The sequence below is a fragment of the Spirochaetota bacterium genome (assembly GCA_004297825.1).
Taxonomy (GTDB): Bacteria; Spirochaetota; UBA4802; order UBA4802; family UBA5368; genus FW300-bin19.
Genome location: SCSX01000068.1, coordinates 57,672 through 115,342 on the forward strand (window position 1 = coordinate 57,672; position 57,671 = coordinate 115,342).

Genomic DNA, 57,671 nt, shown 5'->3' on the forward strand with positions numbered 1-57,671 from the left:
AATCCCTTCGTCCAGGTCCACATACGCGATCGTGTACGGGAGCTCATCCATGAAGCGCGGCTCGACCATGCTGTACGCCGTGGAAAAGGTGTACACGGTCCCCTTTCCGCTCGCCTCGATCCAGTCCAGTTTGTCCGACCAGCATTCGGGACACGCTTTACGGGGATAAAATATTATCGCGTTACAGGCTTTGCAGGTCTGGATAAGCAGTTTCCCCTGCCTGGTCCCTTCCCAGAATCTTGCCGACCAGGGCTGCACCTCCGGCAGCGGTTTTGTCATATCGAAATTCATGGCTATTCCCTCCCCCATATGCTGGCTATGTTATTGAACCCGGACCCGCCCGCCGTGTTCTGATACACGTATGTGCAATTCTTGACCTGTCGCTCTCCAGCCTTGCCCATAAGCTGGCGGGCCGTTTCCACGTATGTTGCCGCGCTCACCCCGGAGCCCGTATGGCCCCGCCCCGGCGCATCGCCTATCGTCGACCAGGGGATGTCCCCGCCGAATGACATGCGCCCCTGGAGAAAATACTTCCCGGCCTGGCCCTTCGGCGCTACTTCAAGAGCCTCTGCCATGATCGGGTGTCCCAGGGGATACGCAAGGTAGCAGTTCCAGATGCTCACCTCTTCCTTTTTGATGCCGGCCTGCGCCATCGCCTCCTTCGCGGTGACCTTGAACCCTTCGGCGACCTTGTCGAAATCGCGCATTACCGGGCTGCCGCTAAAGTACCGCACCGATTCGCCGAGCTTGTAGGCCGCGGGCCGTTTCATTTTTTTCGCGTCCTCGGCCGAAACGACCACCATGGCGCACCCGCCGTCGGCGGTGATATTGCTTTCCCTTTTATGAAGCGGCGTGTTAAGAAGATCCGAAGCCATCACCTTCTCGACCGAGGGCACCTCTTTACCGTAGAAGATCGAGTTGGGATCCCTCGACGCCCAGCTCCGCAGAGCGGTCACGACCGAAGCCATCTCTTCCTCCGTACAACCGTGATCGCGCATGAATCTGTTCGCCATCATGCCCATGATGATGTTATAGGTGGAGCCGTAAGGATATTCCCACTGCAGGTCGACCCCCGCGCGGGCGAAGAAATTCACCACATCCGGTAGCGGTATGGTCGAATGCACCGTAACGTGGGGAATGAGCACCGCGCGCGCGATGCCGCTCTCTATCCACTGTTCCGCCATCCTCAGGCAATTTGACGTGGACGCCCCGCCCGCGTTGATGACCACGCTGTCCCGAACCCCCTTGAGGCCAAGCTCCTCCGGCAGCTTTCCGAACGAAAGCTCGCCGGTAAGGCGCTCCTGGGCCTGCGGGGAGACGATGACCGTTCCTTCGATATCGTTTTTATGAAGACCCGAGTCCTTTACGGCCTGCATGCATACCTCATAGAGAATGTCCCACCGTGTGCGCTCGGGCATGGTGCGCGTGGGGACCTCCCCGATTCCGATAATTGCCAGTTTTCCCTTGCTCATCGCATTGCCTCGCTTGAATAAATAACTTAATTATGCTTGACGATACCGTTTCGTATTGCTATATTCATTTACAATATAGCACTTAATGGTATCGTTTAATAGTGTCAAACAAAAAAATTCACTTTCCTGAAAATAATTAAAAGTATTGAATACCCTGCCATAGGGGCGGCCGGGGGTATTCCCGGCATTTATTATTTTATGTACATATATTTGGCAGACAACTGGGTAGTTACACAACAACCCGGCTGTAAAAAATGGTTGAATCGTTTCAAAATCCCGGGCAGGTGCAGATATACTTGCATTCCGGGGAAGGGGGGTGCATTTTGTGGACGGGCGATTCATCCGTGCATTGCCGGGAATCATGACATGAAAGAAAAAGAACAGATGACCATATCCGAGCTGGAGCGCGTGTCCGGAACGCCCGCCTCAACCATCAGGTTCTATCTTAGAGAGCGGTTGCTGCCGCCCCCCGAGCGCAGGGGAAGAACCAGGGCATTTTATGGAAAAATACACGTGAAAAGGCTTCGCGACATCGGTAAAATGCGCGATTCATCAGGGCTCTCGATAAAGGCAATTCAGGAAAAATTGGCGTCTTCCACCCGGGAAGACGCAGCGCGCGTTGCCGATTCAGACTCGTTCGACAGGGCCGGCGACATCATGAAGGCCGCCATCGCACTGTTCAGGTCGCGGGGGTACGGTAATACCAGCCTGAACGATATCGTGGAAGGGGCGAAGATCAGCAAGGGGACCTTTTATCTGCATTTCAAGGGAAAATCCGATCTATTCATTAAATGCGCCGACATGGTGTTTTATGATATCGACCGGGAATTCAGCGAGCTGCATGACGTTCACGACATCATAGAAAAATTTCGCATGAGGGCGGTACGGTTCATCAGGAAATACCGGCATATGATCGACATGCTCAATATCGCGCGCGGGCTTCTGGGCGCCGCCCCCGCAAAAAACCGCTCGGCGCTTAAAAAGATCATTTCCAATCTCGTGACGCCCCTGATCAGCGACCTGAACGAGGGCGTCGACCGGGGCTTGTTTCGTACGCTGGATATGAATATTTTTGCGCATATGCTGATGGGTGCGGTCGAATACGGCATCTATTATCTCGAGGGCAAGGACGACGCGGCGATCGAGCAATGGATCGACCGCAGCCTTTCATTGATTCTCAACGGCATAAGTCCGCCGCGGTCCGTTCCTTCCGATCCTACCCGGAGACGATCGTGAAATCCACGCGGTACTATAAGATATCGGAGCTTTCGCGGATTTCTTCGGTCCCCATCCCGACCATCCGGTTCTATATCAGGGAAGGACTGCTTGCCCCGGCGATCAAGACCGGCAAGACCGTCGCGTTTTTTCACGACGCCCACCTGGAAAGGCTCGGACGTATTAAAAAATTGCGGAAAGAGGACGGGAAATCGATCGCGCATATTCGTGAAGAGCTCGGCCGAATGCCCGCGCACGAGGAGATGCCGGAAAATGCGGTGATCACCTCCAGCGGCAAGAGGGATGTGATCGTGGCCGCGGCAATCGCGCTTTTTATTAAAAAGGGCCTGAGCGAAACCAGCATCGACGATATCGTGAACGACGCGCGCATCGGCAAGGGAACGTTTTACCGCTATTTCAGGGATAAAACCGAATTGTTCCTCGAATGCGCCGATTCCGTCTTTCATGATCTGTACAGTAACGTTTGGCAGGAAATCAGGCGCGAGCGGGACATTAGAAAACGCATGCGGAAGCGCGCGGAGGCGTTTTTCGATTCGTATCCCCGGTGGATCGATATGATGAACCAGTTGAGGTACGCCTCGGTGAGCGACGACCGTTTTTTCAGGGAAAAATTTCATTCGGTGCTCGACCAGATAGTAGCGCCCATCGCCCGCGACCTCGAAGTCTTGAAAAAGGAAGGCGGCGTCCCGCCGGACCTCGATTGCAGGGAAGCGGCCTACACGCTCATGGGAATGGCCGAGTATTCCGCCGCGCTCATACAGGGCAAGGCTTACAGCGCCGCAGAGGTAGTGCAACTATTCATGGATTTTGCGCTGAACGGTTTGAAAAAATAGGGGCACGCGCCCGAAACGGATGTGATTGACAAACGCGGAAGCGCCGGTATGCTTTGGTCCGGCTGAAAGCAAGGGGAGGATCGCAATGTTCAACCGGGAAGAGGGGGACGGATACAAGACCGCGGCGAAGGGAATCAGGATGAAGACCACGGTGAGCGGCGAGAAGACGCACATGACAAGCTTCATCCTCGAGAAAGGGAATCTCCTTCCCTTTCACAGTCACCCCCACGAGCAGACGGGCTTCCTCGTGTCGGGTCTGATAATGCTTACAATAGGGAAGGAATCCTTCGAGACGCGCCCGGGCGACAGCTGGTGCATACCCTCCGGCGTTGAGCACGGCGCCGAGATCCTGGAGGACTCGGTCGCGATCGAGGTATTCTCACCGCCCCGCGAGGACTACCTGGCCTGAGCACATGCGCGTTTCGCGCGGAATCGGATAACGAAGTACACGCCGCATACATCGGGAGGCCTTCATGTTTATCGGTCACTATGGACTCGCCTATGCCGTAAAGAGCCGGTTCGCCCATATCCCGGTGTGGGCGCTTTTCACCGCGGTCCAGCTCATGGACCTGGCCGCCTTCCTGCTGGTGTTCGCGGGGATCGAAAAGGCGGCATACCGTGCCGACCCGAACCCCTTTTTCAGGAACGAGCTCGTGCTTCCCTGGTCACACTCGCTTTCCGGCGCCGTGCTGCTCTCCGCCGCGGCGTTCGGGGTCTGCGCGGCGGCGCGGAGGCGTTCCTGGGCGGCAGTGATCTTCCTGTGCGTTCTTTCCCACTGGATCATCGATTTCATCGTGCACACCCCCGACCTGAGCATTTTTTTCGGCAGCGTCCCCGTGGGACTGGGGCTCTGGAATTACCCGTACGTCTCGTACGCGGCCGAGATACTCATGCTCGTGGGAGGGTGGATGCTTGTGCGCTACAGGGATATCTATTCCATCCTCACGCTGGTCCTCATGACAGGCAGCCTCACCGGAATGATGTTCGGGAGCGAGCCCGCGGGGATCCGGGATCATCAGTCACTGCGCACCGGCATGGTACTCGCGACGAACGCAGCCTTCATCGCGCTCGCATACCTGGGAGAGAAGAAGCGCCTGAACGCGGTTTCCCGCCGAACCGCCCGCGCGCATGCCGCATAACGACCGCGTGAAACTGCGGTACGTTTCTACAAATAGAAATCCGCGCATCGGCCCCTGCCCGTATTCAACGCACGGGCGCAAGAAGGGCGTCGATTTTCGCGGCGAGTATGAAATCGTTTTCGCTCAATCCGTGGATCTTGTGTGTCAGCAGCGTCACGGACACCTTTCCCCACGAGAGCATGATGTCCGGGTGATGCCCCTCGGCCTCCGCGACGGCGCCTATCCGGTTCACGAAATCGAGCGCCTCCCTGAAGTTCCTGAACTTGAAGTCCCTTGCAAGATGGTGATTGTCGACGACCTTCCATTCCCCCACCTGCCCCACAAGCAATTCTATTTCCTTCGCGTTCATGGGCGGGGTCCCCGCATCGCAGGGCGCGCACTTCCTTTGCGCAAGTTCTTCGATCATTTCTCCGTCTCCTTCTCCCGCCGGGGAATGTAGAGACGCGCGGCCCGTGCGTCTCTACATTCCGCCGTCTCATCCGCCGGACGGCGTCCCGCTATTTCACTTCGACCTCAATGCTGTCCTTCGAACCGCCCATCCTTATACAGTTCAGGAGTCCCCTGGTCTCGGCTTCCTTCCTGCTGATCGCCTCGAACTCGTCCTCCATGATCGTTTTTCCATTAGCTGCGTCCCTGCACGCGACCATATATTTTTTCGGCACCCGCCTCATCACCGATCCTCCGCACATGGGCGGCCGTCAGCACCCGAATTGCCTGAACGTGAAGAACAGCCTGGACGACGACAGCTCCAGCTCCCTCGCGAACGCGTCAAAGATGGAATCGTACTCCCTGAAAAACGCACATTCGCCGTCGCCGCAGAAAAGAAAATTCTCAGTGTTCATCGTGTACCCCCGACCCGTTGTATTTAAATATATGCTGTAATGCTGAAAAGTCAATCGTACCGGTCCCCATCGAGGAATCGCGCGCGGTTCACAGCTCCAGGCCCTCGATGCGCGCGTCCTCCAGCGCCGCCGGCCGCCAGGCGGGGGCGTCGTCGCGATCGATGATGCGCGCCCGCACCCCCTCCCGGTAATCCGGGTGGCCTATGATGAAGCGCGCGGCCTCGAGCTCGGAGGCGAACACCCGGGCGAGCGGCCTCCCCGCGTTATGCGCGAGCAGCGTCCTCGTGAGCGCGAGCGCCGTGGGAGAGCGCTCCGCCAGGCGCCGGAACACGGCCTCGCAGAGCCCGCGTTGCGCGGCGCAGGTACGCAGCCCCGCAATCATCTCGAGCAGTGACCCCTTTTCGTGAAAGTATGCGCGCACCCAGTCGTCCATCTCCGGATCCGCGGCGATTTCGGGGGTCCGATACTCCTCCAGGGCCCGGGCGATATGCCGCGCGGCGGAGGCGCGCCCCTCGTCTCCCGCTCGATCCGCCTCCGCGATGGTCTCCACGATCCCGGGCACGCGCTTCGAATCGACGAGGAGGTGCGCCATGCCCAGGCGCACGCACTGGGCGCCGTGAAGCTCGTAGCCGGTGAGGCCCAGGAATTCGGGATACCCCGGGGGGCATTTCTCGTGGAGCCAGCCGGTGGCCCCCACGTCCGGGAAGAACCCGATCCGGGTCTCGGGCATGGCCATGAGGGTGCGCTCCGTCGCGATGACGATATCCGCGCCCGCGGCGAGTCCCAGCCCGCCCCCCATCGTGATCCCGTCCGCGATCACGACGACCGGCTTGTCGTACTCGTGGATCATGAGGTCGAGCGCGTACTCCGCGCGGAAGAATTCCAGCGCTTCGTCCGGCCTTCCCGCGCCGATCGCGGCGTAGAGCTCCTTGATATCGCCCCCCGCGCAGAATCCTTTTTCCCCGCGCCCCGACAGCACGACCATACGCACGGAGTCGTCGGCGCGCGCGTCCTCCAGGGCGGCTGTAAGCGAGAGTATCATTTTGTAAGTGAGACTGTTGATCGCGCGCGGGCGGTTGAGGACGATTGACATCGCCCGCCCCGTGCGGCTTATTTGTACCGGATCTGTTTCATGCTTTTTGTTCATGACCGCCGCCTTGTGATGCGCAACGTCCCGGGTGAAAAAGTAAGCATTTTCCGCGACCGGGGCAAGCCGCATAACGCGTATTTCCGTTGACATCGCTCCGGCGGTCTGAATCATTAATTTCATCATGGAAAAAGGAATACGCGTCAGGATCGTTCTCCTCACCGCCGCGCTGGCCGCATCGCTCGCGCTCGTGAGCGCATTCACGTTCGTGTCGCTCTACCGCGTTTCCCTGGGGGCGCAGAAGGCGCGTCTCCTTGAAACGGCGAAAAGCTGGGCTCGCATAGTCGAATCGTTCGCGGAACAAAAAGCCCCTGGCGATTACAACGCTCCGAATACGATTACGCTCGATCACCTCATTGAGCACCTGAACCGCGTACAAACAAGCTTCACCGGATTCGGCGAATCGGGCGAGTTCACCCTGGGGCGCAGATCGGGGGACAATATAGAATATCTCCTGAGCCACCGGCACCTCGATTTCCGGGAGCCCTCGAAGGTGCCCTGGGAGTCGCGCTACGGCGAGCCCATGCGGCGCGCCCTGTCGCAAAAGAAGGGCGGAACCCTGATCGGCCTGGATTACCGCGGCATGACGGTGCTCGCCGCCTACGAGCCAGTAAAGGTACACAGCCTCGGCATCGTCGCCAAGATCGATATCGAGGAAGTACGCCGTCCCTTCATTTGGATGGGGGCTCTCTCCGGCGCACTCTCGATCCTTCTCGTAATCCTGGGCGCGTTCCTGATCCATCGGACGGGCGTCATCTTCACGAAGCGTATCCTGAAAGCCAACCGCGACCTCGCGGCGGAAATCGAAAACCACAAAAAAGCACAGGAATCCCTGGCGATCGCGCACACCGACCTTGAAACCGCCAACGAGGAGCTTACCGCCACGAACGAGGAACTTGAGGCGACCAACGAGGAGTACATGCGCACCCAGGAGGAGCTGGAACACAATTACCGGAATTTACAGGAAAGCGAGGAGCGCTTCCGCCTGCTGGCCACCCTTGCCCCCGTGGGGATTTACCTCTCCGACCGGAGCGGCCGCTGCCTGTACGTGAACCCCCGCTGGTGCGAAATGACGGGCCTCTCCCAGAACGAGGCGATGGGGGACGGATGGGTAAACGGACTGCACCCCGATGACCGCGCCTCCGTGCGCCGCGACTGGGAGGCCATGGTCACCACGGGCGGGACGTGGGGGAGCGAGTATCGCTTTCTCACCCCTGAGGGAAAGTCCACCTGGGTGTACGGCATCGCGCGCAGGACCGGCACGGGGGAACCGGACAGGCCGGGATTTATCGGCATCAACACGGACATCACCGCCCTCAAGGAGGCCGAGGAGCGGCTCCAGGATTCGCTTTCCCAGAAGGAGATCCTTTTAAGGGAGCTCTATCACCGGACGAAGAACAACATGCAGGTAATCTGCGGCCTCCTGCGCCTGCAGGCGGAGGAATCGAAAAACCCGGTGATCGTTTCAGCGTTAGGCGACACCGAGCGCCGTGTCATGTCGATGGCGCTCGTGCACCAGAAGCTGTATCAGTCCCACGACCTCTCCCGGATCGGATTCGCCGGCTACATACGCAGCCTCGCGGACTACGTGCGCAACGGGGCGGGCGGCCCGGTCGGGAATATTTCCCTCCGCTTCGACCTTGTCGACGCGGTGGTCTCGATCGACTGCGCGGTTCCCTGCGGGCTGATCCTGAACGAGCTCCTTTCGAATTCCTTCAAGCACGCGTTCCCCGGCGGCGGGAAGGGCGAGATCGCGATCTCGCTTGCGCGTAACGGTGACATGCTCGTCATAGGCTACGCGGACGACGGCGCGGGCATCCCCGACGGCACCGACATCCGGCAGTCGAACACGCTGGGCGTCCGTCTTATTTTCCAGATCGCCGAACAGCAACTGGGCGGCACCGTCGACTGGCGCAGCGGCCGCGGGCTTTCCTACACGATCACGTTTCCCGACAACCCGGGACAGTGCAGGGTGTAGATGAAGGTTCTCATCGTGGAAGACGAGGTCGTGAACGCGCTCCTGTTCGAGCATTACCTGCGCGAACTGGGGCACGAGGTGGCGGGTGTCGTCGCGACCGGCAGGGGCGCAATCGCCGCGGCCGAAAAGACCTCACCCGACGCCGTGCTCATGGACATAAATCTCATGGACGACGTGGACGGGATAGACGCCGCGGCGGCGATACTGGAGAAGCGCGCCGTGCGGATCATCTTCGCGACCGGCTACGATAACGCCGCGATCAGGGAGCGGGCCGCGAAGATCAATCCCCACCGGTATCTCGTCAAGCCGCTTACCCGGAAGGACCTGGAGGAAGCGCTTTGAAGCCGGGGCTTCCCGCTTTCGACCGCGCCTGATTTATTCCGCCGCCCGAATGCGGCCGCTGCCGCCGATACCGCTTCACGGCGGAAAGCGCCTCTCTCCCACCCCCCCGGCGCCCGTCCCTAAAGTCTTGACTTCGTCGTTTTCACCGCGTACATTAAATGATCGGCCTTGCATGCCTCTCCTTGAAAAAAGCATGTTCACTCGTACAGGGAGCCCGACCATGAAAAAGCTCAAACTGACGCACACCTTCATTCTGCTCGCGGTAATTTCATTCACGAGCGTGGTGCTCTTATCCATTGTGGGGTTCGTTGCCTTCACGCGCATGGCCGCGGCCCAGGACGAGCTCTACACGGACCGTTACCTTCCAACCATTGCGATGTTTCGCGCGGAAGGAAGCTTTCGGGAGATGCGGACGAATTATATTCGTATCGTGGACGGCGATTTCCTCGATAGGTATTACCGTGACATCGACGTCCAGAAGCGCGGGATCGCGGAGTACCTTGAAGAATTCGAAAGGATCCACGTGGGGATCGACGCGGAGGATCGCGCCCTGCTCGGAGAACTCCGGGCGAAGATAGCGGACTACCAGGCGCGCTACGATGTCCTCGCGAAGGAGAAGAAGGAGACGGGGAAGGTCACGCGGGAAAGCCGCCTGCGTTCGCTGGGGAGCGCGGACGCCATCATCAAGCTGTTCGGCGAGCTCGTTGCGCGCAATATGGGAGATGCGAAAGAGCTCGATGATTCCACCGACCGCACCTCGCGCGTTTCCCTGATCATATACCTTGTGCTCGGCATCTCTTTTACCGCGCTTATCACCGTCATGGTCCTGGTGATGGTACGCACGATTTCGCACACCGCGCAGGCGGTGGTCTCGTACTGCGGCACGGTCGCCTCGGGCGACCTCACGGCAAAGCTCCCCGACGAGATACTCTCCGCGGGCAACGAGCTCGGCCTCATCTCGCAATGGGTGGGCAAGATGACCGGGGACATCCGCACCGTAGTCGTGCGCATCCGCGACGTCGCGGGAGAGATTGCGACCGCCGCCGAGGAGATGGCCGGCGCGGCAAACATGTTCTCGGACGGCGCGCAGAACCAGTCGGCCACCACCGAGGAGGTGAACGCGACCATCGAGGAGGTATCCGCAGGCATGGAGCACATCGCCGCCAACACCAGGGACGAGTCCCAGAAGCTGGGCGGCTTCATGGTGGCCCTGGGCCAGCTTTCGCACGGGATCACGGATACGGGCAACAAGCTCAGGGAGGCCGGCGAAACCGCCGTCCAGGTCGCCGCCAGGGCGAAATCGGGCGAAGAGGCGCTGGGCCAGATGACCGAAAACATGTCGCGCATAACGGCAAGCTCGCAGGAGATGACCTCGATCGTCGACATGATCAACGACATCTCGGCGCAGATTAACCTGCTCTCGCTCAACGCGGCGATCGAGGCGGCGCGCGCCGGCGAGGCCGGGCGCGGGTTCGCGGTCGTCGCCGACGAGATTTCCAAGCTCGCCGACAGCACCGCGACGAGCATCAAGGAGATCGACCGCTACATCCGCAGCAACAACGAGGAGATCGGGAAGGGGCAGGAGAACGTGAATTCCACAAGCGCGCTCATCCGCGGCATTATAGGCGACGTCACGGGAATGGGCGAGGCCCTGCGCGCCCTTTCCTCGTCCATGCAGGAACAGCTCGCCGTGAACGAGTCGGTGAACAGGGACGCGGGCGAGATGATGAAGCGCACGGGCGAGATTCGCACCGCGACCGACGAGCAGCGGATCGCCGTGGGGGAGATCGTGAAATCGGTATCCAGCATAAACGAGCTCACGCAGACAAACGCATCCGGCGCCGAGGAGCTTTCCGGAAGCTCGGAATCGCTGGCGGGCATGGCCGAAAACCTCAAGCGGGCGATCGATTATTTCCAGGCCTAACCCGGGAATTGCGCGTCCAGTTTCCGGTTGAAGGATCCCGCGGCCGTGGGTATGTTGTATTCCTGTAACCGGGAGGAACCCATGAACGCCACGCAGATTATCGATGAACGCAGCATGGAGAAGGCCTTCTACGCGCGGGACAGCGGGTACGACGGGCTCTTCTTCACCGGGGTGAGAACCACGGGCATCTTCTGCCGTCCCACCTGCACCGCCAGGAAACCCCGGCGGGAGAACATAGAGTTTTTCAGGAGCGCCCGCGAGGCGCTTAACGGGGGCTACCGTCCCTGTCTGGTCTGCCGCCCCATGGAGGCGCGCGGCGCGACGCCGGACTGGGTGCGGACCATCCTTGACGCGGTGTACGCGGATCACGGAACCCGCATGAAGGACGCCGACATCCGCGCGCGCGGCACGGACCCGGCGCGCCTGCGCCGCTGGTTCAGGGCGAACCACGGGATGACCTTCCAGGCGTACCTGCGCGCCCTGCGGATCGGCAGGGCGTTCGGGAGGATCAAGCGGGGCGGGCGCATCCTGGACACCGCCTACGATTCGGGCTACGAATCGCTCTCCGGGTTCAACGACGCGTTCAAAAAAGCGTACGACGGCGCGCCCGGGAAACCCGGCTTCGAGGCGGTCATCACCACGACGCGGATCACAACGCCCCTGGGCCCCATGCTCGCCGGATCGGGCGCCGGGGGAATCTGCCTCCTCGAGTTTGTCGACAGGAGAATGCTCGAAACGCAGGTGGCGCGTCTTTCAAGAAGGTTTCGCGCGCGGTTCATGCCCGGCGTCACCGCACATCTCGCGCAGCTTCAGAAGGAGATGGACGAGTACTTCGCGGGCGCGCGCACGAATTTCGACGTTCCGCTCGAAACGGCCGGCACCCCCTTCCAGGAGCTCGTGTGGAACGCCCTGCGCGGGATCCCGTACGCGCAGACCGTTTCCTACGGGGAGCTCGCCCGGCGGATCGGGCGTCCCCGTGCCATGCGCGCGGTCGCCCGGGCGAACGGCGACAACCGGATCGCGATCATCATCCCCTGCCACAGGGTGATAGGCATGGACGGCACGCTCACCGGGTACGGGGGAGGCTTGTGGAGAAAGAGGCATCTCATCGATCTCGAGCGCGATCACGGAGGCATGGGGGCCGATACGCTTCCGGTAGTATTCAAGGCGCGTTGAACCCGGGGACCCGTGCGCCGCGGAGAACGGTAACCCGACCGCGTCCGCGGCGGATACACGTTATGCGACATTATATGCGGAAAATCCCCGCACCTTTGCCGTCCAATCGCGGGAAGGGCTCCGCTACGGCCTCGCGGCCTTTTCCAGGTCCTTGTTTCCTTCGATGAATTTAAGGTTGAATTTGAACTTGTCGATCTTCCACGCCGCACCGGATTGCACCAGGTGGAAGTCGTAGCTTCCCACGAAGGCGCGCACGTTCACGTTCGTGGGATTAGGAAGCCAGTGAAGGGCTATCCCGTAGCAGAAAACGTCCGCCCCGCCGCCCTTGAGCGTCACCCTGTAGTTTCCTGCCTGGTGATGCACGGCCTTGAGGGGCTTGAGCCCCTTGTCCCACATGTCGGCGATGTCTCCCGGTTTCAGCTTCGCGGGGCTTCCGCCCGCCATCGAGGTCATGTCGAAGAGGACCTCGTCCGCGAAACAGGCCTTCACCGCGCCCCAGTCGCGGTTGTCAGTGCTCACGAAGAGCGTGTTCACCGTATCGATTATCCTCTCCTTTTCGGCCAGATCGCCCGCGCCCCCGCATGCGAACGCCGGCATTCCGCACACGACCGCGCACATGACCGCGGCCGCGAGGCTTCCGTGTAAGGCTTTCCCGAACATAATCAACCTCCACTATCTTTTTCTCGCACATGCGTTGCGCGTCAGACGACGTCGATTGCGTACCTCGCGCGGACGGCGGACGGACGCCCTACCCTCCCCACGGGTACAGCACGCCGGCGGTCCAGTAGCCCTTCTCCTGGCGGAACCTGGCATCGCCCAGATTCCGGCTCGTCCCCGTCTGAAACTGGAGCTTCAGGAAATCGTACCCGGCCCTGATCGTGAGCGCCGGTTCCAGCATGAACTGGCTGCGGCGGTCCTCCAGGTAGTCGACCTGGTCGCGGTTGTCGAACACGAGGCCCCCCTCGATATTGAAATAGCGCACCCCGACCGCGCGCACCGAAACGGCGGCGTCCAAATACCGTGACGTGAAGCCGAACGCGGGCTGTACGCCGTAGCGGGCAAACCTCCCCGTGATCCTTCCGGTGCTCCCGGGATGCGCGTCGAGCGTGGACGGGAAATGGTTTCCAAAGTCCCCGTAACCCATGAGCCCATAGGTCTCGAATACGAAATAATCGCGCACGCGGGTGAAATATCCCGCGCCCAGTTCCGCGAATTTTCCGCTGCCCCCGTCCCCGTCCTTGTCGTCCTTTTCCTTGACGTAGGCGCCGTTCAGCATGAGGCCCAGCCCGTTATCGGCCGCGTACGCGGCCTGTATCTCTCCCCGGTGGTCGCCCGCGTACAGCGCCGCCCGGCCCTCGCCTCGCCGGGTCATTAGGGGAACATTATGGGTATTGGGAGCGTAGTATACGGGCGCGCAGCCCCAGAGTGAAAGCGCCAACAGGAAAAGGGGACCGCGTGCCATGATGCGAGGTGTCTGGTTCATATGCGGCTTTCTCCAACCGTTACCAATATACCTATTTCCCGCCCGCGTGGAATCCCCCGCGGTGAATTTTCGGACGGGCGCAGCAGTATTTGCGGCGCTTTCGCATCTCTACGAACGCCACCGGTACCCGGAGAGCGCAACCAGGACGACGTTCGACCCGTAGAACACCCAGACCATCGCGAACGCATAATCCGAGGCTGGCCCTATGCGGATATTGCTGATCTCGCCCACGATCTCGGTGACGTACCAGCCGGTCATGGCGAGCGCCGCGAGAAAGGCGTTGGGGCGCGGATACAGCCGGTAGCGCACCGTTTCCCATGCCACCCAGGTATTGAAGCAGAAAAAGGCGGTATAGATGGGCGCGATCACCTGGTGATTGATGCGAACGATGTCCTCCCACATGAGCGCCATCGCCGCCACCGCGGTCGCGAGTATGACGAGGAGGATCCAGTACTTTTGCAGAAGGGTCTGGGGGCCATGGACCTGTTTCCAGGATTTTCTGAAGTAAGGGAAGCCCCTGCCGTGACGAACCGCGAGGATCGCGTGGGCGATGATCGAGAGCACCCCGGCCGACATGAAAAGGCTCCCCGAGAAGGTGAGCGTTTTCGAGACGCCGATAACGCTCATGGTGATATCGATGGGCACCATGCAGAGAAAGGCGGCCACGAGGAGCTTTCGGTCACGCGGGTCCAGGTGGTTTCTTCCAATTAAGATCGCGAGAACACAGCACATAAACGACATGAAGGCCTTCATAATCGCGGCGTAGTACACGCCCTCGATCCGGAAGATCAGGATCATCCAGTCGACCGCGTACATTGAACCGGCGATGAGCAGAAGCGCGCCAAGGATGGCAAGCACCAGGGTCTTTTTCCCGCCGGAGAGGACCGCACCGGTGACCGGGATCGCATAGGATTTTTCGTCCGCCATATTCACCTCACTTTAAATTTCTTGTCCCAGGTTATCCCCTTTCCCGCCCGAAGTCAATTCCTTTGGCGCCCTTCTCCCGGCCTCGGTCTCTACCACCTGGGCGCGATCGCCGAGAAGCTACGCACCCTCGTGGAATCCGAGCGCATCGATTACGGTGGGGAGGAGGTGCGCGTCACGATAACGTTCGGCGTGACCGGCTACGATCCCGCGCTCAGTGTTGACGCGAACATACGGCGCGCGGACAACGCGCTCTACCGCGGCAAGCGGGGCTCGAAGAACTGCGTGTGCCTCGAGAAATAGGCGATGGGCGCCGATTCGCTCCCGGGCGCGTCCGGATGCCCGGCGTAGTGTCGCGCCCGCGCGCCGGCCGGCATTGAACTTCTTGCGCGCCATCCCGGGCCCGTGCGCGCATCGGACCCCTCCCACGTAAATTCTTGACAAACCGCTCCCGCCTGCCATAGTACGGAGCGACCCGCAAGGAGGACACCTGCCATGAATCGATCCGCCACCGCAGCGCTCGTCTTCGCGCTCTCCATTTTCACCGCACCCGCGCTCACCGCAAAGGAGATGACCATACTCGTGCACCCGTTCGAAAACACCGGCGACCAGGCGTACTCGTGGATATCCGCGGGCATGACCTCGTCCGTGGTCTCGGACCTGGGGAAGATCCAGGACGTCACCGTCATCTCCGAACCGGACAGGAAGAAGGCGGTGGACGAAATCCAGCTGGGACTTACCGGGCTCGTGGACGAGCAGAAGGCCGTGAAGGTGGGCAGGGTGCTGGGCGCCAACCTCATCTTCTCCGGGAACTACCTGGTCGCGGGGACCCAGGTGCGCGTGAACGCCGTGCTCATCGACGTGGAAAAGGGGAGCGTCCAGAAATCGGTGAAGGTGGACGGCACCCTGGGCGGCATCTTCGATCTTCAAGACCGAATCGTCTTCGCGCTCATGGCCGAGACGGAGAAGGTGAAGATCGCGGACGTGAAACCCGTCAGGTTCACCGACGACGAGAAGAAGAAGATCGAAACCGCCGAAAAGCCCAGCTTTTCCGCCTACGAGCTCTACGCGAAGGGATTGCAGGTGCGCGGCTCGAACCCGCGCACCGCGCTCGATTATTTCAAGAAGGCGCTCGAACAGCAGCCGGACTACCTGGCCGCGCTGGGCGAGGCGGGCTATACCGCGGGGAGCGTCCTGAACCTTTTCGCGGAAGGCCTGGGATACCTCGAGAGGGCCGATGCGCTTTTCGTCAAGAGGGCGGGGACGAACACCCGGGAATACGCGAATCTCATGGCGAGGACAGGCCTCGTGTACAAGGAGATGGACAAACTCGACAAGGCCCTCGAGTGCTACGCGAAATCGAGGGATATCAGAGACACCTTGGGGCTGCAGAATACGAGCGGCTACGCGGCCCTTATGACCAATACGGGAAGCGCGTACTGGAAAAAGGGGCAGTACGACAAGGCGCTCGAATTATACGGTATTTCCGAAAAAATAAAGGACTCCCTCGGGGAACAGAAAACCAGCGGGTACGCGGCCCTGCTGACGAATATCGGATTGGTCTACGCGGGCAAAAAACAGCCGGACACGGCGATGGAGTATTATATCCGCGCGCGGGAAATCCGGGACGCCCTGGCGCTTCAAAAAACCGACTCGTACGCGGTCCTGCTCTCGGCAATCGGCAGCGTCTATTTCCACAAGGGCGCCTATGACCAGGCCCGGGAAAACTATGTCCGCGCGCAGGAGATCAGGGACGCCCTGGGACTCGCGGATACCACCGACTACGCGGGACTGCTGTTTAATATCGGCCTGACCGGCGAAAAGCAGGGGAACAAGGAGCTTGCGGGCCAGTATTTCCGCAAAGCCTACGACACGTACGTGAAGACCGGCTACACGGGCGCGAACAGGGACAGGGCGCTCAAAAACGCCGAGAGACTGGGACATTAATACAAGAGGCGCGCGAGAGGATGTCATGATCGAGACCATACGGCTATTCGCCGCTTACAACAGGAAGGCAGACGCGAAGATGATGGGTATCCTCGCGGGGCTGCCAGACGAAGCGCTCCTGAAAGACACGGGGACGTTCTTCAAGTCCATTTCCGGAACGCTCCACCACCTCGCGTGGGCCGAGATCATCTGGCTCAACAGGATTCGCGGGCTCATCACGTACGCGTGCATCGAGAACAGCGGGCTCGCGGACGTCCCGGACGCGGAGCTCAACGCGATGACCGGCGCGAACTGCCGCGCCCTCTTCCCGCTCAAGGAGAAACTGGACGATCTCTATGTCGCGATCGCCGCGGAAACGAAGGCCGAGGACCTCACGCGCCGGTTCCGGTACAAGAACATCATGGGCAAAGAGACCGAGAAGACCTACTGGCACATGCTCATGCACGTGTTCAACCACGGGACCCATCACCGGGGCTCGATCTCCGCGATGCTCGACATGCTGAAGATCGACAATGACTACTCGGGAATACTGTTACACACGAACTGAGGCGCACGATTCCGGAAGGGGGGACATCGATCATGGACATGGAACTGAAAGAAAAATTCTTATCCGGCTGGAAAAAATATTTCGGTGAGGTCGAGCTGCCGATCGTGTGCTGGTTCGGGAACGATAAGGGAACGGCCGCGAAGGCGGCGACCCCGAAGGGCTGGAGCTGCCTCATCGCCGACCTCGCGCGCGTGCGCCGGGGCGAGTCGCTCTCGTTCGGGAAGGAGGCGGTCGCCTGCGGCGGCGCGCGGCGCTACCTGGGCTATGCCGAACAGATACGCCCTAAATTCGAGTACTTCCTCTCCTGCGGCATCCCGAACGAGATGGAGGGAGAGCGCTACAAGAGAACGCCGGAGATCGTGCTCGAGACGCAGAAACACCTCGCGCACCTTCCCGCCGACGACCGTCCCCTCGTCTTCAAGCGCTGGGACAACCTGGTCGATCGCGACGATCCGGAGATCGTGATCTTCTTCGCGAAGCCCGACGTGCTCTCGGGCCTTTTCACGCTCGCGAATTTCGACCGGGTTGAACCCAACGGCGTATTCTGCCCCTTCGCGCCGGGATGCGGCTCGATCGTCCACTTTCCCTGGCTCGAAATGAACGCGGAAAGCCCCCGCGCCGTGATCGGCATGTTCGACGTTTCGGCGCGTCCCTGTGTTCCGGCCGGCACCCTCACGTTCGCGGTTCCCCTGGGCCTGTTCGCGAAGATGGTCGGCTGCATGGACGAGAGCTTTCTCATAACGGGCTCGTGGGACAAGGTGCGCAGAAGGATCGGGAAGGAGTGAATCGGCCCCCCCGTAAAATATTCGAGGTGATTTCCAGTGGGCATTAAAAAGAAAGAGTTCCGCGTCGAGCGCCGTTATGCGGACGGCACCGCGGCGGAGCCGCAGATACACAGGATCGACGGGATCGACGCGGACTGGAACATGGGACGCCGCGACTTCCTTGCCACGACCGCCCTGGGCGTCGCGGCGCTGGGCGTACTGGGCGCGTCCGGGTGCTCTTCCACCGGCACGACCGACACCGGGACCGTGCCCTTTTCCGGGGAATGCGCCGGGGGGCTCAAATCGCACCCGGACGCGATCACGGGATTCATCGTCCATCCCGACGGGGAGATGCTCCTCTCCGCCTCGACCACGCAGGTGGCGGCCTGGGAGCTCCCCTCCGGGAAGCCGCTCGAGTCCGTGGCGGAACTGAGCAGGGTGAACGCCATCGCGCTCTCGTCGGACGGAAAGACCCTCGCCGCGGGCGGCGACGGATATCCGTTTCTGTTCGACCTCCCCTCGATGAAAGCCCGCCTGATCCTGACGCCCAACGCCACGACCCTGACGGACCTGGCGTTCACCCCGGACGGAAAGATACTGGTCGCCGCTCCCCGGACAGGCCCCGTCATCTTCTACCCGATGTCGGGGGACAAGGAGCGCGTCACCGAGGATCCCCTGTCCCGTCCCTCGTTCTCATTCAAGCCCCGCGACAAGACCGTAACCGGGATCAAGATTTCGCCTGACGGTACGGTGCTCGCGGCCTTGCACCGTGATATGACTATCTCCCTCATCGGGATCCCCTCCGGAAAAATCGTGCAGATTATCACCGATACGCCCGACGCGTGTTCGACGATGACGATTTCACCCGACGGGGCCACGCTCGTCGCGGGATTCCAGGACAAGTCGCTGCGCACGTACGCGCTTCCCTCCGGAAAAAGGCTCCTTGAATCCAGGGGACTCGAGGGGCAGGTGAACGCGCTCGCATGGTCACCGGACGGCAGGATACTCGCCGCCGGGGTCTCCTCCCCCGGCAACGGGATCATGCTCTTCCGTCCCGGTGAGGCGAAGCCCTATTCCGTCATGAAGGCCCATACGGATTCGGTGAACTCGCTCGCCTTCACTCCCGACGGCAGGACGCTCGTCTCCGGGTCCCGGGACGGAACCCTGCTCGCCTGGAACCCGGCCACGGGCGCGCTCCTGAAAACGCTCCCCGGTCACGCCGGCGGCGTGTCGAGGCTCGCCGTATCGCCCGACGGCGAGACAGTCGTCTCGGCGGGGGGCGATTCACAAATAAAAAGCTGGTCGCTCAAGTCCGGTGCGCAGATAGCGTGCTTTTTCGGCCCGGCCTCGCTTTCGGAAAAGGAGACCGCGAAGGTTTTCAGGAAGAAAAACGAATCCGGCGAAACCGCCTTCTATTCCGTCTCCTCCGAAACAAAGCTTCCCGGCGGTTCGGTGTGCACGTGCAACACCGTGAAGGGCACGCTCAAGACACCCGCCGCGGAGCGTCCTTACGGCGGGGACACGGGCGGGGGACGGGGCTACTGCACCTGCAACAAGATCTGCACCTGCGTGCCGGTGAAATAGCGCGTGATTGCATCGCATGTGTGACGGTGTCGCATGTTACCTGGCGCGGTCGAAGCGCGCACCTGCGGGGTTCACCGGGAACCGGGGCCGGGCGTATCGGACCCCCTCTTCCGCGTCCATGAGCATGCGCGGAAGGCGTTCAACGGGAGAGCGCCCGCGTAAAGATTTGACATTGCTATGCGATAGCTTCATACTATAAAAAACATCGCGAGGTATCGACGCATGGGCACCATCGAACAGATGCACGGCTGCATGGCCGATTATTTTTCCGCCGAGAAGACCGAAAGCCTTATCTTCGTGCTGGTCGGGATGACGGCGATCACCGCGTCCGCGCTCCTGTATCTCAAGGCGCCCTCGTTCCGCGGCATGATCATCCCGCTGGTGCTCATCGCCCTCATCCAGATCGCGGTGGGCGGCGCCGTCTACCTGCGCACGGACGCCCAGGTCGCGGGCCTTTCCCGCCAGCTCGACGCGGACCCCGCCGCCTGCAAGGCCGCCGAGGTCCCGCGCATGGAGGCAGTGATGCGGGCGTTCACGACCTACAAGCTCATCGAGATCGCGCTCCTTGCCGCAGGCATCGCCCTCACCTTCGTATTCCGGAGGAATGATTTCTGGTATTCCATGGGGATCGGTCTCATCATCCAGCCTTCCTTCATGCTCGTCCTGGACCTCCTGGCCGAGCGGCGGGGCGAGGCGTACCTGGAGTGCCTGAAGCAGCTCCTGGCCTGATACGCCTCCATGCACGATCATGACGCGATAATAATCGGCGCGGGACCCGCGGGACTCTTCTGCGCGCTCAGGTGCGCCGCGGCGGGACTTCGCGTCCTCGTGCTGGAAAAAAATCCCGCCGCGGGGAAGAAGCTCCTCGTCTCCGGCTCCGGAAGGTGCAACATCACGCACGCGGGCCCTATCGATGACTTCCCGGCCCATTACGGGGAGCGCGCCAGGTTCGTCAAGCCCGCGCTCTTCGATTTCACCAACGCGGACCTTGAAAACTTCTTCGCCGGTCGCGGCGTCGCGATGACCGAGACGCCCGGCGGAAAAATATTTCCGGCCTCGCAGGACGCGCACGACGTGCTCGGGGCGCTCCTCGCGGAATGCGCGCGCACGGGCGCGATCCTGTCCCTGGGCGCGCCCGTGAAATACGTGCAGGCCGCGCACACCGGGTTCCAGGTTGCCGCGGGGGACGCGGCACACCGGTCGTCGAGCGTGGTCATCGCGACGGGCGGGAAATCCTATCCGGCGACCGGGTCCACCGGGGACGGCTACGCGCTCGCACGGCGCCTGGGCCATTCGATCGTTGAGCCGGAGCCCGCGCTCGCGCCCGTTATCGTGCGCGATTACGCGTTCGTGGAGTGCGCGGGCATTTCGCTCGACCAGGCGCCCCTCGCGCTCATGCGGGGCGGGCGCACGATCAGGGAGGCGCGCGGCGACGTCCTCTTCACGCACCGCGGCCTCTCGGGCCCCGGCGTGCTCGACATGAGCCGCTCGGTGCTCCCCGGGGACACGATCACCGTCGCGCTTGCAGGCGTATCGGCGAGTGCGCTGGACGAGGCCCTCACCGGGGCCTGTGCGCCGATGGGCAGGAAGTCGCTCAAGTACTGCGTGAGCGGGATGGGCGTCCCGGAGCGGCTGGCGATATCGGCGCTCGCGGCCTCGGGAATAGCCCCGGACCTGCGCATGGCGCAGCTGGACAAGAGGACGCGCGCCCTGGTCGCGGAACGCATGGGCGCGTTCCCCTTTTCAATCGAGCGACTGGGCGGATGGAACGAGGCGATGGTGACGCGCGGAGGGATTCCCGTCACCGAGATCCACAAGGGCAGCATGGAGTCGCGCCTGGTGCCGGGCCTTTTTTTCGCGGGCGAGGTGATCGACGTGGACGGCGACACCGGGGGCTACAATCTGCAATTCGCGTTCTCCTCCGGGGCGCTCGCCGCGAAGGGAATCGTTAAGGCGCTGGGGCGCTGATGCGCGGGATGGTTTTTCGAGGATGCGAGCGGTGCGGGAATTTCCTTGTTGACATCCGGGCGCGCTCAATAACCTTTTTTTGGAGAAATAGCATCGAGTCGCACAACGATCGGGATTCCCCCGGGAGGCATTAATGAAGAAAAAAATCACCGTAGCACTGTCCCTCCTGGGGGCGCTTGTCCTGACCTGGTTCATTATCGACGCCTTCACCGGGAACAGGCTCACCGAAACCTTCGACCGGATCTACACCGAGGGCCGGTGGGGAAAGGACGCCCAGGACCGCGGCACGAGCGGCACGGGCTCGACCGTCGAGATCACGCGCGAGTACCGCGCATGGATCGAGGAATTCATCCGGAAGAACAAGGTGGCCTCGGTGGTGGACGCGGGCTGCGGCGACTGGAATTTTTCAAGGCTCATCGACTGGGGCGGCGCGCGCTACCTGGGTATCGACATATCGAACGTGGTGATCGAGCGGTTGAAGAAAAATTACCGCGGAGACCGCTTCGAATTCCAAATGGGAGACATCACCGGGGACCTTCCCGCGGCGGACCTGCTTATCTGCAAGGACGTGCTGCAGCACCTGCCCAACGAGCTCGTGAAAAAATTCATACGGAACAATTTGAAGAAGGGAAAATACCGGTGGGCGCTCATCACCAACGACGCCCTCACGGCGGACGGGAACAAGGACATAAATATCGGCGATTACCGGCGCATCGATCTCTCACGCCCGCCCTTCGATGTGCGGGGCCTCGTCGACCTCCCGGTTAAATTCGGAAACGAGTCCACGAAGAAGGCGCAACTCCTGAAACTCGGCGACTGAGTCCCGGCGCTATTGTCCGGGCGCGCCGGCGGGCGCGGCCAGGCTTTCCAGGTATTCCGTGTAATGCACCTCGCCGATCGAGTCCATGTTCACGATCTCGCACCCGACCCGGTAGATCGTGTTTTTCATTATGCTGATATTGCGCACCTCGCAGAGCATGTTCGACTGCCTCCCTCCCGGGAGGAACATCGCGAACACCATCTGGCTCCCGTCCTTGAAATACTTTATGAGGGGCCTGTCCCGGAAAAAAATGCCCATACCGCTCGCCGATAAATCGGTCACCGCGATTTTTTCCTCGGAGCCCTTGATGAGCTGCCTGTCGTTGGTCATCACCGTGGAGATCGACATCCCGAGCTTTTTCATCGCGGCGAAGTCCTCGTCCCCGAACCTGTCGGCTCCGTTCACCTGGAGATACCCGAACGGAAGCATGAGCCGGTAGAGGAAGGGGACCGCGATTTCCGACACGAGCTTCACGGATTTTTCCTCCGGTTCATTGGGAAGGATGCGCGTAAGGTAAAACGTGCCCGGCGGTTCCGCCGCGAGCCCCTCGCGGTCATCCAGGTTATTGATGAAGAGGGGAACACGTTCTTTCCGGAAGTATTCCATCCTTCCGTCACCCGGCTTTTCGTTCACCAGGTATACCCGAGACGCGGGGAAACCGCTCCCTATCTTCTTTAATATGCTGTCCTTGAAGATTTCGATCTTCTTCCGGTTGTTCGAAAGGCTTTCACGTAGAATGAAATCGCTCACGATGTTCGATATATACGCGGGCTCGCGTCCGGGATTCTGGGCGCCGGCGACCTGCCTGCGGTCTTCCCGGCGGGGGGCCTGGAGTATCTGCACGTCGACCGGGTGGAAGCGGTACTGGCCGTCCTCGTCGCGGGAGAGAAGCTTCGCGTGGGTGAAGAAAACCTCCTCGCCGTGCCGGACGTAAAAGAGGGGGTTATTCAATTCCCCTCCCGGTTCGCTTAATTTCACGAGAAGCTCGCCTTCCGAATAATGGAAGGACTCGACCTGGATGTTGAGACCGGAGGTTTTGATGAAGACGTTTCCGCGCATGAAAACGCGGGCGAATATGCCACCAAACAGGGATTTATCGGTTATGAGCTTTGCCTCGGCCGTCATGGTCCTCCGTTCCCCGGGCGCGCTCCGTTCCAGCCCTCTTCAGAATGCCGCTTTTCCGGGAACCGGCGTACTCCCCCGCGCCGCCCCGAATGCCGCCTCCCGGGCTTCCTCATCAATATACTGCCGGTGCGGGGACAAAGTCAACGGCGCGCGCGCACCGTTAGGCGCGCTAGTGCGCGTCCCCGATCTTTCCGATCCTGTCGGCGATGCGCGCCGCGGCGGGCACGCGTCCCGATGACGCCGCAAACGATGCAAAGGAGGCGACAACAGGCAGGATCATGCTCACCGGGCATTCCACCATTCCCGGAAGGATCTCGAGGCAGCAGTCCGCCGCGCGTCGGGCGGTCCACTCGGCCGGAGCGAGCAGGAAGTATTCGTACATGACCTTGCCGAACATCGTTACGATGTCCCGGGCGTGCTCCCGCTGCGCGGGATCCAGGTCCCTGAAATAGCTGCTCGCGGAGAATTTTGCGTACAGGCCCTCGACGGCCTCCCGCGCGCGGGCGAACGCCTCGTCCGAGTACTCGCCTACGGTTTCTTCTTCCTCGTCATCCTCCGCCGTATCGTCGACCTTCTCGGGCAGGAGAAGCGAGTCCACGATCGTCTTTACGTGCATGACGGCGACGGGCAGCATCTCCTCCCGGACATTCCCCGCGTAACCCGCGGGACGGTCCGTGACAAGAGCCACCAGGAAGGTCATGAGCATGGGCTGTTCGTTGAAATCGGCGAGCATGCCCGCGAGGGACATCTCGTCCCCGTCGTCGGGAAGCTCCTCACGGTCCCCGTCCTCGATGAGCTCCAGGTTCGCCTCCAGGCGCGCATCCAGGTGGTGTGCGCTCACCTTCTCCCCGGCGCCTGTCGTTTTTTTGATTACATACCATGCAACGGCAGAGACATTGCACAGCAGGGTCCGCTCGTCGCCGTTGAACTCGTCGGACTCGGCGTCCCTGAGGTACTGGAAGATGTTCGGCTGTTCCTTGCGCATCATCTTGAGCAGATGTATGAACGGCTCCTCGGCCTCCTGGGAGAGAACCTCAAGGATCGTGTCGATATCATGTTCTGTTATAAGGTCCATGGCCGCCCGTACGCATTTAATGGGGTATCCCCGTATTCAATATACCAATCCCTCGCGATTATGTCACGCCGCGGGGGCCGGTTCACTGCATCCCCCCGCCCGGCTGCGACATGATCTTCTCCTGCACGAAGGCGAATGGAAGCGAACAGTGTATAGAATTGCGCGGGGATGTCAAGCATGTATGCGGGGTCACGGGGACACGCACGGCGGATGTGAATAATTATACGGTAGTGTGAAATTAACCGGGAGCCTGACTCACCCGGCGGGGGATCGGGGGCCGATACGCTTGTTCGGCAGGCCGGGTGCCGCACCTCAGTCGACGTTCACCACCCGGTTGCGTCCCAGTTCTTTCGCGCGGTAGAGCGAGACGTCCGCCTTTTCCTTGAAGTGCTCGAATTCCGAAGCCGTTTCCGGGTACGCACTGATGCCGATACTCGCGCTCAACGCCGCCGATCCTCCCGCGAGCTGCTTCGAGAAATCGTGACCTTCTACGCCGGCGCGAATCTTTTCGGCTATCGCGTGCGCCCTGTCGAGGTTCGCCTCCGGAAGCAGCACCGAAAACTCGTCCCCCCCGTAGCGCGCGAGTATGCCGTGATCCTGGATCACACCCTTGATGATGAGAACGATCTCGAGCAAAACGGCGTTTCCCGTATCGAGCCCCAGGCCTTCGTTGATTTCGCGGAAATGGTCGATGTCGATCATGAGGAGCGCGAGCGGCTTGCCGTTGTTCACGGATATGCTGAAAAAGCTTTCCATCGCGTCGTCCAGGAATTCCCGGTTGTACACGCCCGTGAGCTCGTCGGTGATCACGCGCCGGCTCGCCTCCTCACCCCACTGGACGATATCGGCGAGGAAGTTGCTCGAGTCGCGCAGGTGCCGCACGGTGAGTGAGAGCAGGCTGGAGATGAACCGTACACCGGCCTCGTGATGCTCCTCGATGAACGCGCGCAGCTCCGATTCGGGAACCGTCAGGAGCACGCTTTTTTCGGCGGCCTGGTAGGCGCTCAGGGCGGGCTTCTTCCCGAACAGCGATATCTCCCCGAAAAAATCCCCCGGGCGGTATTCGTGCCGCTTGCGCTCCATGCTCCCGGGCAGCGCCGCGGTGCTGATAATTTTCCCGTGCGCCACGATGAGCAGGTCCTCATTCATCTCGTTACGCGAAAGCACAATCTCCCCTTTCTCGCAGGTGCGCGCGGTAAAATACGAACCCAGCGTCTTCAGCTCCGCATCCGTGAGTCCCGAGAACACGGGGAAGCTTTTCGGCAGCGCGGTCATGGGCGGACCCCCTTCATACGAGCACCCTGTTTCCCCCGGCGCTTCGCGCCCCGGACATCTTGCGATGCGCGGCCGTGACCAGCCCGGCGCTCGTCTCGGCGTCGTCGGGGTACAGCGCGATGCCCACGCTCACCCGTATGCGCTCCTCGCCGGAATCGATTATCCGCGAAAGGCTCATGGTCCTGAACGCGGCGTTGATTTCTTTCGCCTTCTTCACGGCCTCGTCCTTTCCGGCGCCGGGAAGTATTGCCGCGTACTCGTCGCCGCGGTATCGGACCCCTATGTCGTTCTCCCCGAGCTCGGACTGCAGAAAGATGGCCATGAGGTTGAGCACGCGGTCCCCCGCCTCGTGCCCGTACCGGTCGTTGATATCCTTGAAATTGTCGGGCTTGAGCATGAGCAGGGCGGCGCGTTTCCCGAAATCCGGGAGCAGGTTCACGAAGTCCTCCTTGAGGAAGACCTGGTTGTAGAGGCCGGTCATCTTGTCGCGCAGGAGCTGTTTGCGCAGGTCCATGAGCCACTGCGATTTTTCCATGAGGAGGCGGTTCACGTGCCAGATCCTTCCGGCGATGACACCCAGGAGCCGGTAGAGCATGCCCCCCCACAGGTAGGGGTGCTCGCGGAAAATCGTCTCCGGGGAATGCCCCCGCGCGGGAAATCCGAGCAGGACGGAATCGACGTCCGCGAGCGCGGTCGCGCTGCGCGGGCTCCTTGCCAGGAAATCTATTTCGCCGAACGACTCGGACTCGGCGATGTGGGCGATCACCGCGTCGGCGCCCTCGTGGTCCACGGTGATGATCCCGACCCTGCCCCGGTCAACGACGTGGAAGGAATCCGCCGCGGACCCCTGGGTGAAAATCACCTGGCCGCGGACGAAAGCGGTGAATTCGCAGTGTCGGGCGATCGTGTCGAGCTCGTATTCCCGCAGGGGCGAGAGCACGTCCACCCGGCGCAGCAACTCAACCATGCGTTCATGGCGCGTCGCGTCGGTGGAGTGCCGGAGCGGGGTCGCCCGCGAATCGATGCGTTCGACGCCCACCCCCTACTCTCCCTCCGCCCACCCGCGGACGAAGGCGCGCTGCTCCGTGGTTTCGGGCGAAGGCAGCCGGGCGGACGAATCCCCGGCGCGCAGTATCCGTATGCGCTCGAGCGCGGCGTCGCCCACGGCAATCCCGTGGCGCGCGAGGTAGCAGCCAATCGCGGTCCCCGTGCGGCCGCGTCCCCCCCAGCAATGCAGGTACACCGGCTTGTCCTTCGCCAGCGCGGCGTCGATGCGCGAGAGTATCCGCTTCATGACCTTCTCCACGGGGACGCTCTTGTCGCGCACCGGGATGCGTATCATCTCGATCTTGATGTCGCGCTCCAGTGCGAGCGCTTCGAGCTCCTGCTCGTAGGGAACAAAGGAATGACCCTGGAGATCGGTCTCGTTTTTTTCCATGAGATTGATGACGACGCGTATGCCCGCGTCCAGAAGGCCGGTCAGCTTCCTGGTCGTATCGCGCGGCTCCTTGTCCCCGGGATAGCAGCCTGCGAGGAGCCTTCCGGGCTCCACCCAGTAAGAGCGCAAAAAGGGGATAAGATGCAATGGGGATTTCATAAAAGTACTAACCTTCGTCAAGTGTTGTTCACCCGGTCGGGGGTGCGCGGAATTTCCCCCTGGGCGCGTGAAAAAATCCTCCTGGAAACCCGCGCATCGCGCCCAGCCCGGAAATTTTCTCGATACGCGGATAGTGGCACAGATCGGGGAATAATGCAATATCATTTTTTCTTTCCCCGGCGGAATGCGCGGGCGGGAGCAGGCAAACTTCGTCTTCTTCGCGCTCCAGATGGCCGGCTGGTACCTCTTGGGGGCTACCGGCTCCGATAGACGTCATTCATTGGGTGCGCCCCGTACCGCTACGGCACCTCGAACCCGATGAGCACGATGTCATCCTCGAGCGGGCGCAGGCCCCGGTGGGCGTACACCTCCCCCATGATGCCGTCGAGCGTTTCGCCCAGCCCCGGCCTGCTTGCGCGCGCGATCACGTCCCTCATCTCGTCGAAGCCGAGCAGCTTTCCACTCTCGTTCTGCGCCTCGGGGATGCCGTCGGTATAGAGGAACAGCCTGTCGCCCGGATTGAGCGTTACGGTTTTCTCCTCGTACATCATGCCCGGTATCGCCCCCAGTATGGTGCCCTTCGCGTTCAGGAGCTCGATCGAGTCCGCGGAGCGGCGGTGGAGGATGGGCATGGGATGGCCCCCGTTCGAGAACACGAATTCCAGCGGACCGGTTTCGTCGCGGTACCGGAACAGGCCGTAGATCGCGGTTATGAAATTGGCGTCCATGTACTGGATCAGTTCGTCGTTCAGCATGCCAAGGTACTCCCCCGGGCTCGAACCGTGCCGCCTGCAGACACGGTCAGTCGCTGCTTTTAGAAGCGACAGGAACAGCGCCGCCGCGACGCCGTGTCCCACCACGTCGCCCAGGAATATGCCAAGCCCGATATCCTCGAAATTGGCGAACGAAAAATAATCGCCCCCCACGGCATAATGCGGCAGGTAGCGGTACTCGGTCCGTATCCGTTCGTTCCCGGGCGCGCGCCTCGGGAGGAACCTGCTCTGCACCAGCTGCGCGATCCTGAGGTCCTCCTCCATCGCCAGGTTGCGCTGGCGCAGCTCGCCTTCGCTCTCCTTGAGCGCCTCCTCAACCCTCTTCCGTTCGGTGATGTCCTGCGTCGTGCCGAACCCCCCGCGCAGGTCCCCGTCGTTGTCGTATTCGAGCTCGGCGCGCTCGCGCACCCACCTCGTGATCCCGTGCGCGACGATCCGGTGCTCGATATCGTAGGGCCTGCCCCGCAGCCCCTCGCTCCACATCTTGTCGACATAGGCGCGGTCATCGGCGTGCACCGTCGAGAGGAAGGTGTCGTAGGTGAGCTGCGTGCCATGGGCGATTCCGAAAATGCGATGGTTCTCGTCCGACCAGCGAAGCTCGTTGGTGCGCACGTCGAGCCGCCAGCTGCCCGTCATCGCCACGGCCTGCGCGCGGTTGAGGTCCTCCCGGCTCTCGCGCAATTCGCGCGCGACCCTGGCGTGCTCCGCCCGCAGGCGCAGCGTCGTGATCCCGTACGCGAGGTCGTTCGCGATTTCCATGAGCAGGCCCGTCTCGCTTTCGGAGAATGGATCCTTTTCAGTGGAGTAGATGCTCAGCGCGCCCATGACGCGGCCTTCGTATACGAGGGGGAGCGATATCGATGAGAAATAGCCCCGGGCCAGCGCCTGGGCGCGCCAGGGGGCGAAGGCGGGATCGGTATCGATGTTTCGACATGCAACCGGTTTTCCGGTGCGAACCGCCGTACCCGTGGGCCCCCGTCCCCGCTCTGAATCGCTCCAGGTGAGATTCAGGGTCTCCAGGTATCCCTTCTCGAACCCCGCGAAGGCCGCGGGCCGGACCGATTTGGCCGCATCCTCCTCGGCGAACCCGATCCATACCATGGAATGACCGCAATCCTCGACGATAATCCGGCATACCTCGTTCAGGTATGCCATTTCGTCCTCGCCGGCGCGCATCATCGCCTTGCTGCTTTCACCCATCGCCTTAAGGGTCCGGTTAAGCCTTCGGAGCTCGTCCTCCCTTCTCCTGCGATCGGTCACGTCGCGCACGATCATGTAACGCCTGCCCGGCAGCGAATCGGAACCCGCGCTCCTGCCGTGCGCCTCGACGTAGATCCTGTCGCCGTCCTCACGGAGCAGCGCAAGCTCGGTGTCGCTATCGCGATTGAGCCGGATGTCTTCCATGATCCGTTCACGATCCTCGGGGGCGATCATGCCTGTCATCTGCATCCCCTTGAGCCCGCCAACGGACCTGCCCATCATGAGGGCGAACTGCTCGTTGCAGTCGATGATCACGCCGTTTTCGCTCATGACGATCCCCTCGAACGTGGCCGACGCGAATCGCGAGAGGCGCTCCTCGCTCTCCCGCAGCGCCTGCTCCGCGCGCTTCTGCTCGGTGATATCGTTCGAGATTGTGGCAAACGTGCCGGGGCTCGGCGAGATCGCGGAAATGCTGAAGTGCCTGTTCAGGGGAGCGAAATACGCCTCGAATTTTTCCGGCTCCCCCGTCGTCGCGACGCGGGCGTACACGTCGAGGAAGGGCGCCGTCTCCGTACCGTAAAGGTCGGTCGCAAGCGCGCCTAACGCGTGTTCGCGCGGGATCCCGGTGACCGCGGTGAAGGCGGGATTGGCGTCGATAATACGGTAGTTCACGACGGCGCCCTTTTTATCCAGGACCGCCTCGTGAAGGACCGTGAGCTCGCTCAGCGCGTTGTAGAGGGAGCGGTACCTGGTCTCGTGTTCGCGCAGGGCGCCCTCGATCTGCATGCGCTCGAGTATCTCGGACTGGAGCCGCGCGTTCGCGGACACGAGCTCGCCGGTCCGCCGCGCCACCAGCTCTTCCAGGCGGAGCCGGTAGGCGTCCAGCTCCGTTTCCGCGCGCTTGCGCTCAGAAATATCAAGGCCCATTTCCAGCACGAGAATCGACCCGTCCGTGTCGACGAAGGGGAAATCGGATATATCGTACTGCCGGCCGTCGGGGCCGGCCCACTCCCACCGCGAGGGTGCCATGGTAGTGAGCGCGGTGAAGGTCTTGCAGTTCTTGCACGGGGCGCTTCGCTCGAAAAGGAATTCGTAGCAGCGGCGCCCGCCCGAATCGCCGAAACGCTCTTTGAAGAACCGGTTGGCGAACGAAACCCGGTAATCGGCCGTGAGAAGGACCACGTACGCGGGGAGCACGTCCAGAACCTCGTTGAAGCGCCGGCGCTCCGCGTTCAGGGACTGCACGGCCTCGTTGAGCGCACTGGTCCGGTCCTGTACGCGCGATTCCAGCTCGGCGTGAGCCTTACGGAGCCCCTCCTCGGCGATCTTCCGCGAGAGGGCGATCCCTATGCTGGCCCCGATCCCCTCGAAATATTCCAGCAGCCCGGGCGTGAACGCGTCCGCGCGGCTGTCGTTCAGCTGGAGGAGCCCGATCGTGTCCTCCCCCGATTTTAACGGGATAAGCGCGACCGACCGGTAGCCCACGGCGAAACAGCGCCCCCTGACGCGGATTTCCAGTTCTTTCAGATCGCGGGACGCGAGAAGCCCGGGGGCGTCGTTCGTCCAGAAACCGCCGTTCCCCGTGCGCTCGCCCAGCCCGGGGGGAATTTGATCGCGCATAACGGCCCCGCACAGGCACTCCAGCACCGGCCTCCCCTGCGCATCAAGTGCGGGGGCCCCGTCCGGGTCGTACCCCAGGAGGCTCGATTCGCTCTTTACGAAATCCCTGGTGAATCCCTCGGTCTCGATATAAGGATAATCACCGTTGTCCCTGAGCCTGATACCCACCGCCTCGATGTCGGCATACCGCCGGATGAGGGCGACTATTTCCCTTATGGCCTCCCCCATGGGTACGGACTTGTTGAGGACATCGAGCACGCGCACCGCGAGCTGCATCCGCAGCTCGGCGGTCTTGTGCTCGGTAATATCCAGGACGAAGCCGTTCAGCCGTTCAAGGCGGCCATCACCGTTGGTAACGGCGGTACATGTATTCGAGACCCACCGGAGTTTGCCGTCCTTACGGATGATCCGGTGCTCGATCGTGTTGGTTCTCCTGTCCTCATTCACCCGCCTGAGGAAATCGTTCACCCTTTCCCTGTCCGACGCGTGGATCATGGAATACCACAGTGCGGGATTTTTCAAGTAGTCTTCGGGGCTGTACCCCGTGACCTCCCGCGACCGTTCGCTGTGATAGGTGGAGGTTAGCCCGTCATGCGAATAGCTCACGCTGTAGATATACTCCTGAATATTCTGGATGAGCGCCTCGTACCTGTTTTCCTGGTCGTCCAGCATGCCCTGGAACAGGTCGCGCATTTCATTTTCATCGAGCGGTCCCTGAATGACCAGGTCCCTGAATCGACCGGCGTCGTCTCTGGTTGCCTCGTTTTCCATATACGCGCACGTACCTCTCTATGATGGTATTCCTACGTCGCAGACTGAATTATCGGCCCTCGTCACGACTGGCCTGTGTTCCTGAAATTTGAACCGGGCGGCTGCTGAGGCCGGGCGAACAGGAATTAAGCAGCCCGATTTTCCGAAAAAAGTCACCCTGCGTCCTGTACGCCTTTACCCGGAGCTGAATGCGATACGCTGCCCGTTGTGCAGCATCACCCGGAAGGCCCTGAACGCGTCTGTGCGGCGATCGGTTTCCGCCTATAAATATACTAACAATCGGGAGGGGGGGCAAATTCCCGCTTTCCCCGGTCCGCGGAGTTCCGAATTGTGCTTGGCCTCGCGGCGTCCGGCCCCTAGAATGCGCACGGGGATAGGCACCCCGGCAATGCCGCAGGCTAAAGGAGGAACAGACAATGGCGAAGGTAGCGCTGGTGCGCTGTGAAAGCTACGAGTACCCGGAGGTCAGGCGCGCGGTAGAGCGCGGTGTTGCGCTTATAGGCGGAATCGGGGCGTTCGTGGCCAAGGGCCAGCGCGTGCTCCTCAAGCCGAACCTCCTCGTGGGGGACGCGCCCGAGAAGTGCGTGAACACCCACCATACCGTCTTCAGGGCCGTTGCCGAGATGATCCTCGCGACCGGCGCGTATGCGAGCTTCGGGGACTCCCCGGCGGTGGGTTCTGCGACGGGGGCCGCGCGGAAATGCGGCATCCTCGCCGTCGCGGATGAGCTTGGCGTTTCGGAAGCGGATTTCAAAACACCGGTCGAGGTCTTCCACGAAAAGGGCGTGCAGAACAGGAAGTTCGTCGTGGCGAAGGCCGTGCTGGATAACGACGTGATTGTGAGCCTCCCCAAGCTCAAGACGCACGCCTTCGAAAAGTTTACCGGCTGCGTGAAGAACCAGTTCGGCTGCATCCCGGGCGTGCGCAAGGGCGAGTACCACATCAAGCTCCCCGACGCCGGGATGTTCGCACAGATGCTCGTGGACCTGAACGGCTTCGTGAAACCGGCCCTTTACGTGATGGATGGCATTCATGCGATGGAGGGAAACGGCCCGCGCGGGGGGAAACCCAGGGCAATGAACGTGCTCCTGTTTTCATCGGACCCGATCGCCCTGGACGCGACCGTCTGCCGCATGATCAACGTGAACCCAGAGTACGTGCCCACGGTGAAATTCGGGCACGCGGCGGGCATGGGGGTCTGGCGGGAAGCCGACATCGAGCTGCTCGGCGACGACCCGGGGGGATTCCGGGTTCCCGATTTCGATATCGACCGCGCCCCCCTGAAGCCGTACCGGGCGAGGGGTTTCATGCGATTCCTGAGCAACCGCTTCGTCCCGAAACCGTTCATAATAAAGGAAAAATGCGTCGCCTGCGGCGTATGCGTCCAGATGTGCCCCACGGTTCCCAAGTCGGTCGACTGGTTCGACGGGGACACGAAGCGGCCGCCCTCGCACAATTACCGGACCTGCATCCGCTGCTACTGCTGCCAGGAGCTGTGCCCCGAGAGCGCGATCGAGCTCAGGTTCCCGCTCATCAGGCGGGCGCTGGGCGGAAAGCGGTGAGGGCCGCACCTGGTGACGGCGACGGCGGCGCGAATCCCGGATGCGACGCGCACGGATACTAGTTTCACATAACGGCACGGGAAGCGACGGGAAGCCAGGTTTTTTCGGGGGCCGATAACGCCGGTGTGCCGGTTCAACCCCCGGCGGCGATCAATGCGCGAGCTTGAGCCCGATCACGCCCATTATGATGAGCCCGACGGATGCGACGCGCAGGAAATCGGACGGGTCGTCATAGACGAGTATACCCACGATGAAGGTGCCCGCGGCACCGATCCCCGTCCAGACAGCGTAGGCCGTGCCCAGGGGAATCGTGCGCTGCGCAAGCCAGAGGAGGTACCCGCTCATTCCCATCGAGACCGCCGCGAGGACGATCCCCCAGGCCTTGTGCGCCGTCGTCTGCGAAACCTTGAGTCCCAGCGGCCAGCCTATTTCGCATACCCCCGCCAGCAGCAGAAATAACCAGTCCATGGCGCCCCCTTACGATTACGCGTTATGCGACAGCATCCGGTCGATCATCGCCTCCACGTGAATCGCCGTGGTGTTGAGCACGCCCATCCCGGGAAGGTCCGCCGGGCCCAGCACGAGCGGGAGCTCCGTCCCGCCCAGGATGAGCCCCTCGATCCCGGAATCGGCGCGCATGCGCCCGGCCGTCGCGACGAGTGCGGACTTCACCTCGTCGCGAAATATCCCCTTCACGAACTCGCCCATGTATTTTTCGTGGATGAATTCCTGTTCTTCCGCGGAGGGCGTAACGATCGCGATGCCCGCTTCTTCGAACGCGGCCTGGTAAAATCCGCCCTGCATCGTAAACCGCGTCCCGAACAGCCCGAGCTTTGTATAGCCCTGCGACAGGGCGTGTCCCGCGGTCTCCTCGACGATGCTCAGCATCGGGACGCGCGCGCGGCGGCGCACCTCGTCGAACACGATATGCGGCGTGTTCGACGCCATCACCACGAAGTCCGCACCCGCGGCGTTGAGCCTGTCCGTCTCCGCGGCAAGGTACGCGGCGAGCGCGTCCAGGTTCCCCGCGGCGACCAGCGCGAGCATCGCCGTCATGTCGATGCTGTTGACCAGGACGGGAGGATAATCGGCACCCCCCGTCCGTTCCCGGAAGCGCGCGATCAGCAGCCGGTAATAGTCGATCGTTGACTCCGGTCCTATCCCGCCGATAATGCCCGGCACCATGACGTCTCCCTTTTTCATATTTCCAGGTCTTCTTTGCAAAGCGTGTTGTAGTCCTTCAGCGGTTCCAGGTCCTTCCCGCATCCGGCGCATGCCGTTTTGTACCAGGAATACGGCGCGCCGCACGCGGGGCATTTCCACAGGAGTTCCTGTTCCGCGAGCCATTGGCCCATGCCGCGGTCCCTGATCGCTTTCAAATTTTTAATGGTTGATTTCAGGTGCGGGAGCTTTTCCACGAGCGCGGCAATCTCGCTGCTCTCCCTGAATCCGCGATAGAGCGCACAGGGGAAATCCGCGCAGGTGACGCAGGATTCCGCGATCCCGCGCTGTTTCGCGCAGGCCCGGATGGGGCAGCGCGCGCACCCGTCGAACACGGTATCGGTCTTGCAGCCGTGGCATATCGGCCTTGCGGGGGGCAGCATGCCGTTCATGGGCGGCGGGACATCTCCCCATGCCGCCTCCCTGTTTTCCGCGATGCCCTTTCTGTACGCGGCCATGATCTCACACGCGCCGCAGTATATCCCGCAGTAGCTTTCGAGTTTGAATTCGTTCATGGCGATTCTCCCCGGAGCGTCGAGCGGCGTCCCCTTTCCGATCGTAGTACGCGTGCGGCACGGGCGAGTATTTCACGCCGCCGGCACCGCGTCAAGCGCTATCGCGGCGGCAAGGGGTCCGATTCGCGAACAGGCTGTATCGGACCCCTTTCCCCGAACGGAGCGAAATGCGTCACGCCTTCCCGGGACGCCGCTTGACCTTCGTCTGAGCGCGCTCCGCGGCGCGCTTTTTGAAAATGGGAACGATGAGGGCCGTATACAGGAACATGCAGAGGAGGAAGAGCCCCATGACGACCGCAACCCAGTAATTATTGAAAAGCTCCTTCCCGCTGTAATCCCTGGTAATGTCCGTGAAGATGCCCAGCATCAACAGGCCAAACACCGCCATCACGATCACCGGGATGACGATCCCGAAGGGCACCTTGTAGGAGCGCTCCATGTCCGGCTTTCGCTTCCGGAGCCTGATCACGCACAGCGCGGCGACCACGTAGATGAAACACTCGAGCGCCGCGGCCATGATGATGACGAAGAAATACATGTCCGTGACGAGCGTCACGAGGCTTATGGCGATCGCGAAACAACCCAGGAAGAGGATCGCGACCCAGGGCGTCGCGTATAACGGGTGCAGTTTGCTGAACACGCGCGGCAGGACGTTGTCCCGCCCCATCGCGTAGGCGAAGCGCGAGGTGTTGAGGATGCCCGTATTGAAGGAGGTCATGGACGCCAGTATGCTCATGATCGAAAAGGTCACCAGGCCCGCCGCGCCGAAAAGGTTTTTCCCGAACATGATGTGCGGTATGGGCGAACCGCTCTCGAGCTGCGCCGTCGTGAGCCCGGAGAACATGGCGACGATGAACATGCTGTAGGTTATAGAGAGCAGTCCCACGGCCAGGAGCATGCCCTTCCCGACGGTCTTGTAATCGGTGGTCTCCTCGGCCAGCGGCGCGACCCACTCGAAGCCCACGAAGAGGAAGACCCCCACGGCCGCCGCCTGCATGACGTTTTCAAACGTGAATTTCGCGCTCTTCGCCGCCAGGCTGAAGTTTATATCGATGGTGGCGAAGGCGTACAGGGACACCCCGATCATGAACGCGACCATCACGTAGGTCATGATGTCCTGCGCGACACCCGAGATGAACACGCCCCTGAAGTTGATGAGCATGATGAAAAGGATGAATATGATCGTCCAGAAGATTTTGTCGTAGAACGGGTTGAATATAGAGAAGACCGACGAGAGCACGCTCGAGAGGAGGTAGCTTTCCGCGCCCACCATCGAGATGCCCAGCAGCACGTAGAACATGCCGATGACGATCGATGTCTTCTCGTTGAAGGCCTGTTGTATGAAAAGCTTTATCCCCGCGGCCGTCGGGTAGAGCGCCGTGAGCTCCGAGAAACACATCGCCGAGAGCAGGCAGAAAAATCCCGCGACGAGTATGGAAATCCATGCGAGCTCGCCCACGAGTATGGTGGCCACCTGGATGCCCGCGACGTAGCACGAGGTCGCGATGGCCATCCCGGTGGATGCGGAAATGACGGTACGAAGTTTTATTACCTTTTTCAATTCAGCCATTATATCCTCCTGTCAAAATGTCAAACAAAGGCGTGTAAGAAATGGAGAGGCAATCGCCGTTATCCTTTATCCCCCTATCTCCTGTTCCGTTGCCTTTTAATCCGGCCAGATTATCATCGTGATGGCGTCGATGCGCACGATGTCTTCCTGGCTCGCCTTCACGCGAATCTCGCCCTGCAGGTATTTCTGCGAGGGGTTCAGGTCTCCCCAGAACATGTCGCACAGGTCCTCGCTCTTCGCGGTGACGATCACGTCCGGGGTCCCCTTCGCGCCGGGCTCGCAGGAGAGGATCTCTCCCTTGACCACGTTCATAGTGAACTGCTCTCCCGTCTCCTCCGCATTGAAGTGAATGAGCTTCGTCCAGTCCCGCTGCATCTTGCGCAGCCTCTTGTTTTCGTTGCACTGTACCGTGTAATCGGCCAGCGCCTCAAGGATTTCGCCGCTTGTCGCCATGTAAGTCCTCCTTTTCCGTTAGTAGAAATATGTCAGTCGTTTTTCCCCAGGCCCGCTTCCTTCGAAAGCTCCCTGACGGAATCCTCGAGCGCGTTCAGCACGAAGTCCACCTCATCCGGTGTGATGACCAGCGGCGGCATGAGGCGGCAGATGCTCGGGTCGTTGCCCGTGTAGATCGCGATGACGCCCCTGTCCGCCATCTTCCTCGAGAGCCGGGGGCCGATAGACTCGTTCGTGTATTGCAGACCCATCATGAGTCCCTTCTGGCGCACCTCGAGGAGAAGGTCCGGAAAGTCTTTCAACAGCCTGTCGAAGCCGGTGCGGAAGCGCGCGCCCATTTTCTGCGCGTTGCCCGCGAGGTCGTGCTTCTGAATGTAATCGATCGCGGCCAGTCCCACGATGCAGCCCAGGTCCGAGCCGCCGAACGTCGAGAGGTGTATGAAGGGATGCGGGACGAAGAAATCCATTATCTCTTCCTTGAATATCGTCGCGGAGATCGGGTATATCCCTCCGCTCAGCGACTTCGCGACGGTCATGATGTCGGGTACGACGTCCCAGTGCTCACACGCAAACATTTTGCCCGTGCGCGCGAAACCGGTCTGTATCTCGTCCAGGATGAGCATGATCTCACGCTCGTCGCAAAGGGCGCGCACCGCCGCCAGGTAGCCGTCGGGCGGGATGTGTATTCCCCCCTCTCCCTGTATCGTCTCCAGGAGAATGCCCGCCGTATCGTCCGTCACCGTTTTTTTGAGCGCCTCGATATCGCCAAAAGGCACCAGCTTGAATCCCGGCATGAGCGGCTGGAAGGGCTCCTTGTAGGAATCGCGCCCTATTGCCGAGAGCGCGAACCCCGTGTGGCCGTGGTAGGATTTATGCGTGGAGATGATCTCCGTCTTCATCGTGTAGCCGCGCGCGAGCTTGATGGCCGCGTCGATCGCCTCCCCGCCCCCGACGCCGAAAACCGTGCACTTGAGATCGCCCGGGGTGATCTCCGCGAGCTTTTTCGCGAGGTCCGCCTTCTGCTTCGAGCAGAGCAGGAACACCCCGATATCGTACTGATCGAGCGCCTTCTTGAGCGCCTCGACGATTTCACGGTTGTGCCTGCCCACGTTCATGATCCCGGAGCCCGTCTGGCAGTCGATGTACTTCTTTCCGGTGATATCCCAGACGCTCGCGCCTTCGCGCCGGTCCTCGATAATGTCCAGGCCCACGCTCTTCATGGTGCGCACCTTCATGGGGCTTATGTGCTTCTGAAAATCGGCGAGTGCTGCTTCCTTTATTTGCTTCGCATCGTGTTCCATGTGCCTCCTCCCGCCGCACCGGGCCGCGGTGCCGGCGTAATTTTATATCGGTCAATTGACTAATATATACGAAGGGGCGGTTTCGTGTCATTCCCTTTTTTTCGTTGTCAGTCAAATTTGCCGTTTTTTCCGGAAGGGGTCCGCGGATGCGTGGAAAACGCCCCAACGCATGTTCGGGATAAATTCACCCCCATCACGGGCGGTCCCGAAAAGGTACCGGGATCCCTATCGAGCACCTGCCGCTCTTTCTATATATTTTATCGGCACGATAATATTTCATTGTATTCCCTTCCCCGGCAGTATATACTTGCCGTATATTCATTCCGGGAAGGAAAGCCATGACGCTTGAAGACTGCAAGACGTGCGAAAAACACAGTTATCACGGCAACGGTTTCGTGATCTGCCACTACTGGAACATGAACGAGCAGCGGATCACCCGCACCGGGGAAGCCAACATCGTGCACATCATCTCCTGCCCCAAGGAAAGCGATATCGAGGTCGACCAGAAGAAGGAATTCCGGCCCCGGTGGAATAAAAGCCTGTACTGACCACTGCACCCGGGAATCCCCCGACTCGCGCACACAAGGAGGTGCAATGAATGCCGTGACTATCGTGCGCCATATCGCCGGGTATGCGGTCGGGATTTCGATTTTCTTTATGCTGATCCCCTGGGGACTACTCCTGTTGTCGATACATGCCGATCCCGTGATCGGGGTGGGAATATTCGAGGTTTCCATCGTGCGGACGGTCGTATCGGCGCTCATCCTGACGCCCGGCGTCGTCTTTATGCTCTGGTCCAACGCGGCGCTGTTCTTGATAGGAAAAGGTGGACCCACGGACGGCCTTGGAATCGCTATCAGCCCCCGGACGCGGCATCTGGTGATCCGGGGCCCCTACCGCTACTCGCGCAATCCCATGGTCTTTGGCGCCCTGTCCGGCTACTTCGCGTTCGCGGTCTACCTCGATTCCGCGGCGGCGCTCTTAACGCTCGCCGCGTTCGTCCCCCTCATTGTGGCGTACCTGAAAGCCACGGAGGAGAAGCGCCTTGAGCGGGACTTTGGCGAAGAATACCGCGCGTACCGCCGGCGCGTATCGATGATATTCCCGCTGCCCCCGCGGCGGGACTGAGCGTATCGGCCCCCCGGTCGCGGAGGAAATTCATTTCTTCCCCAGCACATAATATATGGAACGGAACAGGTCCGGCTTTTTTTTGAATTCCAGTATCTCCTTCATTTCGTCCCGGAAGGCCGATGAGTCTTCCATCCCGCCAATGGCCTTCTCCAGGCAGCGGTAGTATCCGTGCCCCCACGCGTCCTCCCACAGCTCGAACGCATCGACCAGGTCAAGACCGTTGTTACGAAAGGAATTCCTCTTTTCGGCATCGTGCTTCAATTCATCGTGAATGAGGAGATACCCGCCCCGCCGCGCAAGCCCGGCGAGGATCGGGAGCCCCGTGGCAAATCCCACGACATTCAGGAGTCCTTCGGCAACGACGATGTCGAAGGCGCCCCCCGCGAGCCCCTGCTCGTGAAGGCTTGCCCGTGCCGTCGTTAGTCGTCCCGACATGCCGCACGCGCGGGCCTTTTCGGTGAGGCGCTCGAGGGAGAGCGCATCCGGGTCGACGGCGCGCACCGTCCCGTCGCACGCGCGCATCAGCGCGAGTGCGGGCTCCCCTGTCCCGCATCCCGCGTCCAGGATGCGCGGCTTTTCAATGCGCGGAATGCGGTAGAAGGCCCTGATCGTGTACCTGGTCAGGTTTCGCCTGCACGCATCCCTGATTTCCAGCCTGATTCTCAGCGCGTCATCCATATGAGGCTTCCCCTGTATTCACGTGTATCGGCCCGATCCCCTTGGCCGCTGCCGTTAACGCGCCTCGCTCACGCCTTGGCGCTCCGCTCCTCCCTCCCGCGAATCTGCGCCCGAATCTCTTCGTAACGCCGTCTGTCGATGGGATACAGGAACAGGAATACGAGACCGCCGATAAAAAAGGCGGCCGTGATGGGACCCACGAGGAGGCGAATCCCCAGGAGCGATTCCGCGCTCTGCACCGCGTCGGGAACGTAGCCGAATATCCCGAGCACGAGACCCACGAAGAGCCCGGCCAGGGCCTGACCGATCTTGATCATGAAGGTCCACAGCCCGTAATATACGCCCTCGCGTCGCACGCCGCTGTTCGCGTAGTCGTAATCGATGGTGTCGGGGATGATCGCCCAGGGCATGACATAATGCGCCGAAAGCCCGATGCCCGTCACGAACATGACCCCGTAGACGAAATAGATTCCCGCGACGTGCCCCATGAAAAAAATGAGCATGCACGCGATGGACACCACGGACATCCCCAGGATGTAGGTGAGCCGCTTCCCGATTTTTCCCGAGAGCCAGACTGCGCCCGGGATGAAGGCCATGGAGGTGATGAGCATGATGACGGAGGCGGGGGTGATAAGCTTCTCGTCGTTGAAGAGGTATTTGAAATAATAGATGAGCGTGGCAGTGACGACGGTGACGCCGCAGGTGTTGAGCGTCCACGCGCCGAGAATCAGCACAAAGGGCCTGTTCCGGAACGCCTCGCGGTTGGAGCCGAAGATGCCGTGTGTTTCCGCGCCCCCCGCGCGCGCGGGCTCGCGCACCGCGAAGAAGGGCGTGAGCACCGAGAACACGATCATGGCGCCGAAGATCGCGCCCATGGCCATGAACCCCGTGGTCCGGTCGCCAAACCCCATGATGATGGGCATGCCCGCCCCGGCGCCCAGTATCGTGCCCACGCACGCGTACATGGACTTGTACCCGGTAAGCGAGGTGCGCTCGTTGTAGTCGGAGGTGAGCTCGGGCATGAGCGCGTTATATGGTACGTTGGCGCACGAGTAGGTCAGGCACAGCAGGATGAAAGACGCGCATGCCCACACGAACATGGACGACTGGCTCGCGGCGTGCGGATTGGTGAACATGAGCATGTACGCGAGCCCGAAGGGAACGGCCCCGAACAGGAACCAGGGGCGGCGCCTCCCCATGCCGCTCTTCGTCCGGTCCGAAAGGAAGCCCACCGCGGGATCGATGAACGCGTCGAGCGCCTTGCCCGCCATGATGGCGAGCCCCGCGAGCCCCGCCGAAAGTCCCACCTCGTCGGTCAGGTAGTTCATGAGCCAGAACGCCATGGTGATCCAGAATATGCTGCTCGAGAACTCGCCCGCGCCGTAGCCGAGCTTTAGTTTCAGGGGGAGTCTTGCTGACGTGGTCATCGTCGCCTCCGTATGCATTCAAAAATCGGCATGCGCCGTGCCGAATGTCCTGGAACCCGGTGAGGCTGTGGCGGTAAAGATGCACATGGGGATCCAATTCCGGATGCCATACAGTACACAGGCGGTGCGGGGATAATTCAAGCGGTTTTCATGAGCGAGACCGGATAAAGGGCCTTCTCTGCCCGGAATTTCCAGGGGTTACGAAATTTTATGCACAATTTCGGCGACCTGCGCCGGCAAGGCCTCAATCCCCGGTGAATATTTTTCTTGACAAAAACGCACCCTGGTTATATTTGACCATAATGTTTAACGTTATAGTTAAACATTTTTGTTAATACCACTGTGCGGGCGGACCGACAGCATGACCTCGAAGAGCAAGATACTGAACGCAGCCATCGAAGTATTCGCCGAAAAAGGCAAGCACGGCGCCACCATGGACGAGATCGGCGGCCGCGCCGGGATCAACAAGGCGATGGTTTATTACTATTATACGAGCAAGGATATGCTGTACCATGAAGCGCTCATGGACATTATCAAGGAACAGAGCGGGAGATTCGCGACGGACCCGCGCAGCGAACAAAATCCCGGCGGGCAAATCGCGACCATCGAGCGCCTGATCAGGAAATTTTTCTACGGCTTCAACCAGGATCAGAATAAGAGCAAAATCCTTTTCGAATCCCTCATAAATTATCCCAACGATCTGCACAAGGTCATCAAAAAGGTGACGGCGGAATCAGAGGGTCCCGAATTCTTCGCGGAAGAATTTCTGGGCGTGTTGAAAAAGGGCATTAAAAACAAGACATTCCGGAACATCAATCCCGAGCATACGCTGATAAGCATCCTGGGGATGAGTATCATCTACAACCTGATGGGAAAATCGATCGCCGAGACGTTTTTATCCATGCCGGTAGGAGACGAGAAGGCCTTCATTTCGAAAAGGGAGAAATCCATCACGGACCTGGTCCTGTACGGTATATGCACTCAGGACGCGGGGGGAAAGGGACAGTGAATCGCGGATCGGAATACCGGACATCATCGGGTGAAATTCCGTATCGATCGCGTAAATTTCGGATTATTTTTCCAGTTTAACTAACTAATCGGTTAGTTAAACGATAGTGTTGATCAAGGAGGACATCATGATCCGTTTAACCGAATACATGCTGCAAAGAAGAATGCTCGTAAATCTCATCGCGCTATTGCTCATGCTCGCCGGCATCTTCTGCCTTGTGAGGATCAATCGCGAATCGATACCCGATGTGAACTTCGATATGGTCAGCATCGTCACCGTGTATCCCGGGGCGTCTCCGGCAGAAGCAGAGGACTTGATCTCTATTCCCATCGAAAAGAAACTCCGAGGCGTGAGCGGGATTCAAAAGGTCAGGTCCTACAATGTCGAAAACGTATCCTTTCTCGTCATCTTTCTCGAGGACGGGATTAAAGATAAGCGGAAGGCCGTACAGGATATCAAAGACGCGGTGGGACAGGCGGATAACCTGCCGTCGAATGCCTCGAAACCCCTTGTGAAAGAAATAACCTTCGAGAACACGGAGCTCGTATCCATCGCCTTTACCGGAAAGAACGCCGGCGTTCCCTATTCAAGAATCAGGGACCTCGCCGACCGCATGGAGGATATTTTTTATGATATAGACGGAGTCGCCGAAGTCGAAAAATTGGGATTCTACGACCGCGAATACCTGGTCGAGGTCGATCCGGGTAAACTGGACGAATACCGCATCGGCATGAACACGCTGCTTGCCACGCTTAAAATGCGCAACATCGATTTTCCCGGCGGCGCCCTTCGCATAGGGAAAAAGGAATTCGTACTTCGCACCAAAGGGCAGTTCCGGGACGTCGACGAGATACGGAATACCGTGATCACGGCGAACGATTCCGGCAACGCGACCAGGATCGGGGACATCGCCACGGTCAGGGATTCGTACAAAGAGGCCGATGCACGCTTTCGCTTCGACGGCAAAGAGGCGGTGGTTTTCAAATTATGGAAAAAGAGAAGCGCCGATGAGATCGAGCTTTCGGGAAGACTACGAAAAACCATCGGTGAAAAGTCCCCATCCGGTTATGACGACATCGCGATCTCGTTCTTCGACGACCAGAGCAAGATGACGGAGCGGCGCCTGTCGGCGGTCATCGAGGAGGCCGTGATCGGATTCACCATTCTCGGGCTGTTCATGCTCTTCCTGCTGGGGCGGCGGATGTCGCTTATCGTTCTCATGGGGATCCCGGTTACCTTCATGGGTACCTTCATCTACATGTGGTATTTCGGCATTACGCTCAATATCGTCAGCCTTTTCGGTGTCATCATGGTCCTCGGGATGGTCGTCGATTTCAGCATCGTCATCGCGGAGAACAGCCATCGCTACATGGAGGAGGGACTCGAGCGTATCGAGGCCGTACGCAAGGGTCTGCACGAGGTATTCTGGCCCGTGACCGTCACCTTCGTCTGCATCGTCATCGCGTTTCTGCCGCTCCTGCTGGTGTCGGGGATGATCGGCAAATTCGTGAAAGCGATCCCGACGGTGATCATCGTATCGCTGGCCGCCTCCTGGGCGTTCGCCATGTTTATGCTCCCCGCGTGGCTGAATATGCTCCTGCGCCGTGAGCAGGATTCCGGGAAACCAGGGAATTCCCCGACCCTGCCCATGAGAGTGGCCGCTTTCATCTGCGCACTGTTCGGAAAAAAGACGGGCCGGGCCATGTCCGGTCCGGCGGTTACGGCAGATATCAGGGACGAGGACGCCCACTTCGAAGCGGGCGGCTTTGGGCATGTGCAGCGAAGGTACAAGATGCTTGTACGCACCGCAGTCGAGCATCGCTATATTACCCTCGGGATACTGCTCGCGCTTTTTTCCCTTTCGCTCTACCTGATTCCGGTAATCGGATTCAAGTTTATCCCCAAGGGCGGCGAGGAACAGATCCGAATTAATGTCAAGCTGCCGTACGAAATGAATCTCGAAGCAAACCATGAAGAGATGAAAAAGCTTGAAAAAATAGTTCTTGAGCTTCCCGGGGAGGAGCTCGAATCGCTGTGCGTCACGGTTGGGGTCGAGAACGTGGACATCATCGATCCCAAGCCGTCGAAAGCGACGTTTAAAAGCACGTTCAACTGTTACCTGACCCCCGAAAAAACCCGCCGGCGCACGGCGGGCGTCATAAACGAAGGCTTACGGAAAAATATCACCGCGGCGCAGAAGGCCGGGATACTCATGACCGACATGGACGTCCGCACCGAAACCGTGATGAAATCGCCGCCGGTGGGGAGACCGGTGAACGTGGAGATACGGGGGGAAGATTTCGAAACCTCAAAAAAAATCGCGGCCGAGTACGTCTCGTACCTCACGACAATCGAAGGCGTGCACGATGTGGCGATCGACCTGGAAGAGGGCAAAACGGAATACCGGTATTCCGCCAACGATACGACCGCCGCGTGGACCGGGGTCTCCACATATGATATCGCCATGTCGATTCACGCCTCGTTCGCGGGCGCGGTTCCCACGAAGCTGAACCAGAAGGACGAGGAGATCGGGATTCGCGTCAGGTTCAATGAAGAGGCGCGAACGAAAATGAAGGGGCTGAGCGACGTCAAAATCGCGAACATGACCGGAGGACTGGTTCCGCTGAACGCCGTGAGTAAGGTACAGGTCGGGAAATCGTATTCCCAGATCAATCGGCTCAACTACCACCGGCTCATGCAGGTCCAGGCGGACGCGGATGCATCGATACTCACCCCCGTTGAAGTAACCAGTCTTCTTGAAAAAAAGTTTCCCGACATCGAAAAACGCTATCCGGGTTTTACCGTCCGTTACGGAGGCGAGCAGGAGGACACCGACAAATCTATGGGAGAGCTCGGCGCGCTGTTTGTCGCCGCGCTCATTGTCATCTTCATCATACTCACGGTGTATATGAATTCGCTGCTCCTCCCGGTCGTCGTCATGAGCGCGATCCCGTTCGCCCTCGTGGGGGTGGTGTTCGCCCTTGTCACGCACCAGCAGCCCCTGTCGTTCATGAGCACCCTGGGGCTGTTCAGCCTTGCGGGAATTATCGTAAGCAACACGCTCATCCTGGTCCAGTTTATCAACAAATTCCGGCAGGAGGGGATGAGCCTTAAAGACGCCATCATCGAGGGCGGGGTGGTCAGATTGAGGCCCATAGTGCTGACTGCGGGATCAATGGTGCTCGAACTCATTCCGGTGATTTACGGGATAGGCGGAAAAGATTACCTGGTGGCGCCGCTCGCGCTCGCGTTCGGATACGGCCTGATCTTCGCGACGTTCATTACGCTGATTATCGTTCCTTGTTTTTATCATATCGCCGAGGATCTTACAAAATCGTTTCGGCGGCTGTTCACACTATTCGGATAAGGTAATCGAGGGGCGGTCGGCATGGGTATGGAAAAATGGAAATTATTTCAAAATGTCTGCAATTAATGATCTCCGGAGGAGTCGTTATGACCATGGGAAATGATTTAACGGATCAGGTATGGATTTTAAACTCCACCCAGGAGCATTGTAAATGAAAAACAGGATTGCACTAAGCTTTGTCGTGTATGGGATATTCGTGGCGTCCGTTATCGGGAGCGCCGCCGCGCAGGATTCCCCAGATACCAGTCCGGACGCGGACCGCCCGCTCGAACTATCGGCACACAAGGCGATCGAACTGGTGCTCAGGAATAATCTGACCCTGCAGTCCGCGAAGTACGATATCGCGATGAGCGATACGGCCTACCAGGCGTTCCAGAAAAAGTTTTCTCCGTTCGTCAACCTGCAGACGGGCTACGTGAAGCAGGAGAATCCCCCGACCGCGTTGTCGGAAATTACCGGCACGAAGTATCATGAATATGACGCAACGGTTGCGATATCGAAAATCTTCACAACGGGGACCAATGTCTCCCTTGGGGCGCGCGAAATGTATTACGATGCGAACGACAAGCAGTTCCTGCCGGGCACCCCGGCCGATCCGGCGTTCCATAAGCCTTCACTGTTTTTTAATATCCAGCAGGAATTGTTAAAGAATTCATTCGGTTCGTCTGATCGGGCGTATAACAAAATATTCAGCAATTATTCGACCATGCAGAGGACCGCTATATTGAACAATCTTTCCGGACTGGTGGCCGGGGCACTGATCGATTACTGGACCATCACCGTCCGGAAGTCGTCGGTGGAAAATGCGAAGCTGGAGCTCGAATCAAAAAAGCAGGTGAGGAACATCATTGCGCGCAACGTGGACTTCGGGTTGATGGAATCGTACGACCTGAATCAATTCAATGCCCTCGTCGCCGGCGCCGAAACGCAGTTGGAGCTTGCGGAACAGGGCTATCGCGATGCGCTCAGGAATTTTCTCAGGACGGTTGATATGCCGTCGGAAACCGAGATCAAGGGCGTATTGGATCTCCAGGAAACCCTTCCCGAGATGGAACCATCGGCCGCGCTGAAGGCCGGGTTCGCCAAGAGGACGGATTACCGGAACGCCATCATGGATCTTGAAAACAGGAAAATGGAGCTCGGGATACAGGAGGACAATTCCCTCCCGTCGCTCACCCTGAGCCTGGGGGGAAACCTGAACGGACAGGATGCCTCGCTTCCCGATGCCCTGAGGGGAACGGCCACGACCGATTACACCGGCTGGAACATACGCCTCATGGCGACGTACCCGCTGGACGATACCGAAAACCAGGCGCTCCGGAGGAACGCGGTGATGAAGCTCAGACAGGCGGAGCTGGGCGTGAAGCGGCTCAAAAAGGAAATAAACGATGATATTTACAGCAAGCTTGAGCACGTGAAGACCCAGCATGTCATGCTCTCCAAGAGCAAGACGTCGCGCACCGAAGCGGAGCTGTATTACCAGAAGATACTGATCCGGTTCGGCCAGGGAAAGGCGTCCACCGTGGCCATGCAGAATGCGCTGGATGCGATGATCCGTTCGCGCCAGATGGAACTCGAATCGCTGGTATGGTTTAACGTGGCGCTGCTGCAGTTGGATCTTTCGAAAAATGAGGTTTTTGATAAGTACGGAGTTGATGTTGAACATTACCTGATTAAAATCGCCGATTAAATGCGCACATTCCGAAAAAAATCCAAGAGGGGGAGCGATGATAATAGCGGTTTTTGGATCAACGGGCACGACCGGTAGGGAATTAATCACCCAGGCACTGGAGAGGGGACACCACATCAGGGCTTTTGCGCGCACCCCCGGAAAACTGAGCGACCTTCGGCATGAAGGACTGGAAATCATACCCGGTGAATTAAGCGATCGCGAATCTATAGTGAGAACGATAATAAACACGGATGCCGTCATCAGCCTGCTTGGACCGCGCGACAACAGCAGGGATCGTTCATTGAGTAACGGTATGCAATTCATCGTGGATGCGATGACACGGGCGGGAAATCGACGAATTGTGTCCATCTCAACGGCCAGTGTTCGTGATGATCAGGATCAATTCGACATGCCATATTTTTTGCTGGTCGGCATCGTTAAACACGCGTTCAATCATGCATACGGAGAAATCATCGCCATGTCGGACATCATTCGATCCTCCGGCCTGGACTGGACCCTTGTTCGTGTCGGATTGTTGAACAATGAGCAGATGAAACAAATAAAAGTAGGATACCATGGCAAGCGCAGCATCATGATTCCCATTTTCAGGTCGATCAGGACGGGATTCTACGGTCACCATCAGGTCGGAATCCAGGTTTCCAGAGTGAGCGTCGCAAAATTCATTTTGGATCAAATCACTTCGAAGAAATATCTCAGGCAGGCGCCGGCGATCAGCGATTAGCTGAAGCATTCCATGTCGCCGGCGATTTTTGCAACTCGAATACACACCCCCGCAAGGGCGAAACAAACCCCCTTGTCCCGGTCATCAGCCCTCGCGATGATGGCTTCGCGCCTGTTCCATCACGCACGCGATGAACTCCGTCTTCCCGTCCGTATAGGCAGCCCTGTCGTTCGGAAATTTTTCCGCGAGGCGGAGCTTGAGTTCGCCGTATTCCCTCGCAACGTCGGGGTGTCCGATAAGCCAGTCCCTGAAGAGCAGCCGCTCCCAGTGTTCAAAGTGCTCCCCGACCACGTGGAGGTGATGCGTGCGTACGCCGTCACGGTTTCTTTTAATGAACCACGCGTAGAAGGGCCCGCCGTCGTCGCCATGCGTCGGCCTCCAGAGATACTCGTATCCCCTTCCCTCCAGGATGGGAACGATTACACGCGCCGCTTCCTCGAGGTCCCATACGCCCGCAAGCATGTCTATCACCGGCTTCGCCGGGAGCCCCGGCACCGCGGTGCTGCCGAAATGCTCGATCCGCGTGAAGGTGCCGGGGGGGACACACGAGAGGAGACCCTTTTTCTCCCGTGCAAATTGCCCGGGCCACGCGGGATTCCACGGGACGATGTCGACGTCCTCGCGCACGAGCCGCGCGATTTTTTCTTCATGCGTCTCTACGCGATGCGCGCGGGCCGTCAATGCATTACCCCGTGCGAAGCCAGGACCGGTTTCATTTCCTGCACCATGATTCTTTCACCGTAATCTCCCGGGAAGATAACTGCACGTGCGAATTCCCGGGTAAACAAAAAAAATAATTTTCAATTTAAGCCCCGATGTGTAGGGTAATTCAAAGACGGGATCATCGGCCGCACGCCTATCGGCGCGGAAGCGCGGGTTGCCCGGACGACAGACCTGTACTCGCCCCGCCCGCCCGGCGCGCGGGCATGCTGTAATTATTCGGAGGTCCCCATGATCAAGCGCATACTGGTCGCGACCGCTGTTCTACTGACCCTGGTTGCCGTAATCGTCTTCTTTCTGGGCACTCACTGGCAGCGGACCGAATTCGGGAAGCTCGATTTCAAGGCCGCGATTCTGCTGAAGATGCGCAGCGCCCTCCAGGAAAAGGCGGCCCCCAAGGTCGCCCGGTTGCGCGCCGACGAGGCCTCCCGCGGCAAGTCGCTTCAGGAGCATCCCATGGCCGTGGCGCGGATAAGGGACATGGAAATGCCCGGGGGAGCGGGCGCGATCCCCCTGCGCGTCTACACACCTTCCGGAAACGCCCCTTTCCCCATCCTCCTCTTCTTCCACGGCGGCGGCTGGGTGATGGGCGACCTCGACTCGGCCGATTCGGCATGCCGCTTCCTTGCGAACACGGTTCTGTGTGTCGTGGTGTCGGTGGACTACCGTCTCGCGCCGGAGCACCCCTTCCCCGCGGCGATCGACGACTGCTACGCGGCGCTCGTATGGGTCCATGCGAACGGGAAAACGCTTGACGGCGATCCCGGGCGTATCGGCGTCGCGGGAATGAGTGCGGGGGCAAACCTCGCGGCCGCGGCGGCGCTCATGGCGCGCGACAAGGCCGGCCCCCGCATCTCGTGCCAGGCCCTCGCATACCCGGCGGTGAACCTGTCGGCCCTCGACACACCCTCGTTCCGCCACTTCGCGGAGGGTTACGGGCTCACCAGCGAGATGGTCGATTTTTTCATCCGGTGCTATCTCTTCGACGAGACCGCCGGCAAAAACCCGTACGCGTCTCCCCTCCTGGCCGGGAATTTTTCCAAGCTGCCTCCCGCCATCGTCATAACCGCGGGATTCGACGTGCTGCACGACGAGGGCCGCGAGTACGCGGAGCGCCTGAACGCGGCCGGCGTGAATACCGTGTATTCGGATTATCCGACGATGATCCACGGATTCCTGAACATGGGGAAGGTATTCCCCGAGGCGAACGCGGCGCTTTCGGAAATAGCCGCGTTCGCGGCGCGAACCCTGCGGGACTGATACGCGCCGCCGGGAGAAATTCAAGGGAGCGCGCCTTTCCCAGGGCGACAGCGTGCTTTTTTTCTCGACGCTGTCGGGGGGATAAGGCGCGCGGGGGGCCGATGCGCGTATCGGCCCCCCGCGCGCCTTATATATTTCCGAAATTGAATTGAAAATATGCGGCCATGCGATTGCCGTTCACCATCGGAAGGAAAAGCCATGGGTTAACCGATCCGCGGCGAGAACGACGCCCCCGCGCTCCGCTAGAAGTTCACCCCGATCGAGGTGAGGATGGTCACCGGGGTGAAGATGTCGTCCAGGAAATCCTTTTGCGGCTGCTCCTGTGAGCGCACGTCCACCCGCCCCTCGAGTATCGTCCAGTGGATTCGCTCCCACAACCTGAACAGCCTGAGGGCGACAAGCGGCCGCAGGTTTACGCCCCTCCCGCCGGGGGCCCAGTTCCCCGTGCGACTCCCGAACGGCCCGTGGAGGTACAGGTCCCCCGATATTCCCGCACCGATATCGATCCCGATAGGAGCCGGCCGCGCGGCGCCGTCGCCGACGCGCCACGATTCCGCCACGAACTGGCCTCCGTAGCGAAACACCGCGCTGAACACGAGCGCGCGGAAATCGTTGTTGTATACCGGGTCCCGGGTATTATTCGCATCGCGGTACATCTCATACGCGCCGCCCCCGAAACCGAGGCTGAGCGTGACGACGGTGTAATCGTCTCCCGCGCGCCAGAAACGCCGCTCGAACATGAATCCCAGCTCATACAGGTACCCGCCCGATTTCTTTCCGGAATACTCCGCAGCCCGGCTTTCATCCGGGGCAGCGCCGGCCCCCTCGCCTATGAGCCCGGCACCGGCGATGATCCCCGCCGTCATGCGGGGTTTCGGTAGCACAAGCTCCTGGGCGAACAGTGACCCGCACAGTGACGCAAGGATTATCGCTGCGATCGCCGCCTTGAGTACAGATTCATGCATCCTGGCCTCCAGTATGGGGAATGGCGGGCAGTAGAGCACGTGCATCTCTCACGATCAAGATTTTTTTGACAGATGAAGACAGGTGGGTCACGTTCGACTACGGCCGGCAGGGAGGAACGTTCGCCATGGTAGAAGCGTCGATGCGCTCACAGGCGGCGTATTAATGCGCCCGCCCGATCCCGAAATCCTCTCCAAAGATGTACAGCACCGGGGACTGTTCCACGCCCAGGTGCTTCTGCGCCGTCTCGCGCGTTGTCCTGTTGACGCGCGAGAGGAGGCGCGCGATGGTGATGATTCCGTCCTCGGCGACCTGATCCGCGGGACCGCGTAGCGCCTCGATCATGCAGTAGGTGAAGATACCATGCCCCAGGGCTCTGATCTCGAACGCGTCCTGCGAAACGCTCGCTGCTGAAAAAACAGCGATGCCGTGCTCCTTCGCGATGCGCGCGATGATCTTCGTTTCCTCGAGGCCGCGCGATACGGCTATCCGCTGAAGCGCCTGGGTGGCCGCGCCACTTTTGCAGGTGTCCAGCAGGAGCACCACCTTGTTCGCCGCGAGCGAGCGGACAAAGGCGCCCAGGTCCTCACCGGACAGGGCGCTCTCTTTCAACCGGGCCAGGTCGGCGTCGTGGGGAAGGAAATGGTAAACCCCGCCCTCGGTGTCGCCGTGGCCGGCCAGGAAGACGAGCACCGTGTCGGACTTTCCGGCGCGCGCGCTGATATCGCTCATCGCGTCCATGATCGACTTCCTCGTCGCGGCGCGATCGGTGAGGACGCGCGCGACGACCTTCCCGTATATCGGCGCCCCCGCCTCGTTGAATGCCGCGCTCACCGCCTTCGCGTCCTCCGCGGGGAAACCAAGTTTCAGATTCGCGTCGCGGTATTCGCTCACCCCCGCGGCGAGTATGTAGAGGTCCGGACGGAGCTCCCGTGCGGGGACATACTCGGCTCCCAGGGTCGTGCTGGTGCCGAACACGCGGTTGGCCCCGTCGTACGCGGCCCCGGAAATGATATTCATCCCCGGCTCGAGCGCGATCGTGAACACCCGGCATCCCTCCCGCGCCTGGACGCCGACACCGCGCGAGGATTCATCGATCATGCGCCCGTTGTGGATGACGAACACCCTGCCGAGACCGCCCTCCCTCGCCTTCGCGCACACGGCGACCGCGGCGCTCCCGTCCCCGGGATCCCGCGGCATGAGCGCCACCGTGACCTCCGGCGCCGAACGCACCGCCACCGACATATCCACGGGCGCCGGGATCATTCCCCTCAATAAATTTCCCGTGAGGCCCGGCGTGTAGAGCGCGTCCCAGAACTGGGCGGCATCGTATGCCGTGAGTCCGCGGACGAAACGCACCTGCGCGCGCGCGCCGCTCGAGCACTCGAAGCGCCCCAGGTCGTCGAAGGCGTACCATTCGCCGTCCATGAGCGCCACCAGGGTGACGGAGGATCCGTCGTCGAGCCTCCAGAGGCGGACGGTCCTGTCCGCGGACGAGGATGCCAGGTACTTTCCGTCCGCGCTGAACGCCAGCGCCTTCACCGGGAGAATATGCCCGGAAAATGTCCTTAGCTTGACGCCCCTCGTATTCCACAAACAGACATTCCCGCTTTCATGACCCGTCGCGATCGTCTCTCCATGCGCGGCGATAGCCCCCTCCGCGAGCGGCTCGTCCATCGTGATCACTCCCGTCCGCGCGGCCTCCATATCGTACAGGGTAATCTCGTGCACGCCGCCGTGACTGGTCATGGTCTCGCGCACGAAGTACTTCATGTCTCTCTCGACCGCGCCCTCCGTCAGGGGAGCGATACCCCCGGTTCCTTCTCCCTTGAAGTAAATGCGGCGTTTCGGATTTCCCGCCCCGTCGAAAATCTCCCCGGCGTGCGTCAGGACAGTACCGTCGGGAAGCAGCATCACATAACGCTCGTTGAATTTCGTGTCAAGGCTCCCGGATTTCAGGTGGAAGTTCCCCCACTTGTCCGCGTAAAATCGATACTCCGCGCCGTCGCGGGTAAACCCGATGCTCTCCGGGATCTCGCCCAGGTAGGGCCCCGCGACATTCCACGAGATCGTTCTCTTCCCCCACTCGATCTCAAGGAATACGCGCGTTCCTTCCGGGGAGAAGAGAAGCCGTTTCGTTTCCAGCGCCATGGGACGCAGCTCCTTTTTAAGGGAGCCGCGACGGTCCCAGATGCGGATGCATCCTCCCAGGTGCTTATCGCCCTGAAAACCCGCCGCGAGGAAACGCCCGTCCGGTGAAAGCGCGATGCGCTCCGCTCCCCCCGCCCCCGAATCGCCGGTAATTCTCGTCTTCATTGTTCCCTGGTAGGTTCCGTCGATCCCGTACTTGAAAAAATCCCAGAATCCGTTAATGATAAGGGACTTGCCGTCGGCGGAGAAGAAAAAGTTGTGGAGCAGCGATTGCTTCGCCTTGAATTCCGCGACAGGCTCCCCGGCGGCCGTACGCAGGCGAATCGTACCGCCGATAAGCGCGATGAACGCGCCGTCCGGGCTTATCGCCGTCATGAGCGCGTCCCCTCCGGGGCGGGAGCGCCGCTTTTCGCCCTGTTTATCGGGCTTGTCGGTTTCCAGGTCCGCCAGGAGGTTCCCCTTCATGTCCCATTTGCGCGCGGACGCGTTCCACCCGTCCTTTGAACGGGTCCCGTCGCCGCAGGTTATGAAATATCCGCCCGACGGACTCACCGACATGTGCTTCACCTGGCCGTCGTGCGCCTTCACGATCGTGCGCGTGTTCCAGCCCGCGTCGCGTATAACGACTGTTGTATCCCCGCTCGTGGTTAGTACGGTCCCATCCGGCGCGTAGGCAATCCATGCGTCGTTGTATGAATCGAGGCGATCATGTTCGCCTGTGAGCGTCTTGAGCAATCGCCCGTCGATTCCCAGGACGTATATCCCCTGGCGCGCGCCCACCGCGATCTGTGTGCCGTCACGCGAAATCGCGAGGCATCGGAAATCGGCATCGGGGATCGGCACCGTTTTAAGCAGGACCCCCTCGGCGCTCCAGATCTTCACGGTACGGTCGTGCGCGGCGCTTACGATGAGCCTGCTGTCGGGCGATACGGCGATATCGATAATGCCGTTCTCGTGCGAACGCTGGAACATCAGTTTCGGTTCGTGGAGGGACTCCATCGCCGCGTAGTCGGGGCCCGGAATTGTCGCGGTGAAATCGTCCCCCGAAAGGGTGATTCGCTCTTTTTCCTTCGGAGAGGATTTCTGCGCACGACCGTCATGCGGCCCCTTCCGCACGCTCGCGGTATCCAGTGTGCATCCCCCGGCGGCACACACCGCGATAATGCACAGCATCAAACAAAGTCGCAGTACTTTCATGGGTCGCCTCAAGCACGGCTTTTTGGGGCCGATAATGCCCGGTGCTCGATTTTACGCATCCGGAATGACATCGACGCAATAATAGAAAACGTACCATGTCGCGGCGTCGCGGGCAAATCAAATATCCGGGCTGAGGGAAATTACCGGGTATGATATCCGCCTCCGGACACACAACCTTATGGAAGTTACCCATTACCCACAAGTCAAAAAACACCCCCCATACCCCCCGGCGGGGGGCAACGACATCCGCCATTAATAGAAAATGCATATTCTGCAGATCGTTGAAGTCCCCCTCCGGGGGATTTAGGGGGCCTCCTGAGGCAGTTTTTGTGATATGGGTAATGGGTAGTGCGAAAAGGGGAAAAGATGAAGGTGAAAACATAGAACGCTCGTCCATATAGTTTTGAATAAATTACAAAAAAAATCTTGTCTTCCTCGCTTCCATGCCTAGAAATGGGCCGCAAAGGAGCTGCGGGACATATGGATTACGAATCTCTTCTGGTCTGTGCCGTGAGCGTCCCCGTCGCGGGCGCCTTTCTCATGCCGATTATCGGCCGCGCGTCCAAAACCTTGCGCAATGTGCTCTCTCTCTTCCTTATATGCGTACCCCTGGCCGCTTCGATCGCCCTGCTCCCGGCGGTGATCGCCGGGAAAACCGTGTACATAACCGCGGCCATGCCGCTCGGCCTCAATATCAGTCTCGCGGCGGACGGGCTCGCGGTGTTCATGGCGATCGTGTCTTCCTTTATAAGCGCGATCATCGCGCTCTATTCATTCGATTATATCGACCACTACGAAAACCAGAACGAGTACTATCTCATGATCGTCCTCTTCCTGGGCTCCATGATGGGCATCTGCTATTCCGCGAACCTCATCCCGCTCTATATCTTCTGGGAGCTGACGGCGCTCTCCAGCTGGCGTCTCATAGGCTTCTTCCGGGACGAGGCGTTCGTCAGGCGGGCCGATAAAGCCTTCATGACGACGGTGTTCGGGGCACTCCTCATGCTGCTTGGCTTCATCATGATCGGACAGCAGGCGGGCAGCTTCGAGCTCGCGGTCATCAAGGAGAAGCTCCTCACCCAGCCCGTATCGCCGATAGCCGTGGGTCTCATTATCGCGGGCATACTGGCCAAATCGGCGACGCTCCCATTCCACACATGGCTCCCCGACGCGGGCGTCGCCCCCTCGCCGGTCACGGCGCTCCTCCACGCGGCCGTGCTGGTGAAGATCGGCGTGTACGCCTACGTGCGTCTCTTCGTCGCGACGATGTCCCCGGGGGAGTTCTGGTCAATCGCGCTCCCGGTCATCGCGCTCGCGAGCACGCTGGTTTCGGCGGGCGCAGCGCTCCTGGAAACCGACATCAAGCGCATCATCGCCTATTCCACGGTGAGCCAGATCGGCTTCATTTTCCTGGGGCTTTCTTCCGGCACGGCGATAGGCATCACGGGCGGTTTATTATACATACTTATGCATGGCATCGCGAAGGCCGGGCTCTTTCTCTCGGCGGGCATAATCGAGCAGAAGACGCACGTGCGCGACATCACAAAGCTGGGCGGGCTCATGAAGACCATGCCCGTGACGGCAGTCTCGTTCCTGCTGTGCTCCTTCTCCGTCATGGGCATCCCGCCCTTCGGCGGATTTTTCAGCAAGTACATGGTGATCACGGGGGCGCTCGCGGGCGGCAATACGCTGATTGCGATCGCGTTCGTCGCCTGCGGATTTCTCACCCTCGTGTACCTGTTCCGCATTTTCAACGCGATCTTCCTTAAAGAAGCGCCTTCCCCGGAAATCCTCGTCAGGGAGGGTTCCGGAACGATGGTGTTCTCGGTGGCCCTGCTCGCCGTTCTCTCGGTCGCGGGCGGGCTTTTGATCAAGTATCCCGCCGAATTTGGACTTGAAACCGCAAAACAGATCATGGGGCTTGTCAAATGAGCGAATTCAATCTCATTCTCCCGATCGCCGTCCCGCTCGCCGCGGGCCTCCTGGTGCTCCCGTTCAAGGCCGTCAAGGGCACCGTGCACGCACTTGTTACCTTCGGCGTCGCCGCCTTCACCCTCGCGCTTTCGCTCGTGCTATTCGGAAGCGAATCGGCGCTTTCGATCCCCTGGGCGCCCTTCGGGCTCGATTTTTCGCTCAGGCTCTATTCCTTCAGCGGGTTCATCCTGGTCGCGGCATCGGGGTTCGGGACGCTCATCTCCCTCTACGCGGCGGCGTTCATGCGCGGAAAGGAAAAGCAGAACCAGTTCTTCGGCTATTTTCTCCTGACCATGGGTTTGGTGAACGGGGCGGTATTATCGGACAATCTCCTCCTCATGCTCTTTTTCTGGGAGGGGCTCCTCGTGCCGCTCTACGGCATGATCGCGATTGGGAGCCCCAAGTCCTACAGGACGGCGACCAAGGCCCTCATCATCGTGGGTTTATCGGACCTGTGCATGATGCTCGGGATCGCGATAGTATACAGCATGACCGATACGCTCACCATCTCGAAGATAAGCGTCGCGACGGGAAGCGCGCTCGGAAGCGCCGCGTTCGTCCTCATGGCGATTGGTGCGGTCTCGAAGGCGGGCTCCATCCCGTTCCACAGCTGGATCCCGGACGCCGCGCGCGCGGCGGCCCTTCCCTTCATGGCCATACTTCCCGCGTCCCTCGAGAAGCTGCTGGGAATTTACTTCCTGTCCCGCATCTGCCTGGACCTCTTCGCGCTCACGCCGGACTCCTGGCTCTCGACGCTTCTCATGGCGCTCGGGTGCGTGACGATCATCGTCGCCGTGCTCATGGCGCTCATCCAGAAGGAATACAAGCGCCTGCTCTCGTACCACGCGATAAGCCAGGTGGGCTACATGGTCCTGGGGATAGGCACCGCGGTCCCGATCGGGATCATGGGCGGGATATTCCACATGATCAACCACGCAATCTACAAGAGCTGCCTCTTCCTCACCGGCGGTGCGGTCGAGCACCGGGCAGGCACCACGGAGCTCGATAAACTGGGCGGGCTCCGCGCATCGATGCCCGTTACCTGCATCTGCTTCCTGGTCGCCGCGGCGTCGATATCCGGCGTTCCCCCGTTCAACGGATTTTTCTCGAAGGAGATGGTCTATGCCGGCGCACTCGCCCGCGGGCCGCTCTTTTACATCTTCGCCGTTATCGGTTCCTTTTTCACCGCGGCCTCG

General features: G+C 60.4%; 50 protein-coding genes (2 of these 50 cut by a window edge). 26 read left to right on the forward strand and 24 right to left on the reverse strand.

Annotation, left to right across the window (positions count from 1 at the left end):
- Both EPN93_14135 and EPN93_14140 read right to left on the reverse strand, forming a co-directional pair.
- On the reverse strand, positions 1-291 hold the 5' portion of the coding sequence (locus EPN93_14135; protein TAL33169.1) for a Zn-ribbon domain-containing OB-fold protein. 123 nt of this gene lie to the left of the window's left edge; 291 of the gene's 414 nt are visible here — the first part of the coding sequence; its start codon is at positions 289-291; its stop codon lies off the left edge, out of view.
- Between the two features lie 2 nt (positions 292-293).
- Positions 294-1,472, reverse strand: a complete 1,179-nt coding sequence (locus EPN93_14140; GenBank protein TAL33170.1) for a thiolase family protein — start codon at positions 1,470-1,472, stop codon at positions 294-296.
- 198 nt (positions 1,473-1,670) lie between these two features.
- Here EPN93_14140 and EPN93_14145 point away from each other — a divergent pair, with 198 nt between their 5' ends.
- The 4 genes from EPN93_14145 (at position 1,671) to EPN93_14160 (ending at position 4,680) form a co-directional block, all read left to right on the forward strand.
- Positions 1,671-2,708: a MerR family transcriptional regulator gene (locus EPN93_14145; protein TAL33171.1), complete on the forward strand. Its 1,038-nt coding sequence runs from the start codon at positions 1,671-1,673 to the stop codon at positions 2,706-2,708.
- A complete protein-coding gene (locus tag EPN93_14150; GenBank protein ID TAL33172.1) occupies positions 2,621-3,541 on the forward strand; it encodes a MerR family transcriptional regulator in 921 nt (306 codons plus the stop codon). The genes EPN93_14145 and EPN93_14150 overlap by 88 nt, the downstream gene beginning before the upstream one ends.
- Positions 3,542-3,626: 85 nt before the next feature.
- Positions 3,627-3,950 (forward strand): cupin domain-containing protein, encoded by a 324-nt coding sequence (locus EPN93_14155; protein ID TAL33173.1) that lies wholly within the window; start codon positions 3,627-3,629, stop codon positions 3,948-3,950.
- 64 nt (positions 3,951-4,014) lie between these two features.
- Positions 4,015-4,680, forward strand: a complete 666-nt coding sequence (locus EPN93_14160) for a hypothetical protein (protein TAL33174.1) — start codon at positions 4,015-4,017, stop codon at positions 4,678-4,680.
- A gap of 64 nt (positions 4,681-4,744) precedes the next feature.
- Here the strand turns inward: EPN93_14160 and EPN93_14165 are convergent, their stop codons facing one another.
- Both EPN93_14165 and EPN93_14170 read right to left on the reverse strand, forming a co-directional pair.
- Positions 4,745-5,083 (reverse strand): 4a-hydroxytetrahydrobiopterin dehydratase, encoded by a 339-nt coding sequence (locus EPN93_14165; protein ID TAL33280.1) that lies wholly within the window; start codon positions 5,081-5,083, stop codon positions 4,745-4,747.
- A 527-nt stretch (positions 5,084-5,610) separates the two neighbouring features.
- Positions 5,611-6,795: an enoyl-CoA hydratase/isomerase family protein gene (locus tag EPN93_14170; protein TAL33175.1), complete on the reverse strand. Its 1,185-nt coding sequence runs from the start codon at positions 6,793-6,795 to the stop codon at positions 5,611-5,613.
- On the opposite strand from EPN93_14170, the gene EPN93_14175 reads away from it, so the two are divergent.
- The 4 genes from EPN93_14175 (at position 6,794) to EPN93_14190 (ending at position 12,089) form a co-directional block, all read left to right on the forward strand.
- Positions 6,794-8,647, forward strand: a complete 1,854-nt coding sequence (locus EPN93_14175; protein ID TAL33176.1) for a PAS domain S-box protein — start codon at positions 6,794-6,796, stop codon at positions 8,645-8,647. The two genes, EPN93_14170 and EPN93_14175, sit on opposite strands and share 2 nt — an antisense overlap.
- Complete coding sequence (locus tag EPN93_14180; GenBank protein TAL33177.1) at positions 8,648-8,989, forward strand: response regulator; 342 nt, start codon at positions 8,648-8,650, stop codon at positions 8,987-8,989. It abuts the gene before it with no gap.
- Positions 8,990-9,038: 49 nt separating this feature from the next.
- Positions 9,039-10,913, forward strand: a complete 1,875-nt coding sequence (locus EPN93_14185) for a methyl-accepting chemotaxis protein (protein TAL33178.1) — start codon at positions 9,039-9,041, stop codon at positions 10,911-10,913.
- Positions 10,914-10,994: 81 nt separating this feature from the next.
- The gene (locus EPN93_14190) at positions 10,995-12,089 is read left to right on the forward strand and encodes a bifunctional transcriptional activator/DNA repair protein Ada (GenBank protein TAL33179.1); all 1,095 of its coding nucleotides are present in this window, start codon (positions 10,995-10,997) and stop codon (positions 12,087-12,089) included.
- A 123-nt stretch (positions 12,090-12,212) separates the two neighbouring features.
- Here the strand turns inward: EPN93_14190 and EPN93_14195 are convergent, their stop codons facing one another.
- From EPN93_14195 to EPN93_14205, 3 genes are all read right to left on the reverse strand, one after another.
- Complete coding sequence (locus EPN93_14195) at positions 12,213-12,749, reverse strand: nuclear transport factor 2 family protein (GenBank protein ID TAL33180.1); 537 nt, start codon at positions 12,747-12,749, stop codon at positions 12,213-12,215.
- Positions 12,750-12,837: 88 nt separating this feature from the next.
- Positions 12,838-13,572: a hypothetical protein gene (locus EPN93_14200; GenBank protein TAL33181.1), complete on the reverse strand. Its 735-nt coding sequence runs from the start codon at positions 13,570-13,572 to the stop codon at positions 12,838-12,840.
- 108 nt (positions 13,573-13,680) lie between these two features.
- Positions 13,681-14,499: a hypothetical protein gene (locus tag EPN93_14205; protein TAL33182.1), complete on the reverse strand. Its 819-nt coding sequence runs from the start codon at positions 14,497-14,499 to the stop codon at positions 13,681-13,683.
- 21 nt (positions 14,500-14,520) lie between these two features.
- Between EPN93_14205 and EPN93_14210 the strand changes: the two genes are divergently transcribed.
- The 8 genes from EPN93_14210 to EPN93_14245 all read left to right on the forward strand — a co-directional run bounded on the left by EPN93_14210 (position 14,521) and on the right by EPN93_14245 (position 22,126).
- On the forward strand, positions 14,521-14,799 hold the full coding sequence (locus tag EPN93_14210) for a hypothetical protein (protein ID TAL33183.1): 279 nt from the start codon (positions 14,521-14,523) through the stop codon (positions 14,797-14,799).
- A gap of 192 nt (positions 14,800-14,991) precedes the next feature.
- Complete coding sequence (locus tag EPN93_14215; GenBank protein TAL33184.1) at positions 14,992-16,443, forward strand: tetratricopeptide repeat protein; 1,452 nt, start codon at positions 14,992-14,994, stop codon at positions 16,441-16,443.
- Between the two features lie 25 nt (positions 16,444-16,468).
- Positions 16,469-16,990 carry a DUF664 domain-containing protein gene (locus tag EPN93_14220; protein TAL33185.1) on the forward strand — a complete coding sequence of 174 codons (522 nt, stop codon included), beginning with the start codon at positions 16,469-16,471 and terminating at the stop codon, positions 16,988-16,990.
- A 32-nt stretch (positions 16,991-17,022) separates the two neighbouring features.
- On the forward strand, positions 17,023-17,775 hold the full coding sequence (locus EPN93_14225; GenBank protein ID TAL33186.1) for a hypothetical protein: 753 nt from the start codon (positions 17,023-17,025) through the stop codon (positions 17,773-17,775).
- A 36-nt stretch (positions 17,776-17,811) separates the two neighbouring features.
- The gene (locus tag EPN93_14230) at positions 17,812-19,338 is read left to right on the forward strand and encodes a WD40 repeat domain-containing protein (protein TAL33187.1); all 1,527 of its coding nucleotides are present in this window, start codon (positions 17,812-17,814) and stop codon (positions 19,336-19,338) included.
- Positions 19,339-19,560: 222 nt separating this feature from the next.
- Positions 19,561-20,067, forward strand: a complete 507-nt coding sequence (locus EPN93_14235) for a hypothetical protein (GenBank protein ID TAL33188.1) — start codon at positions 19,561-19,563, stop codon at positions 20,065-20,067.
- A gap of 9 nt (positions 20,068-20,076) precedes the next feature.
- Positions 20,077-21,306 carry an NAD(P)/FAD-dependent oxidoreductase gene (locus EPN93_14240; protein ID TAL33189.1) on the forward strand — a complete coding sequence of 410 codons (1,230 nt, stop codon included), beginning with the start codon at positions 20,077-20,079 and terminating at the stop codon, positions 21,304-21,306.
- A gap of 133 nt (positions 21,307-21,439) precedes the next feature.
- Entirely contained in the window at positions 21,440-22,126 is a 687-nt protein-coding gene (locus EPN93_14245; GenBank protein TAL33190.1) for a class I SAM-dependent methyltransferase, read from the forward strand.
- A 9-nt stretch (positions 22,127-22,135) separates the two neighbouring features.
- Here EPN93_14245 and EPN93_14250 read toward each other — a convergent pair whose 3' ends face one another.
- From EPN93_14250 to EPN93_14275, 6 genes are all read right to left on the reverse strand, one after another.
- Positions 22,136-23,251 (reverse strand): PilZ domain-containing protein, encoded by a 1,116-nt coding sequence (locus EPN93_14250; protein ID TAL33191.1) that lies wholly within the window; start codon positions 23,249-23,251, stop codon positions 22,136-22,138.
- Positions 23,252-23,420: 169 nt separating this feature from the next.
- The gene (locus EPN93_14255; GenBank protein ID TAL33192.1) at positions 23,421-24,326 is read right to left on the reverse strand and encodes a hypothetical protein; all 906 of its coding nucleotides are present in this window, start codon (positions 24,324-24,326) and stop codon (positions 23,421-23,423) included.
- A 312-nt stretch (positions 24,327-24,638) separates the two neighbouring features.
- Positions 24,639-25,601: a GGDEF domain-containing protein gene (locus EPN93_14260; GenBank protein ID TAL33193.1), complete on the reverse strand. Its 963-nt coding sequence runs from the start codon at positions 25,599-25,601 to the stop codon at positions 24,639-24,641.
- A gap of 13 nt (positions 25,602-25,614) precedes the next feature.
- Complete coding sequence (locus tag EPN93_14265; protein TAL33194.1) at positions 25,615-26,640, reverse strand: GGDEF domain-containing protein; 1,026 nt, start codon at positions 26,638-26,640, stop codon at positions 25,615-25,617.
- Between the two features lie 3 nt (positions 26,641-26,643).
- On the reverse strand, positions 26,644-27,363 hold the full coding sequence (locus EPN93_14270) for a hypothetical protein (protein TAL33195.1): 720 nt from the start codon (positions 27,361-27,363) through the stop codon (positions 26,644-26,646).
- Between the two features lie 134 nt (positions 27,364-27,497).
- Positions 27,498-31,562, reverse strand: a complete 4,065-nt coding sequence (locus tag EPN93_14275; GenBank protein TAL33196.1) for a PAS domain S-box protein — start codon at positions 31,560-31,562, stop codon at positions 27,498-27,500.
- A gap of 416 nt (positions 31,563-31,978) precedes the next feature.
- Between EPN93_14275 and EPN93_14280 the strand changes: the two genes are divergently transcribed.
- Positions 31,979-33,124 (forward strand): DUF362 domain-containing protein, encoded by a 1,146-nt coding sequence (locus EPN93_14280; protein ID TAL33197.1) that lies wholly within the window; start codon positions 31,979-31,981, stop codon positions 33,122-33,124.
- 150 nt (positions 33,125-33,274) lie between these two features.
- On the opposite strand, the gene EPN93_14285 is transcribed toward EPN93_14280, so the two are convergent.
- The 6 genes from EPN93_14285 to EPN93_14310 form a co-directional block, all read right to left on the reverse strand.
- Entirely contained in the window at positions 33,275-33,592 is a 318-nt protein-coding gene (locus tag EPN93_14285; GenBank protein TAL33198.1) for a multidrug efflux SMR transporter, read from the reverse strand.
- A gap of 15 nt (positions 33,593-33,607) precedes the next feature.
- Positions 33,608-34,471 (reverse strand): amino acid racemase, encoded by an 864-nt coding sequence (locus EPN93_14290; GenBank protein ID TAL33199.1) that lies wholly within the window; start codon positions 34,469-34,471, stop codon positions 33,608-33,610.
- Positions 34,324-34,860 (reverse strand): DUF3795 domain-containing protein, encoded by a 537-nt coding sequence (locus EPN93_14295; GenBank protein TAL33200.1) that lies wholly within the window; start codon positions 34,858-34,860, stop codon positions 34,324-34,326. Before EPN93_14295 ends, EPN93_14290 begins: the two co-directional genes overlap by 148 nt.
- 172 nt (positions 34,861-35,032) lie before the next feature.
- Complete coding sequence (locus EPN93_14300) at positions 35,033-36,430, reverse strand: APC family permease (GenBank protein ID TAL33201.1); 1,398 nt, start codon at positions 36,428-36,430, stop codon at positions 35,033-35,035.
- 96 nt (positions 36,431-36,526) lie between these two features.
- On the reverse strand, positions 36,527-36,883 hold the full coding sequence (locus tag EPN93_14305; protein ID TAL33202.1) for a sterol carrier protein: 357 nt from the start codon (positions 36,881-36,883) through the stop codon (positions 36,527-36,529).
- 32 nt (positions 36,884-36,915) lie between these two features.
- Complete coding sequence (locus tag EPN93_14310) at positions 36,916-38,184, reverse strand: aspartate aminotransferase family protein (GenBank protein TAL33203.1); 1,269 nt, start codon at positions 38,182-38,184, stop codon at positions 36,916-36,918.
- A 338-nt stretch (positions 38,185-38,522) separates the two neighbouring features.
- Between EPN93_14310 and EPN93_14315 the strand changes: the two genes are divergently transcribed.
- Complete coding sequence (locus EPN93_14315; protein TAL33204.1) at positions 38,523-38,732, forward strand: hypothetical protein; 210 nt, start codon at positions 38,523-38,525, stop codon at positions 38,730-38,732.
- Between the two features lie 46 nt (positions 38,733-38,778).
- Positions 38,779-39,312, forward strand: a complete 534-nt coding sequence (locus tag EPN93_14320; protein TAL33205.1) for an isoprenylcysteine carboxylmethyltransferase family protein — start codon at positions 38,779-38,781, stop codon at positions 39,310-39,312.
- 30 nt (positions 39,313-39,342) lie between these two features.
- On the opposite strand, the gene EPN93_14325 is transcribed toward EPN93_14320, so the two are convergent.
- Both EPN93_14325 and EPN93_14330 read right to left on the reverse strand, forming a co-directional pair.
- On the reverse strand, positions 39,343-39,993 hold the full coding sequence (locus EPN93_14325; protein TAL33206.1) for a class I SAM-dependent methyltransferase: 651 nt from the start codon (positions 39,991-39,993) through the stop codon (positions 39,343-39,345).
- Between the two features lie 68 nt (positions 39,994-40,061).
- Positions 40,062-41,438, reverse strand: a complete 1,377-nt coding sequence (locus EPN93_14330) for an MFS transporter (GenBank protein ID TAL33207.1) — start codon at positions 41,436-41,438, stop codon at positions 40,062-40,064.
- A 343-nt stretch (positions 41,439-41,781) separates the two neighbouring features.
- Here EPN93_14330 and EPN93_14335 point away from each other — a divergent pair, with 343 nt between their 5' ends.
- From EPN93_14335 to EPN93_14350, 4 genes are all read left to right on the forward strand, one after another.
- Entirely contained in the window at positions 41,782-42,429 is a 648-nt protein-coding gene (locus tag EPN93_14335; GenBank protein ID TAL33208.1) for a TetR/AcrR family transcriptional regulator, read from the forward strand.
- Between the two features lie 127 nt (positions 42,430-42,556).
- Positions 42,557-45,796, forward strand: a complete 3,240-nt coding sequence (locus EPN93_14340) for an efflux RND transporter permease subunit (GenBank protein TAL33209.1) — start codon at positions 42,557-42,559, stop codon at positions 45,794-45,796.
- Positions 45,797-45,947: 151 nt separating this feature from the next.
- Positions 45,948-47,486 carry a TolC family protein gene (locus tag EPN93_14345; protein TAL33210.1) on the forward strand — a complete coding sequence of 513 codons (1,539 nt, stop codon included), beginning with the start codon at positions 45,948-45,950 and terminating at the stop codon, positions 47,484-47,486.
- A 37-nt stretch (positions 47,487-47,523) separates the two neighbouring features.
- Positions 47,524-48,210 carry an NAD-dependent epimerase/dehydratase family protein gene (locus tag EPN93_14350; GenBank protein ID TAL33211.1) on the forward strand — a complete coding sequence of 229 codons (687 nt, stop codon included), beginning with the start codon at positions 47,524-47,526 and terminating at the stop codon, positions 48,208-48,210.
- A gap of 84 nt (positions 48,211-48,294) precedes the next feature.
- Here the strand turns inward: EPN93_14350 and EPN93_14355 are convergent, their stop codons facing one another.
- The gene (locus EPN93_14355) at positions 48,295-48,849 is read right to left on the reverse strand and encodes a GrpB family protein (GenBank protein ID TAL33281.1); all 555 of its coding nucleotides are present in this window, start codon (positions 48,847-48,849) and stop codon (positions 48,295-48,297) included.
- A gap of 312 nt (positions 48,850-49,161) precedes the next feature.
- Here EPN93_14355 and EPN93_14360 point away from each other — a divergent pair, with 312 nt between their 5' ends.
- Positions 49,162-50,190 carry an alpha/beta hydrolase gene (locus EPN93_14360; protein ID TAL33212.1) on the forward strand — a complete coding sequence of 343 codons (1,029 nt, stop codon included), beginning with the start codon at positions 49,162-49,164 and terminating at the stop codon, positions 50,188-50,190.
- 242 nt (positions 50,191-50,432) lie between these two features.
- On the opposite strand, the gene EPN93_14365 is transcribed toward EPN93_14360, so the two are convergent.
- Both EPN93_14365 and EPN93_14370 read right to left on the reverse strand, forming a co-directional pair.
- On the reverse strand, positions 50,433-51,155 hold the full coding sequence (locus tag EPN93_14365; protein ID TAL33213.1) for a hypothetical protein: 723 nt from the start codon (positions 51,153-51,155) through the stop codon (positions 50,433-50,435).
- Between the two features lie 160 nt (positions 51,156-51,315).
- Entirely contained in the window at positions 51,316-54,501 is a 3,186-nt protein-coding gene (locus tag EPN93_14370; protein ID TAL33214.1) for a hypothetical protein, read from the reverse strand.
- 480 nt (positions 54,502-54,981) lie between these two features.
- Between EPN93_14370 and EPN93_14375 the strand changes: the two genes are divergently transcribed.
- Both EPN93_14375 and EPN93_14380 read left to right on the forward strand, forming a co-directional pair.
- Positions 54,982-56,433: an NADH-quinone oxidoreductase subunit L gene (locus tag EPN93_14375; GenBank protein ID TAL33215.1), complete on the forward strand. Its 1,452-nt coding sequence runs from the start codon at positions 54,982-54,984 to the stop codon at positions 56,431-56,433.
- Positions 56,430-57,671 carry the 5' portion of an NADH-quinone oxidoreductase subunit L gene (locus tag EPN93_14380; protein ID TAL33216.1) on the forward strand. It continues 591 nt past the right edge of the window, so the window shows 1,242 of its 1,833 coding nt (coding positions 1-1,242); it begins with the start codon at positions 56,430-56,432; the stop codon falls past the right edge of the window. The genes EPN93_14375 and EPN93_14380 overlap by 4 nt, the downstream gene beginning before the upstream one ends.

Bases quoted from the DNA above. Each gene is read 5' to 3' on its own strand.
- EPN93_14225 (TAL33186.1), top strand. From the start codon at position 17,023: ATGGACATGGAACTGAAAGAAAAATTCTTATCCGGCTGGAAAAAATAT.
- EPN93_14290 (TAL33199.1), bottom strand. From the start codon at position 34,471: ATGGCTCGCGGAACAGGAACTCCTGTGGAAATGCCCCGCGTGCGGCGC.
- EPN93_14310 (TAL33203.1), bottom strand. From the start codon at position 38,184: ATGGAACACGATGCGAAGCAAATAAAGGAAGCAGCACTCGCCGATTTT.
- EPN93_14180 (TAL33177.1), top strand. From the start codon at position 8,648: ATGAAGGTTCTCATCGTGGAAGACGAGGTCGTGAACGCGCTCCTGTTC.
- EPN93_14330 (TAL33207.1), bottom strand. From the start codon at position 41,438: ATGCATACGGAGGCGACGATGACCACGTCAGCAAGACTCCCCCTGAAA.
- EPN93_14145 (TAL33171.1), top strand. From the start codon at position 1,671: ATGTACATATATTTGGCAGACAACTGGGTAGTTACACAACAACCCGGC.
- EPN93_14260 (TAL33193.1), bottom strand. From the start codon at position 25,601: ATGACCGCGCTGCCGAAAAGCTTCCCCGTGTTCTCGGGACTCACGGAT.
- EPN93_14235 (TAL33188.1), top strand. From the start codon at position 19,561: ATGGGCACCATCGAACAGATGCACGGCTGCATGGCCGATTATTTTTCC.
- EPN93_14360 (TAL33212.1), top strand. From the start codon at position 49,162: ATGATCAAGCGCATACTGGTCGCGACCGCTGTTCTACTGACCCTGGTT.
- EPN93_14340 (TAL33209.1), top strand. From the start codon at position 42,557: ATGATCCGTTTAACCGAATACATGCTGCAAAGAAGAATGCTCGTAAAT.
- EPN93_14375 (TAL33215.1), top strand. From the start codon at position 54,982: ATGGATTACGAATCTCTTCTGGTCTGTGCCGTGAGCGTCCCCGTCGCG.
- EPN93_14305 (TAL33202.1), bottom strand. From the start codon at position 36,883: ATGGCGACAAGCGGCGAAATCCTTGAGGCGCTGGCCGATTACACGGTA.
- EPN93_14195 (TAL33180.1), bottom strand. From the start codon at position 12,749: ATGTTCGGGAAAGCCTTACACGGAAGCCTCGCGGCCGCGGTCATGTGC.
- EPN93_14365 (TAL33213.1), bottom strand. From the start codon at position 51,155: ATGCATGAATCTGTACTCAAGGCGGCGATCGCAGCGATAATCCTTGCG.
- EPN93_14240 (TAL33189.1), top strand. From the start codon at position 20,077: ATGCACGATCATGACGCGATAATAATCGGCGCGGGACCCGCGGGACTC.
- EPN93_14295 (TAL33200.1), bottom strand. From the start codon at position 34,860: ATGAACGAATTCAAACTCGAAAGCTACTGCGGGATATACTGCGGCGCG.
- EPN93_14285 (TAL33198.1), bottom strand. From the start codon at position 33,592: ATGGACTGGTTATTTCTGCTGCTGGCGGGGGTATGCGAAATAGGCTGG.
- EPN93_14245 (TAL33190.1), top strand. From the start codon at position 21,440: ATGAAGAAAAAAATCACCGTAGCACTGTCCCTCCTGGGGGCGCTTGTC.
- EPN93_14345 (TAL33210.1), top strand. From the start codon at position 45,948: ATGAAAAACAGGATTGCACTAAGCTTTGTCGTGTATGGGATATTCGTG.
- EPN93_14300 (TAL33201.1), bottom strand. From the start codon at position 36,430: ATGGCTGAATTGAAAAAGGTAATAAAACTTCGTACCGTCATTTCCGCA.
- EPN93_14150 (TAL33172.1), top strand. From the start codon at position 2,621: ATGGATCGACCGCAGCCTTTCATTGATTCTCAACGGCATAAGTCCGCC.
- EPN93_14220 (TAL33185.1), top strand. From the start codon at position 16,469: ATGATCGAGACCATACGGCTATTCGCCGCTTACAACAGGAAGGCAGAC.
- EPN93_14280 (TAL33197.1), top strand. From the start codon at position 31,979: ATGGCGAAGGTAGCGCTGGTGCGCTGTGAAAGCTACGAGTACCCGGAG.
- EPN93_14270 (TAL33195.1), bottom strand. From the start codon at position 27,363: ATGATATTGCATTATTCCCCGATCTGTGCCACTATCCGCGTATCGAGA.
- EPN93_14155 (TAL33173.1), top strand. From the start codon at position 3,627: ATGTTCAACCGGGAAGAGGGGGACGGATACAAGACCGCGGCGAAGGGA.
- EPN93_14175 (TAL33176.1), top strand. From the start codon at position 6,794: ATGGAAAAAGGAATACGCGTCAGGATCGTTCTCCTCACCGCCGCGCTG.
- EPN93_14315 (TAL33204.1), top strand. From the start codon at position 38,523: ATGACGCTTGAAGACTGCAAGACGTGCGAAAAACACAGTTATCACGGC.
- EPN93_14350 (TAL33211.1), top strand. From the start codon at position 47,524: ATGATAATAGCGGTTTTTGGATCAACGGGCACGACCGGTAGGGAATTA.
- EPN93_14170 (TAL33175.1), bottom strand. From the start codon at position 6,795: ATGATGAAATTAATGATTCAGACCGCCGGAGCGATGTCAACGGAAATA.
- EPN93_14370 (TAL33214.1), bottom strand. From the start codon at position 54,501: ATGAAAGTACTGCGACTTTGTTTGATGCTGTGCATTATCGCGGTGTGT.
- EPN93_14140 (TAL33170.1), bottom strand. From the start codon at position 1,472: ATGAGCAAGGGAAAACTGGCAATTATCGGAATCGGGGAGGTCCCCACG.
- EPN93_14250 (TAL33191.1), bottom strand. From the start codon at position 23,251: ATGACGGCCGAGGCAAAGCTCATAACCGATAAATCCCTGTTTGGTGGC.
- EPN93_14200 (TAL33181.1), bottom strand. From the start codon at position 13,572: ATGAACCAGACACCTCGCATCATGGCACGCGGTCCCCTTTTCCTGTTG.
- EPN93_14215 (TAL33184.1), top strand. From the start codon at position 14,992: ATGAATCGATCCGCCACCGCAGCGCTCGTCTTCGCGCTCTCCATTTTC.
- EPN93_14335 (TAL33208.1), top strand. From the start codon at position 41,782: ATGACCTCGAAGAGCAAGATACTGAACGCAGCCATCGAAGTATTCGCC.
- EPN93_14160 (TAL33174.1), top strand. From the start codon at position 4,015: ATGTTTATCGGTCACTATGGACTCGCCTATGCCGTAAAGAGCCGGTTC.
- EPN93_14275 (TAL33196.1), bottom strand. From the start codon at position 31,562: ATGGAAAACGAGGCAACCAGAGACGACGCCGGTCGATTCAGGGACCTG.
- EPN93_14320 (TAL33205.1), top strand. From the start codon at position 38,779: ATGAATGCCGTGACTATCGTGCGCCATATCGCCGGGTATGCGGTCGGG.
- EPN93_14205 (TAL33182.1), bottom strand. From the start codon at position 14,499: ATGGCGGACGAAAAATCCTATGCGATCCCGGTCACCGGTGCGGTCCTC.
- EPN93_14325 (TAL33206.1), bottom strand. From the start codon at position 39,993: ATGGATGACGCGCTGAGAATCAGGCTGGAAATCAGGGATGCGTGCAGG.
- EPN93_14190 (TAL33179.1), top strand. From the start codon at position 10,995: ATGAACGCCACGCAGATTATCGATGAACGCAGCATGGAGAAGGCCTTC.
- EPN93_14255 (TAL33192.1), bottom strand. From the start codon at position 24,326: ATGGACCTTATAACAGAACATGATATCGACACGATCCTTGAGGTTCTC.
- EPN93_14185 (TAL33178.1), top strand. From the start codon at position 9,039: ATGCGGCCGCTGCCGCCGATACCGCTTCACGGCGGAAAGCGCCTCTCT.